We start from the raw sequence: 57,105 nt of genomic DNA, 5'->3' as shown, positions 1-57,105 counted from the left end.
CAACGTTTCACCACCATCCGGCGCCAGGCGATCTGAATACCGAAGAAACCGAGCAGCGCCGATACAATACCAAGCACCAGACAACCAATCAGGAACGGTGCCCAGATCAGTGACATCTCATGCTGCAACCAGGCAAATGAGAGCTCCATTTCAAAATGTTGCAGCTCTTCACCGAGTAGCCACGCGCCCAGCTTATAGGCGCCATAAAACATCGGCGGCATGGTGAGCGGATTGGTCAGCCAGACCAGCACAATTGAGAGTGGAAGATTGGCATGAAAGAGGATAGCACCACCGGCAGCCAGCACCATCTGAAATGGCACCGGCACCCAGGCAAAGAAGAGACCGACAGCGAAGGCTTTAGCAACAGAGTGACGATTCATATGCCACAGTGCCGGATTATGCAGAAGCGTGCCGAAGCAGCGCAGATGTTTGTGCTCTCTGATCTTTTTATGATCAGGCATAATCTTTTTCAGTAGCCGTCTTGGCACCCTAGCCTCCCCTCACCTTCATGGCGGTTAAGGATGCTCCGAAGCGATTAAATTTTCCACAAAATCGATTCCTAATCCATACGCGGAAAGATCGGACTCGGCTTGGCGCACTGATGCCCGGCTTTTAGAAGACCCCAGCCACCCTGTTCAGCATATAAGATCGTTTCGATATCAACTTCCCGGTTATAAATCTGAGAAAGCATAAGCCCCATCTTGGTCGGCATGAATGGCAGAAGCTGTAGCGCTACCAGACGCAGTGTCTCCACCAGATGGTAAAGCACGGTGTTCAGACGTTTGTCATCGCCCTGCTTGGCCAGTGCCCAGGGCGCGCTCTCTTCGACATAGCGGTTACCATGACGCACCACAACGCTGATCCGCTCAATGGCCAGATGAAATGCCTGTCGATCAAGCGCCTCAGCCACATCAACCTGCATGCCATTCACATCAGCAATCAGCGCCCGATCAGCGTCTGTCAGTTCATCCACCTCAGCAAGGACACCATCACGATACTTGTTCAGCATCGCCAGTGATCGGTTCAGAAGGTTGCCGACATCATTGGCCAATTCGGAGTTATAGCGCTGTTTGAGCGCAGTAAATGAGAAATCCCCATCATGCCCAAACGGCACTTCGCGCAGCAGGAAGTAACGAATCACATCGGCATCATATTCAGCCAGCAGATCGGCAGGACGCAGCGCATTGCCTTTTGATTTACTCATTTTCTCGCCTTCGACAGTCCACCAGCCATGCGCATAGACACGCTTAGGCAGCGGCAGATCTGCTGCCATCAGCATCGCACACCAATAGACGGCATGAAAACGGAGAATATCTTTACCGATCAGTTGAACATCAGCAGGCCAGTGCTCCGGCACCTCCTGATCAGGGAAGCCCAGACCGGAGAGGTAGTTGGTCAGCGCATCGATCCAGACATAGATCACATGCTTCTCATCACCGGGTACAGGCACGCCCCATGAGAAGGTGGTGCGGGATACGGAGAGATCCCTCAAACCACCCTCAACAAAGCTGAGCACCTCATTACGGCGTGAGAGCGGCATAATAAAATCATCATTGGCTTTGATATGTTCAACAAGACGATCCTGAAAAGCGCTCAGGCGGAAAAAGTATGACTCCTCCTGAATCTTCTCCACTTCCCGTTTACAGTCCGGACAGCCTTTGGATTCCCAGCACTCGGCATCTTTGAGCTGAGTTTCAGTCCAGTAACTTTCACATGGTACGCAGTACCAGTCTTCATAGAAATCTTTGTAGATCGCACCGGCATTTTCAAGCCTGCGCCACATCGCCTGCACACCCTTCTTATGGCGCTCGGAACTGGTACGGATAAAATCATCATTACTGATGGAGAGTTCAGGCCATAGGCTCTCGTAACGCGCCACCACCTGATTGGCCAACTCAATCGGCTCAATGCCACGCGCTTCCGCCGCCTGCTGCACCTTTTGCCCATGCTCATCCACGCCGGTCAGAAAGAAGACGTTCTCACCGCTCAGACGTTTAAAACGGGCCAGCACATCGGCTGCAATCGTGGTGTAGATATGGCCAAGATGCGGCTCATCATTCACATAATAGATCGGGGTGGTAACGTAGTAATTTCCCATGCTGTGGACCATTCTCCTGATGAGGCGCTATTCATAACTTCCTGTTGTTAACGCCAGGTACGGTCGCACTCTAACCCGCTTGGCGATGAATCCTAGCCTCGATTACCTACGTTGAAGTTCGCAGTGCAGCACGCAGCTCCAGCACATTGGAGAGAAGTGTGGGTGCAGCACGAAGAGACTGTCGAATCACCTCACCCGGCCAGCGCAGACAAGCCTTCACGGCCAAGTGAACCGCCTCGAAGGCCTCAAAACCGCTGCTTTGGGGCTGCTGTAGTCTCGGATAGAGAGGTTGCAGCAGCGCCCGGATAATCAATTCGTGTGGCACCGTTGCCACATTGGATCTACACCAGTTATCAATCTTGCCGATATCGGCCTGACTCAGGTCTTCAACCAGTCTCTGCCACTCCGCCAGAGCCTTGGCCACCGAGCTATCCTCAAGGCAACGCACTGAACCCGGACAACCATCGGCCAGTTGAACGGCCAGCCCGATCGTCTCTGCATCCAGCCTGGATGCCAGCACACTACGCACATCATCTTCTGTCAGTGGAGAACAGTGCTGCATTAAGCAACGGGAACGAACTGTAGCAGGCAACTTCATAGCATCAGCACAGACCATCAACAGCACACTACCCGGAGATGGTTCTTCCAACCCCTTCAACAACGCATTAGCAGCCTGATGATTCAGCCGGTCGGCATCATCCAGAATCACCACCCGGTTTTCACTCTCGGCACCACTGAGAGAGAGAAAACCGAGCATCTCCCGTACCTGAGCAATGGAGATATCACGTTTCTTCTCTTCAAGACCAACAGAGATGAGATCTGGATGGGAACCTGCGTTTAACATCTGACAGCCATGGCAGACTCCGCATGCCGAATGCGTTTCACACATCAGCATTGCAGCCAGTTTCTCTGCCAATGCAAACTTACCGATACCGCGAACCCCATGCAGCAACCATGCGTGATGCATATGATTGCGACGCATCGCATCAGCAAAACGCTCCTCAACGGCCTGATGGCCTAATAGCTCTATCACGAAAAACGTCTCTGTAACAACAATTCCACCTGCTCCTTCACACCCTTGATATCCCGGCTTGCATCAATACGAACAATGCGCCCCTCATCAGCATCAAACTGAGCGGCAAATGCCGCCGCTACCCGTTCATGGAATGAGATCGCCTCATCATCCAGACGCGTAGGTTTCTCACCCGCTTCAGCGCGCTTTTTCATACGCTCTGCAGCAATGGCAACAGGCAGATCAAACCAGAGTGTCAGGGCCGGGCTTACGCCACACTCAGCAAAGTTGAGCATCTCTTTCAGATTGGTCGCACCATCACCCAGCTTTCGTGCTGCCAACTGATAAGCCAAAGTAGAGTCTGAATAACGATCACATAACACCCATGCACCGGACTCAAGGGCAGGCTGAATCACCTCGCGCACATGCTGGGCACGATCAGCCAGAAACAGCAGCAGTTCAGACTCAGCAACCGGTACAAACTCACCTGCCAGCAGCAGTCTGCGAATCTCCTTGCCCAGTGCTGTATCACCCGGCTCAAAGGTGCAAACCACCTTTTCACCACGCGCCTCTAGCCACGCAGCAGCAAGTTTGAGCTGCGTGCTCTTACCGCAACCGTCCACACCCTCAAATGTAATAAGTCTGTTCACAGAAGCCTGCCCCCTACCGTAGAGAGCTTAACGCTGCTCAATAGCGCCCATTTCGTAAACCAGCGAATTTTGATTTTGAAATTTTACAATTTCTTTGCACTCATTTTACAGAGCCAATGCACTCACGCACATTTCAGCCGTTAGCGTTCTCCATATGAGGGAAACCATCCCGCAGGAGAATAAGATGAAACGAATGATTACCGCAGCCCTACTGACCTCAGCTCTGCTTGCCGCTCCTCTGGCACAGGCCGCCTCCTATCAGGATCGCTCTATGGCCACCGGCGCCATCGTCGGTGCAACAACCGGTGCCGTCGTAGGCTCCAGTAACAATCAGGTCGTTGAAGGCGCAGTTTTCGGCGCAGTTCTGGGCACCATTGCCGGAGCACTGTTCGCAAGTCAGCACCAGCCAGCTTATGTTGTTCAACAGCAGCCACGCGCACACTACAGGCCGATCGCACATCGCTCCGAGCATCGTGTGCATAGGCCATCATACAGTCGTAACCATGATCGCAATCGCAGCCACAGGCATGAGCGTGGTGAGAGAGACTAAAAGTAACCAGCTAAGCACTCATAAGGTGTCTCCCATCGTTATGGGAGACATTTTTTTGTTTACAGGGATAATCTCTACCGCTGCTGCATACCAGAAGGCTTAATGTTTATCTGAAAATCCTCTCGAAGAGCTGTAACATCTGCTGCCAGGAGTCTTCATCGGCGGCTCTGTCGTAACCCATCGGCATGTCAAAACGCTCGCCAAAACTATCGGCTTGAGGATTGGTAAAACTGTGCTTGGCATCGGGATAAGTTGTCACTGTGTAGGTCACACCTGCAGCTTTCATCTCGCTCTCGAACTCCAGCACCTGCGCACGAGGAATAAAGGGGTCTTCTGCACCTGTGAAGACCATGATTTCGGCTTTGACCTGCCCTGACGCTACCGGCTCTTTGGCTGCAAGAGAGCCATGAAAAACGACAACGCCATCCAGATCGGCACCTGCTCTGGCCATATTCAGCGCGATACCACCACCCATGCAGTAACCGATAGCTGCCGTCATTTCGGAGTTCACACTCGGATGGCTCTTCAGGATATTCAATCCCGCTTCAAAGCGCTTCTTCATCTCGGGTAGATCACCCATCACTGCACGCATAAACACTTTTGCATCATCGGGATGATCGGCAATCTTGCCAGTGCCGTACATATCCAGTGCAAAGGCCGTATAGCCTAACGCCGCCAGCATCTCAGCCCGTTTGCGTGCATAAGCGTTATGGCCCCACCACTCATGTACCACGAGGATACCGGGTCGTTTATCGGTTTTAGCATCATCATAAGCCAGATAACCGGTAAATTCAGTGTCACCGACCTGATAAGTGATCTCTTTCGTCTGTACATCGGCGTGTGCAGTCAGACTCACCAACAACAGAAGCAGGGCTGGAAGCAGGAGCCTGACGATCTTATTCGACACTGTAGCGTACCCACAGGCTATGCGACTCGCCGGGCGAAAGCTGAACGACATCCTCATCAGCATTGGCACTTTCGACACAGACCATGCCCAGATAACCGTCATCAGAGCCGAAATCACCCATCTTCAAGGTTTTATCGATCCACGGATTCCAGACGATGGTTGAGTGACTGCCAAGTTTCTCAATACGGATTTCACGCTCCAGAACCGGATCCTCAATCACCACATCCTGCCCCCGGTCCAGATAGATACGATCCACCTCTGAACCAATAGTGATATCACCCGCCTGTTTTCTGCGAGCGGTCTCACCCACTTTGTCGATATAGTCGCAATCGGCCAGTCCGCGGATGGTGGTCTTACTCACATCACCAACGCAAAAATAGGTGTGCAGTGCATCGCCAACAGTGATCGTTTCATCACCCTGATTCACTGTGACCAGTGCCATTTCCAGCACAAAGCCAATGGTCATATGTATTTCAGCAGGTGCCTGATGCGGCCACTGCTCCCTGTTGATATTGGCAATGGCGAAACTGATCCGGGTGGAACCATCATCAAGGGCTTCTGTTCCGATCACATCCCAATCTACGGTGCGGGCAAAACCGTGGCCGCCAAAGCTGCTCTCTGTGGCATGTGCACCGAACCACGGCCAGCAGATCGGCACGCCGCCGCGAATCGATTTTCCGTGAGCGAGTTTGGCAACCGGGGACATCCAGATCACCGGCTGCTCTCCTTTCGGCGTCCATGTCATAAGATGTGCGCCCTGCACCGCGATACTTGCCGTGCAGTGGCTGTTATCGATATCGATCACGATAAAACCATCACCGGCATCGCGGAAGGCTAGCTGCCCCTTGATACCGAATTCATCATTCAGTGACACACCTTTTGCATTCATAACCCCTCCAGGATAAGCAAACAGACTGTGAAGCACTGCTTTCACTTTTGCAAGCTAAATCAGGAAAGGATATAGATATTTACAACTCAGAACTTCAGATAATGAGGGTGGTTAAGCAGTAGCCATAGCGGGATCAAACTGCCGGTTCAGGTAGGCGATAATATCATTGGACTCATACATCCAGATCACTTCATCACCCTTTTCGATGCGCAGACATGGCACCTTCATCTGACCACCCTGCTGCGCTAAAACCTTGCGATGTTCGCCGTCGCGAGGCTGCGCATCACGATACTCAACAGGGATATTCAAGCGATGAACAGCACGGCGTGTTTTGATGCAGAACGGGCAGGCAAAATATTGATAGAGCGACATGGTTGCTGCTTTTTCAGCCACCTCGGCCTGTAGCTCAGGAGTCCGTTTTATTTTTCGGGGTCGGGTTAAAAAACTGATAAAAGCCATCAAGCCACCCACACCTTCACGGAAAATCTTTAACAACACAGCTTTGATCATCAGAACACCCCTATCATTGAATAACGACGCTAACAATAACAGTGGTGAGACCCTGCATACCCCTTTATAAATTGGGGTCTGTTAACACTCAGAAAGCAGATGATGAATTTCATTCAGCATCCTGGCTGCATCCCTATAATCCACAGCTATAGGATGATAACACCCCTCTTTCTCTAATATCAGAGAGGGAAACCCATGCGCTCCAATGCTTCGACTCAAAGCAATCTCATGCAGCAACTGCTGCTCAGTTTCAGGGCTGTTCAAATCAGAGGCGAACTGCTTCTCATCCAGACCAATCGACCCGGCACAAGTTATAAGAACATCATCATCCGAGGGATTCCGAGCCTGCAGATAGTAGGCCTGCTGAATGGCCAGAAGCATGGCATCCTCTATTAAGGCATCCTGAGCTCTGACAGCGATCACAGCCCGACAGGCCGGATAGGTTGAACGCCTGGGTGTGCAGCGTTGCCAGAATTCAAAATTAAACTTCGTGCCGGGAACACGCTTCTGAATCGTGCGCCAGTGTTTCTCAATCTGCTGCTGAAGTTCAGGCTGCATAGGCAGCTTAGAATCCGGCGCCAAACCACCCAAGAGATAGGTTACATTTACTTGCTCTGGCAACTGCTCCTTCAAGGAGTGCCAGAGAGGACGAAATGCCCAGCACCAGCTGCACATCGGATCATGCACATAGTAGAGTCTTACCACTTAAACTTCGATCTCGCCTTGCAGATATTTTACCGCACCACCGGCGATGAACACGCGATCACCATCAAGTTCACACCTCACCTCACCACCGCGACTGGAGAGCTGTTTGGCATAAAGTTTTGAGCACCCCAAACGGACAGCCCAGTAGGGAGCCAGCTGCGTAAAAGAGGAGCCGGTGACCGGGTCTTCATCAATGCCGAGCTTGGGGGCAAAAAAGCGTGAAACAAAATCATAAGTGTCTGATGGCGCAGTGAGAATCACCCCTCGCCCATCAAGCTCTCTGAGCAGCTCAAGATTCGGATCAGCCAGAAGCAGATCCTCTTCCAGCTCAAAGACCACCAGATAATCCTCAGCTCTGAGGCACTCTACAGGTTCGATACCAAAGGCGTGTTGAATCTGGATGGGTGTCTCACAAGCTTCCGCGGGCTGGGCGGGAAAATCGAGCAGCAGCAGATCCCCCTCTCGGGTTACCGGCAACAAACCGGATCGCGAATCAAATACAATGGTATCCTGATCAAAACCGAGGCACTCAAACAGTACATAGGCTGCTGCCAGCGTAGCATGCCCACAAAGATCAACCTCAGTTGTCGGGGTAAACCAGCGAATATGAAACCCCTCCTCTGTTGCCACAAAAAAGGCGGTCTCCGAGAGATTGTTCTCCTCGGCGATCAGCTGCATCAAAGCATCGGGAAGCCACGCATCGAGCGGACAAACCGCGGCAGGATTTCCCTCAAATGGTTTTGAGGCGAATGCGTCTATTTGATAAATGGGTAGCTTCATCGTTTCCCCCGTTACGTTTCAATCATGTCGTCACTATGCCATCATTAACTGAACAGTGAACAGCCATTGCCTAAAGAAGGTTCTGATCCGTGTTAATTGGCGTCCATTCGCGGTTCGATTTTATTTTCTCGTCACGACGTGCAGTGTTGCCCCTATTAACAGGGGACTCGGGGTGGCAAAATGAATGATATTGAAGCAATTAAACATCTGGAAGCTTCTGGCCAATACAGGGTCATTGAACGGCTCAATGCACCCGAAGTTTACAATCAGGGGCAACCAACCACACCGCGCATTGGCATTGTTATTGATACCGAAGCAACCGGGCTGGATACCGCCAATGATGCCATCATCGAAGTGGGTTTTATCGCTTTTGAATATGATGCACACACAGGCCTGATCTATCGCATCCTGCACAGCTATGGCGGCTTTGAAGACCCGTTGGAACCTTTGCAGGATATCATCATTCAGATCACCGGCATTACCGATGAGATGATTAAAGGTGAAGAGCTCGATGATGACCAGATCAACCTCTGGCTGGAAAAAGCTGATCTGATTATCGCCCACAATTCAGCCTTTGACCGTCAGATGCTGGAGCGTCGTCTGCCACTCACTGCTGAAGCCAACTGGGCCTGTACCTTCAATGATATCGACTGGATGGATGAGGATATCGCCAGCCTTAAACTTGATTATATCGCCTACAAACTGGGTTACTTCTTTGATGGTCATCGGGCAGTCAATGATGCTCAGGCCACACTGCATCTGCTCAGCAAAAAACTTCCTGCATCAGGCGAGTTGGCTATGAGCGCACTGCTGGCAGGCGCACGCGAAAAGAGCCGCCGCTTTTTTGCTGTAGGTGCTCCGTTTGACCGCAAAGATGATCTTAAGGCACGCGGCTACCGCTGGCTGGCCCATGTTGCCTACAGTGACCACGGCAAGCAGAAAAAGGGTGTATGGAGCAAATCTGTGAGTCAGTCAGATATTGAGACTGAAGAGCAGTGGCTTGCCGATGTCGTGTATAGAGGCAAAACCCCAACATTCACATTTAACGACATTACGGCCAAAGATCGCTATTCCGTCAGGGAATTTAACATCTGATCATGCTACAGATTTCGGACGCGCTTTTCATTGCAGATAGCGAGATAGAAATCACCGCTATCCGTGCTCAGGGGGCTGGTGGACAGAACGTCAACAAGGTATCCAGCGCCATTCATCTGCGCTTTGATATCAACGCTTCATCACTTCCCGAGCGCTATAAAGAGAGGCTGCTACTGCTTAGAGATAAGCGCATCACAACTGACGGTGTGATCATCATCAAAGCCCAGCAGTTTCGCAGTCAGGAGCAGAACAGAGCCGATGCTTTATCCCGCCTGCAGGAGCTGATCAAAGCCGCGATGGTTGTACAGAAAAAGAGAAGACCTACGCGAAAATCTCATAATTCGGTCAAACGCCGATTAAACAACAAAAATGAACGTGGAAAGCTGAAGTCTCTGAGAAAAAAGGTAATCGAATAACAGAATGAATGAAAAGGTGTTGCGCGGCTTAAACGTGGGCCTTGTTATCGCCTTCCCTACTACCCCAAATCCACTCATCCAGCACCTTCACTCCAAAAGCAGCGGGCAGTGAGGTCAACCAGTCGAGCAGCTCGCTGCGCTGCGAAGGTGTAGTCCAGAGTTGCTGTTTTTTATGTTCCGGGTCGTAGCAGCGCACCACGGCTAATCCATCTTCGCCCTCAAGCAGCATCTGAAAGCGAAACGAGAGTTTAACCGGCAGTTCAATCTCAATAATCAGGGTCGGCTCATCCGTCACTTTTTACTGCCCGATCTATTCTTCTGCCGTTCAATCCTGATCCACTGCTCCACATTGGCCAGATGCCCTTCATGGGTGGCGGCAAACTTGTGTCCACCTGTACCATCAGCAACAAAGAAGAGATAATCGACATCCGCCGGTGCAGCAGCAGCCTTCAGTGAAGCGGCACCGGGATTACCGATAGGTGTCGGCGGCAGTCCCCGGCGTGTGTATGTGTTCCACGGCGTATCAGCTGAGAGATCCCGCTTGCGGATATCGCCTGAAAAGGCACCTGTTGTTTTCCAGATGCCATAAATAACGGTTGGATCCATCTGTAGTGGCATGCGTTTGGCCAGACGATTTCGAATCACCGCTGAAACCAGTGGACGTTCGTGATCCAGCATCGTCTCCTTTTCAATAATCGAAGCGGCAATACGCAACCGCTCCTGAACCGCCGGATCAGGGCTCAATGCATTCAGCACTGCCTGCTGCGCTTTGATCATCGAACTGAGCAACTCGGCCGGATTAAGCGGCTTGGTGTATTGATAGGTCTCCGGCAGAAGACGGCCATCAGGGCTCTCTGGCAGCAGCCTGTTCAGTTCAGTCTGCCACAGCTCCGCTTTGACACCGGTTTTACTCGCCAATAGCGCAATGATCTCATCATTACGCAACCCTTCAGGCACAGTCACCTGAAACCGCATCACATCACCACGTTCAAGGCGTTCAATGATCGTATTGATGCTGGCCGCCTCATCAAAGCGGTAGAGACCACTCTTCAACCCTGCCGACACCCCTTGCAGACGTGCTGCAATTCTGAAAACCAGCTTGGAACTGATAACACCCTGCTCCTGCAACAGGCGCCCGATTTTTATCGTTGAAGCCCCCTTAGGAATATCCAGTTCCACCGCTGTAGCCGGTTGCACTGCGACCGATGCCTGCCAGAAGAGCCAACCTGCCAGTCCAGCCAGTAACAGCAGACCGATCATTGATAATCCAATCAATTTTTTCATGAAGTGATTCCATCATCCTTTGGCGTGCCGGTTTCTCCGGCCAACACCTTCGTAAGCTCACTGAATGCGTGATGATCGCCATCATAGCGCTGAATATCTGTGATTTCTGCCACTCTGCGAACAAACTGACCGCTGTTGGTCAATGCCACGGCTTCACAGTCGTTAAGCCATGTAACCGGGCACTCCGCTTCCGCAACCACACCAGCTTCAATCAGAGCCCCTCGCACCACCCCCGGCAGCACGCCATCACCAGCAACAGGCGTCCACCATCTCCCTTTTCGATAGAGCAGCAGATTGGCCGTAGCAGCAGCGATCAGCAGACCATCCCGCTCAAACAGCAGATCAATATCCTTTGAGCCTTTCAAGGCACGCAGGGTTTCAGCATAATCTGAGCAGAACTTGGCCCGTTTCTGTTTTAGTGGAAATGGCCAGCGTTTCAAACGCAGGCTGACAGCTCCGCTATAACCGGTAAAAGCCATGGACTGAATATAGGCCGATGGGGATGCTGTTGTATTAATCAAGCCCCACCCCGCTTCGCCGCCAGTGACAGTAACCCGAACCAGAGCATCAGCCCCTGCCTCGGCCGCCGAATCAACGGCTGACTCATGCAGGCTCCGATAATCATCATCAGCAAGCTCAATTCCGAACTCTGAGAGCCCAATTGCCAGACGCTGCTGATGTGCAGGCCATGCAAAACAGTGACCATCGATCACCCGAAAGGTCTCAAAACAGGCCTCGGCATATGCCATCCCGCGCTCTATCTGATCTACTTTGACTATCTTCAAACTCGAATCCTTATTGCGTTCATGGTAGCAAGCCGCCCTATGAGCGATTTATACCTTGAGGCCATCGAACAAGCACGTGTCTATGACGTTGCCATTGAAACTCCGCTGGAGCTTGCACCGAAACTTTCATCACGTTTGAACAATGAAGTCCTCTTCAAACGCGAAGATCTGCAGCCGGTATTCTCTTTCAAGCTGCGCGGTGCTTACAACAAAATTGCCCACTTAACCGAGGCCGAGCGTGCCCGTGGTGTGATCTGCGCCTCTGCCGGCAACCATGCCCAGGGTGTCGCCCTCTCCAGCCATAAGCTTGGTATCAAAGCAATCATTGTTATGCCACGCACCACACCCGATATCAAAGTCAAAGCGGTCAGCCGCATGGGTGGTGAAGTGGTACTGTTTGGCGACAGCTACTCCGACGCCAGTGAACACGCATATAGACTCTGCGAAGAGAACGGCATGGTCTTTATTCACCCCTATGATGATCCACTGGTGATTGCCGGTCAGGGCACCATTGCTGAGGAGATGATGCGTCAGTATCCCGGTGATCTGGATGCTGTATTTATCCCCATCGGTGGTGGCGGCTTGGCTGCAGGCATGGCGATCTATCTGAAAACGCACTCTCCCAAAACCCGCATTATCGGCGTTGAACCGGTTGATTCGGCAGCCATGTATGATTCGATCAAAGCCGGTGAACGCGTCAGCCTCAAACAGGTCGGTATCTTTGCCGATGGTGTAGCGGTTAAAAAGGTCGGCAAATTGACCTTTGATCTGGTTCGCCAGTATGTTGATGAGATTATGCTCGTTGATACCGATGAGATATGCGCTGCGATCAAAGATATTTACGAGGAGAATCGCTCCATCGTTGAACCGGCCGGTGCACTCGGTGTAGCTGCATTGAAGAAATATGTGCGCAACACAGGTGCTCGTGGTCAGCTGCTGACTGCGATCAACAGTGGTGCAAACATGAATTTTGATCGTATGCGCCATGTCGCTGAACGTACCGAGATGGGTGAAGGACGTGAAGCGCTGTTTGCCGTCACCATCCCTGAAAAACCGGGGTCATTCCTTAACTTCTGCCAGATCATCGGTGACTACAACATCACCGAGTTCAACTATCGCCTCTCCAGCCGCAAAGAGGCGCATGTCTTTGCCGGCATCAGTGTCAGCGATAGCGCTAAGATTGCAGCTCTGGAGCATGCGATGCTCTCTGCAGGTCTGGCAACTTTGAACCTGCAGGATAATGAGCTTGCCAAACTGCATATCCGCCATCTGGTTGGTGGACGCTGCGATCTGGTGGAGAATGAGAGGCTCTACCGTTTTGAGTTTCCGGAACGCCCCGGTGCCCTGCTGGAGTTCCTCACTCGTGCGGCCGGACGCTGGAACATCTCACTGTTCCACTACCGCAACCATGCCGCAGCCTATGGCCGGGTACTGGTCGGCATTGAGGTGCCACCGCATGAGCACGATGCCTTTGAGAACTACCTTGATGAACTGGGTTACACCTACGTCAACGAGAGCGACAACCCGATCTACAACCTGTTTCTCTGAATCAAAAAAAGGAGCCAGATGGCTCCCTCTGTTTGAGCTGTTGCTGCTCTCTACCTTGCTGGCACGTTGCCATTGGGCTGCATTACATGGTGTTGCATCATGCTGTCCCGCTCGACATATGCGACATCGCCCCGCTGCTTAAGTGATTCCAGCAGCGCACTCAGGTGTCTTTCGCCCGCAATATTATTGACCTTGATCACGAAGGCACCACCGGACATCTCACGAACAACCTGAAAATCCACCATATATTGGCGACTTAACTGAGCGAGCTTCTTAGGGGCCTGATCAGTCGTCAGGGCATGGGTGAATTTGATAATAAGCTGCGCACTCATCTGAACAGGTTCCTGAACAGGCGGAGGCGTGTTTTTCACTGAAGGTGACGATGGCGCCGCCGCACATCCAATCAGAGAGAAGGCAGCCAGTATCGAAAGGATCGACATCCATGATGATTTTTTTCCACTGTGATCACTTTTCAACATAATCAGCCTCCAGATTCGTAACACTCACTGTTATGGCCTGTTATTAAACCAATAAATGATACTAAATCAACAGTGACTACAGCTGCAGGATATGCACCCATTTTCCACCATGTTTGATTTTAAGGCGTCGTTTTACTGGCAGGCCAAGCTCATTCTCACAGCCCTGATCCGGCACAATCACCACCATTCTCCAGCCATCGAAAGCGCTTTTAAACAGTTCTCCAAGCTGGCGGTAGATGCTTTTCACATCACCTTTAATACGATCCCCATAGGGCGGATTACAGATAATCAAACCCGGTGCAACGCCTGCCGGTGGCGACAGTTTCAGCACATCCTGAACCGCAAATTGAATGCGGCTGGCTGATGCAGCTTTTGCATTCTTTCTGGCCTGCTCGAGAATCTCCCTGTCCAGATCACTGGCAAGAATGTTCACTGTAACATCACGCTGCATCGCTTCAGCTTTGCCAAACACACGCAACCAGCGTTTCTCTTTAAAGCAGGGCCACTGTTTGAACGGGAAAACGTGATCCAGACCTGCAGCCCGATGCGTTGCCATCCACTCAGCCTCAACGGCAAAGGTGCCTGATCCGCACATCGGCAAGAGTAGTGTTTCACTCTCCTGCCAGTCACTCCAGTTTAATATCGCTGCAGCGATCGTCTCACGCAGAGGTGCTTTGCCGGAGTGGTGTCGATAACCACGCCGATCAAGTCGCTCGCCTGATGTATCGATACTGATAGAGCAGATATCATCATCCATCCGCACAAGAACTGCCTGATGCAGCATCTCAGAGCCCTTCAGAGCAGATTCAGGCAAGGCATGTTTATTCCTGATCGCATCGGTCACAGCCAGTTCAACACGGCCGGTATGCAGCAGCTTGGTGCCGTGACAGGAGGCGCGCACGTCAAGCTTAGTGGTCGCAGTAACATAACGCTCCCACTGGATCTTCTTGGCCTTGTTATACAGCTCAGGGAACGAATGGGTTCTGAACTCAGCCAGCCGGATCAGAATACGGGTAGCACAACGCAGACGCAGATTAACGCGAAACAGACCATCCATCGTTGTTTGAAAGCGGACACCGCCATCATCGATTTTAATTTCATCAACCGAGAGTAGTCCCAGCTCTTCAGCCACGATCTTTTCGAGGCCGGGCAGCGTTACAGCAAAACAATTCAACTTTTCCATGGCCAGAATCTATCAGTCAGACTGGAGCATGACATCGTTTAACTTTGCCACGCTTCACCACCTTTGCTAGATTGACCGCCTATCAACCCATGTCGATCGATTTATACAGTTTTTCCTTCACGGATGAAGGAAACCCACTTAAGGAAGCCCACATGTCTTTAGACCTTCAGCCCATCATGATCTCCGGTAAAGAAGTACTGCCTCTTATTGAGGGGGGCAAAGGCGTTGCCGTCTCGACCGGCTTAAGTTCCGGTGCATGGGCAGCAGCAGGTGGTGTTGGCACATTCTCAGCGGTAAATGCCGACAGGGTTGATGACAATGGCGAAATCATCCGCACCGTTTACCACGGTAGAAGCCGACTGGAGCGTTTTGATGAGCTTGTAGCACAAGGCATTGCAGGTGGCATCAAACAGGCCAAAATCGCCCATGAAGTTTCGGGGGGCAATGGCCGACTGCACATGAATGTACTCTGGGAGATGGGCGGTGCTGAACGCGTTCTCGAGGGTGTTATGGAGGGTGCTAAAGGTATGGTTCATGGCATCACCTGTGGTGCCGGCATGCCTTTCAAACTGGCTACACTGGCTGCCAAGTACAATGTTCACTACTACCCGATCATCTCCTCAGCGCGCGCATTCCGCGCCCTCTGGCTGCGCTCCTACCGTAAACTTCCCGACCTGTTGGGTGGTGTAGTATACGAAGATCCATGGCTGGCTGGTGGTCATAATGGCCTCTCCAACTCTGAGAGTCCGGACAAACCGGAAGATCCCTACCCGCGCGTTGCGGCCATCCGTAAAACCATGAATGAGTTCGGCCTGAACCATGTACCGATTGTTATGGCTGGTGGCGTATGGTGTCTGAATGAGTGGAGCAACTGGCTGAACAACCCGGAGATTGGCCCGATCACATTCCAGTTTGGTACGCGCCCTCTGCTCACCCAGGAGAGCCCGATCTCTGATGCGTGGAAAAAGCGCCTGCTCACACTCAGTGAGGGGGATATCAACCTCAACCGTTTCTCCCCTACCGGTTTCTACTCCTCTGCTGTTTACAACAGCTTCCTGCATGAGCTCTATGATCGTTCCGATCGTGAAACCGCATTCGTGGATCACCCTGCCGGAGATCACTCTGAGCTGTTCACCTTTGGCGTTCGCAATAAAGAGGTCTACCTGACCCGTCAGGATCTCAAACGTGCCAAGGGATATATTAACGAAGGTTTCAGTAAAGCGCTGGCTACACCTGACTCGACACTGGTTTTTGTAACACCGGAAAAAGCCAAAGAGATTCGTCAGGATCAGCTAGATTGCATGGGCTGCCTCTCGCAGTGCAAGTTCAGCAACTGGGCTGCCAATGAAAAAGGCACCACCGGCCACAAGGCTGATCCACGCAGCTTCTGCATCCAGAAAACGCTGCAGCAGATCGGTCACGGTGAGAACCCTGACCATAATTTGATGTTCGCAGGCCATGCCGCCTATCGCTTTGGTAGTGATCCGTTCTATGCCAATGGATTCGTCCCAACGGTTAAAGAGCTGGTAGATCGCATCTGCACCGGCAATTAATGCAGACTGGCCGGTTCAACGACAACTGCTTTGAAACCGGCATCTGCAGAGAGATATGAATATGTCTGATCCAGGTTCTATTCCACTATCTCTCGATACCGAACTTCGCCTGCACCCTCAACGCTTGAGCCTCGGTAAAACCGAGCTTTTGACCGATGCTATCACCCTCCCCTTCACAGATATCGAGGGGAAACTTAACGCCTACGCCATCAACAGTTCAGAGGCTGAACGCAGGCAGCTCACCGCCAATATGAAGAGCTACCTTGGTCGCCTCAATGCCAACCCCCTGATCCCCATCTCTTTTCGCCTGAAGGTACTCAATCGTTTTGAGCAGGAACTGAACCTCTTCGATGGTGAGATGACTGCGGCAGTTCTTAACGCACACAAAATCGCTATCGACATGGTGCAGTCAGAGGCTCGCAAAGAGAGTCGTTATTATGCGCCACTGGTTGAGATGGTTGGTAACAGCGTTGAACTGGCAGTCAAGATTCTGCAACTCACCCTTGAGCAGTACCGGGCAACGCCGGTGATCGCCACGCGCCAATTCTTTGAACTGGCCCGATTAGGCCTGGATGTTGCTGCCTCTCTGGATGAACAGCTCAAGCCCAAAGCCCAATTATTGATCACCGCCATATGCAGGCATGAACTGCTTCGAGCGATCGATTTTTTCAGTAAAACAGTTGAACAGCAGCATATGATTACAAGGGAGATGGAGTACCACATAAACAAGCTGCAAGCCCACTACTGCCCGCAACAGACACAACTTCCAGCATCTGCTGGTATTACCTGCCTGCTCACCAATATGAGTCGACCCAACGATCCTCCGAAATTCATGCAAGAGATTCACGGCTCACTCCCCTTTGATGCGCTCATCATTCCAGTCGATAGCCTGATCCAACGCCTGAACACAGCGGTCACACATATTGATTCACTGCATGAGAATCGGGATCAGCAGCGCAACGAGTTGCATACCGAGGAGGCGATGCTGACAACCCAAATTGGTGGCCATGCCATGCTCGATGCTTTAACCACCCATCCGCAACGCCAACAACGCAGCAACTGCCCCAACACCCATGTCATATTTGAATGGGCGAGTACGAAATCCTTTCTTGCTACAGTTCAAAATAGACCCCAACAATCCGATACAAACAGTTCAGATCTTCAGTGGCGTCTCATCGACAGTGAAACGTCAGGAATCTGTGTTGAACGGCTCAATAGCGATGAAAAGCTAACTGATGTAGTCGGTTCTTTGGTCGGCATCAGTTGGTTTCCCGATAGCGATCAACCAAAGATTGGTTTTGTGCGCTGGATAAAACTGAGCCGGAGTGGAGAGCAGAGGCTTGGCATTGAACTGTTCAGGATACCGGTAAAAGTAGTGCAGGCCAGCATTGAGAGTGGTAGTGAAGCGATGAATGCCAAACGCAGCTGGCCACTGCTTATCGCACCGGATCAAGGCTCACTTACGGCATGGTTCCCGGAAAACCGTGTCTATCGCAATATGGTCTTCGCCATCAGAAACGGCGATGAGAACATTCATTTCAAGATCCGCGAGATCATGGAGAGTGGCCCTAACTACTGCAAATGCACGATTGTCCGCGCCAGAACTTCAGGTAGTGAGAGTTAACTATAAGTGTGGGTTCTGTTAACGACGAACCTTACCACCCCTCATCGTCATCATCGTAGAAGTTGCCCGGTTCAATGCGCATAAATGCCTTGTTCACAGCCTCTTCCACCTCCTGCTCAACATAGGCTTCGCCCGGCAGGATGGTAATGCAACGCGCCTCTTCGCCACTGGCAAGGGTTCGCATACCCAACTCTTTCTGCTTAAAACCGTGGCCGAGCGAAAGCATCGTGCCATAAGGTGCAGTTACCGCAGTGGCATCCCCCACTTTGGCCATCTGTGAGGCCAGTGAAATCGGCTCACCAAGAATGGTCAGTGATTTACGACGTCCTACACCAAGATGGCCGATAATCACCTCACCAATGGCAAGTCCTACCCTGAACTCAACCGCACCGCCATCAGGGCGGTTAATCTCAAGCCGGTGACTGGCTTCAATGATGGCGATGGCAGCTTTAACTGCCTGATTCTCGTGATTTTTCAACTCGAATGGATGATTAAAGACTGCGATCATGGCATCACCAGAGACACTATCGATATGACCACCGAACTCATGAGCGATAAACTGAAATAGTGCAAAAGAGCGATTCAGCGTGGAGAGCGCCTCCTCCTGATCAACCCGTTTCAGATAACGGTTAAACGCGACCATATCAATAGAGAGAACGGTCACTTCGCGTGACTTTTCAGACTTCTGGGCATTTCTGTCGAACTCATCGGCAACGGCCTGCGGGCGCTGGTACTCGCCATACATATCATGAATCTTTTCACGACGCTCCAGACTGGAAACCATCTGATTAAAATGATGAAAGGTTTTGCCGAACTCATTCTGACTCTGTATCGGCACATGTACGGAAAAATCACCACCGCCGACCCGTTTGCTCGCTCTGGCCAGCATGCGCAGGTAATTCACAATGCGGCCAGTTCGCATATAGACCAGCAGTGCGGCCAGAAGCGCAATCACAGCGGCCACCATCGCCACCCTGAGCTTGATCTCCGCATCATAAACATCCCAGGCTTTGCCGGGCACATACATCGCAATTGAACCCATCTGGGCGGTATTGTATTTCACCCCCATCCCATACCACTTATCCAGACCACGAATCAATTTGGGTTGAGCATCAAGTTTTTCCAGTCCATTGATCTGATCTGGGATAAAACCATCACCGAATGTTTGTGAATCACCGGATGCCCAATGTAGATATATTGTTGCACCCGGAACCTGATGGATAAACATGCCTATCAGGGTTTCAACCTCGGTCTTACTGCCAGCCAACATCGGCATCTTCAACTCATCGGAAAGCAGTGAAATAAGCAGTTCAGCCTGCTCCTGCTCACTGGCCTTCCACGCCTTCTTCTCGATATCGGTAATACTTAACATCATGGTTACAGCCACCACCGCAACCATAACCAATGTCAGCAGACTCCAACCCCAACGCAATGACATAAACTTCCCCTTTCCTATCCACAGTGTAGAGAGACTATGGTTCATCAATCCCTTTTTACTAGCATTTTATCTGCCAAACAGAGCCGGCTCCCATATAAGAGTTTTTCTGACAACGACATTGGCCGCATTATTGCTTATTTACCTGTAGATTTTACTATTCAATATCTACAGACACTTTTGCCAAGGAGATCGTTATGGATCTATCTACTATTGCAGGAATTCTGGTCGGCATCGGCCTGATTGTGGTCTCGATCTTCCTCTCTGCGGTTGAGCCTAACGTTTACATCAATCTGCCCGGCCTGCTGGTCGTGATCGGAGGCACCCTTGCCGCCACACTTGTCAGTTTTCCGACACAGGAGCTTGGTAAAGTCTGGCGGGTATTAGGACATGTCTTCCGCAACACCCAGTACTCTGTTCGTGATGACATCTCTGAAATCGCCCATGCTGCACGCCTGCGCCGCCACGGTGATCTGGCCCGTATCGAGGATCAGCTTGAACGCATCGCCAATCCGTTTCTGAGAACCTCGATTCAGCTGGTGATCGATAACACCCCTGCCGATGAGATTGTCAATATTCTGCAGTGGCGCATCAAACGTTTAAGGGAGCAGGAGCGTGCTGAGGCGCAGATTTTCCATACTATGAGTGTTTACGCCCCCGCCTTCGGCATGTTCGGTACGCTGGTCGGCATGGTAAATATGCTCTACACCGTCAACGGCCCCGACCTTCTCAATGTCGGCCACAATATGGCTGTCGCCCTGATGACCACCCTTTACGGTCTTGTGCTCTCCAACCTTATTTTCAAACCGATTGCCATCAAACTTGAACGGCGTACAGAAAAACGGGCCATGATCATGCGTATGATTGTTGAGGGAACCATCATGCTGGCAGGTAACCGCAGTCCGGTGTTTATTCGTGAGACACTGAAATCCTTCTCCGCTCAGTACAGTGATGAGCTTAAAGGTAACAGCAGTGCCTTTAATGATGAGCTTCGAGCCCCGAGTAAACGGGGCACAAAGAGCAGCAGCGCTCAGGACGATGACTTCTAATGAACGCTAATCCAACAGGTAAAAAATCACCTTCAGGCTCTAAAATGGAGTCGATTCGCAGTAATATACTCAGCGATCCTGGCGATCAGTTCGATGATGATGGAGCGGATATCACCCATGACAGCTGGATGGTCGCCTATCTCGATCTGATGACACTGCTGCTGGCGCTGTTCATTATTTTAGGTTCCATGAGCCACGCCAAAGCAGGCATGAAAATGCAGGCCCCCTCCTCACCGCAGAAGACAGCCACTGAGGGCGCTCCGGTATCCGAGAGCGCCACCATTCAGAGGCAGGGCCAACGCCAGGGACAGGAGGAGAAGCTTTCTCAAATCCTTGGTAGCAACTCGCTTGGTGGTGTCATGGACTTTAAAATGTCACCGGGTCAGATCCGCCTGCAGATGGATGCCAGCCTGCTCTTTGCCGCAGGTCAGGCCCATGTTAATGAGGCGGCGAGAGTTCCACTGAAGAATCTCGCCAAAGTACTGCACAACTATACCGGCAAGGTTGAGGTGGCAGGCCATACCGATAATATCCCGATGCGCAGTGGTCGCTACAAATCCAACTGGGAGCTCTCCTCTGCACGTGCCTCATCGGTAGTTGAAACCCTGATCTCACTCGGCATTCCTCCGGAGCGATTGCATGCAACCGGTTACGCCGATACGCGGCCGCTGGTCTCCAATGCCACCGAGCAAGGCAGAACCATTAACCGCCGTGTTGAGTTTGTGGTTGAGATGGGACCTGAATTCCTCAGAGTCCGTTAACAGGTTAACAGATAAGAAACAGAGTCAGGGGCTGTGAAAAGATAAGCTTTTCCGCCCCTGCTCTATCTATTGGCCACTGCCATGGGACTTAGATTAACTCTCCAACACTTCGCGAATCATCTGACTGAGCTTACTCATCGCAAATGGCTTACTGATCACCCTCTCTTTGAGCTCCTGGTTCATGCCGCCAAGCGTGCTGGCTTTGTCGTAACCAGTGGCAAACATCGCTTTTACTTCCGGATTGAAATCCTTGATCGCCTGTAGCGCTTCTACACCACCAAGTTTCGGCATCACCACATCGAGAATAATCAGATCAATTTCACTCATATGTGTTTTATACACTTCGATCGCTGACTCACCATCTTCAGCCGTCAAAACCTGATAGCCCAACCCTTCAAGCACATCACGCCCTGTCTCCAGCACCGTCTGATTATCATCCACCAGCAAAATGGTTTCACCCTGCCCTGAAACCACCTGATCCATATCGACATCACCGGTTAGTAACGCATCTGACTCTATCAATGGCAGGTAGATCTGCATGGTCGTGCCCGATGTTTCACCCTGAGCTGATTGCACATCAATCACACCGCCATGTGTTTTGACTGCACCATAGACCATCGCCAAGCCCAGCCCCGTGCCTTTACCCAGCTCTTTGGTGGTAAAAAATGGCTCAAAGATATGTTGGATATTCTCTTCGCTCATACCACAACCGTTATCTCTCACCTCAATACAGGCATATTCACCCTCTCTCAAACCCTCATGCATTGCGATAAACTGCTTATCAGCATGGAATCGATGCAAGGAGATAGCGATGCAAGGCTCACTACAATCATCCACAGCATCATGAGCATTGTTAATCAGATTCATCAACACCTGCTGCAGCTGGGTGATATCACCATTGATCTTCATATCGGGATCATTCACATTCAGCTTGAATGCAATGTTTTCCGGCAACGAGATTTCACTGAGTTTAACCGTCTCTTTCAGAAATGATGCGATCGAGAGCGGATGCATCTGCACAACACCTTTACGCGAAAAGGCCAACAGCTGCTGAATCGTTGCTGCAGCACCAAAAGCGAGTTTCTCCACATTCTCAAGGCGCTGACCAATCTCCGGGATATCTTTGGCCGCCTTTTTGGCCAGATAGAGGTTACCTGTGATGCCAGCCAGATTGTTATTAAAATCATGGGCAATGCCACCGACCAGCGTACCGATCGCCTCCATCTTCTGGGATTGATGAAACTGCGCCTCCAGCGCCTCCATCTCCTCAAGGCTCTGCTGCAAGGCAATATAGTTAGTGGTCTCTCCCTGTTGGTTTTTAATCGGAGAGATCGTCAGCATCGCAGGATAGAAGTCACCGCTCTTCTTCCTGTTCACCACTTTGCCATGCCAGACCTTTCCGTCAGCCAATCTATCCCACATCGATTTATAGTAGGCCTCACTCTGGTTGCCGCTTTTGAGTAGATTCGGCTTCTGCCCCAACGCCTCATTTTCAGTATATCCAGTCATCTCACTGAATGCCGGATTAATATATTCAATAGTGCCTTGCAGATCGGTAATCATGATCGCTTCACCCGACTGCTCAACAGCCAGAGAGAGCTTACGAATATTGGCTTCAGATTCGATGCGTTCAGTCATATCCACCAGTGTTGCAAGCAAATCTTCACCAAGGAACACACCTGAAATCTCTACTGTTTTCACGTCACCACTTTTACATCTTACCCGGTACTCGATCGGCTCAATATCGTGCTGGTTCTCAATAGCCCGCTGGCACGCCTCACCCCAAGTTTCAAGCACCCACTCTCGGTAACTCTCATCCGGATAGGCCAGTGGCCACCACTGTTCGATTGTCGGCATATCTTCCAGAGTGTAGCCGAAAGTCGAGGTAAAACGGCTGTTCATAAATTCAACATCGCCACTTTTGGCAACATAGCAGAGAGGAACCGGAACCTGCTGCGCAAGCCCTTTGAAACGCGTTTCACTCTCGCGCAAAATATTCTCAGCCTGCTTGCGCTCACTGACATCACGTGCAAAAGCAAGGATATAGCGTTCACCATCGAGCTCATTCAGTGAAATGCGCACTTCAACAGGAAAGGTTGAGCCATCCTTGCGTAGATGATCCCCCTCCAGGGATTTCATCTCTCCAATCTGCATTGAGCTAAACAGAGCTGAGAGTTGATCCAGTGAAAATGAGGTCTCCATATCCGCTAACGACATTGTGAGCAGTTCATCACGCCTATAGCCAAGGCTGGAGCAGGCCATCTGATTCACATCTTTGAAATAGCCATTCATATCAATCATGAAAAAGGCATCGGCAGCATTGTCTATCGAAGCGCGATAGCGGCGTTCACTCTCACGCACTGAATCAAGCGCCTGATTCCTCTCCGCTTCGCGCTGCTGGATACTCCCTTTCATACGATCAATACTTGCCGCCAGCCTGCCCATCTCATCTCTTTGATGCAGTTGAATACTTTGTGAGTAATCACCATCTGCAATGGCCTCTGTCTGTTTTAACAGTTGTTGCAGTGCACGCACAATCACGCGATCAATCAATGTAATCAGGGTAATCACGATTAGTAGCGCAACAAGCAGAAGCACCTTCGCTTCATCAATCAGGCGCGTTTGAATCTCTTCACTCATAAATCTGGTGGTGATATAGACTTTCACACTGCCTATCGCACTGCCATCTCTCATAATCTCTCTTGAGGCAGTGATATAATCCCTGTCAAATTGATTAACTGAAGGGGTGCTCTGCCATCTATTATCGCGCTCCCTGCCCTCAAACAGTTCACCATCAGCATAGACAATCACGGCGAATAGCTGTTTATCCTGCATATCACTCTCGATAATACTGGCAACCCACTGTTTATCGATCTCCCACACCGGCAGAACCATACTCTCGGCCAGTCGCACGGCAGTCCGGTCAGCCAGTTCATGCAGTTCAGCTGTCGCCGCCTGCTTCATCTCAGTAAACTCATAAGCCTCATAGGCAACAAACCCAGCACTTACGATAAGAATTACAGCCAGAATAATTTTACTTTTAATGCTGCTGATCAGCTGGTTCACTGGGAGACCTCCTGATAGATATATCCGAAACGGTCCAGCTGTTGCTCATAATCTGCAGGAATTTGCTCACCATAATATTTTTGCAGGATTGCTCTGTATTCACCACTCTCTCTGATCTTGCGCAACCCCTCTCTGTAGCGTGCAGCCAGAGCTGCTGCCTGTGGTTGATTAACAGCCATATTCAGGGCGATTGGTGATGCTGACTGGGGCATACGCGTCACACCAAAATTCTCGACCTCTTCGGGAAAAAGCTCTTGGATGAACGCCCGGCCAACCAGATCGACCTCAATCACCACATCCAGTCGCCCTTTGTGCAGCTTCCTGAACAGCGAGGCATGAGCGTAACTCTCTTCAAAAACAATGCCTGCGCGCTTAAAGGCACTCCTGTTAACAAGGGTTCCACTTAACAGACCAACCCTGTGGTCTTTCAGGCTTTCAACAGAGACAATCTCATGTGCATGGCCATGTTTAGGGCGATAGTAGAACAACGAGACATGATAAACCGCCAGCGGAACCACGGCTGAAAAATCCTGATTATTCATAAAAAACATGGGATTACCAAGATCATTGTTACTGTCATTTTCAATCATTCGTTTTAAAGGTTTATAGATTATCTGTGACTCGATACCTGCAGCAGCAGATGCAGCATGAATAATCTCACCCACCATGCCATCTTTTGCCAGCGATGGGGACAAGAATGGTCTGCTCTCATTGGCATCCAGCTTTACAACCTCACCTGCTACCACACTACTGCACAACAGCAAACTGCCTACAATCACAGTGATCACAGATCGAACCATCGCTCTGGATATCAATGAAATTAAGATATAAACCTCCAGCAACTGATCTACTTGATCATTTCTAACCGCTTCAGAAACAGGCCACCTAACTCCCCATCACCGAAATGCTTACTGGTGATTCTAGCTAGTGTGCCATCTTTTTCCATCGCAATAAGTGCTGCCCTGAATTTTTCAGCCGCCTGTTCACCAAGTGAATGCTGGCGATTAAAAACCATATAGAACACATCGGGCTCAGCTTCCTCAGGCATCGCTATGACATTCTGCTTCTCATTCTTCATATAACGCTCAAGCAGCCACTCCACCGAGCGGGGTGGCGCACAGATAAAATCAACCTCACCACGCTGCAGCTTCTTCAGCAATGTGACGGTTCTACCATACACAACCTCGGCTCCGGCCTTGCTATAGCGCTCTGTCTCTTCACCTTGATGCGCACCATAACGCAGCCCCTTCAGATCAGTAGCATTTGCGACATTTAATCCCTGAGGATGACTTGGCTTATAGTAGAAATAGCGCTCTGTGAGCGACACAACCGGCACAAAGATCAACTGCTCACGCTGCGCTTTGGTGAAATCAAAATGCCAGCCAGCTACTGCCATCACCTTCTCCTGCAACAGGTAATAGTAGACCATGCGCTCAACCGGGTGGGTGGTGACTACGGCATCAATCTCAGAGCGTCTCATCGCTGTTGTGATAATTTCAGAGACCACACCGCCATCCACCACCTCAGAGGAGACAAAGGGCGGAAAATCGACAGCATGAATCTGATTGTGGTGTGGCGAGAAGAGTGAGGTAGTAACGCGTGGTCCGGTTGCCAGTGCCTGATTCGGCACCATCATCCCAAGAGCTACGGCTGCAAATATAATTTTGGCAAATAACTGCATCATCAATCTCCTATTCTCTTAATCTGCAATGGCCGATGCCGACTGCACCAGCACCTTATCCCACAACTCAAAGTGGTGGCCAAATGGGTTGGTTTGACTCATAAAGATGGTGATCTTCTCCTCTTTCGGATCAACACTGAAACGGGTGGAGTAGATGCCCGCCCACTCAAAGGTGCCGACATCACCACTATCTACAGCATGCTCACGATCAGCCTGAATGGCAAAGCCCAAACCGAACTTCCAGCCTTTGCTGTGCAGGAACTCGGCATCGTGTTTGCCAATATGGTTGGTCGCAGCCATCAACTCAACGGTTTTTCTACTCAGCAGACGTGCACCGTCTAGCTCACCACCGTTGAGGAACATCTGGGCAAAGCGGAAGTAGTCGTAAACGGTGGAGAGCACATTGGCTCCTCCTGCCAGATACTTGCCCGATAGTGCTTCGGCATCGGATGGATTAAGGCAGAGATCACCCGCGATAATCGGCTTGTCATCAGCACGCACTAGCGAGCCTTTCCAGTCACTTTTCCAAACCGCTGCCAGACGCGGCAGCTTCTCTTCTGGGATATAGAAGTGGCTATCCTTCATCTTCAGTGGTCTGAAGATGCGCTGCTCTACAAAAGCATCGAACTTCTGACCTGAAACCACTTCCACCAGATAGCCGAGCACATCCGAGTTCAGACCATAATCCCACACCTCACCGGGATGCGCATAGAGCGGCAACCGCGCCAGCCTTTTGACCGTATCACCGATCTCTTCATCCGGCCTGCAGAAACCATCGGTGATACCTGCCTCTTTATAAAGATCAGTCACCATCGTGCGAGTCGAATTGGGATAAACATCATTTAAAAACAGATAGAGAATACCGGAGGTATGGGCCAGCAGATCGCGGATTTGCACATCACGTTTTACTGGCTCCAGGCGATAAGGAAAAGCGGAGCCTGGCGGATTGGCTACCAGCACCTTCTGGTTGCGAAATTCAGGAATATATTTTCCTACAGGATCAGAGAGCAGCAGTTTACCCTCTTCATAGAGCATCATGATCGCTGTGCTGGTGATCGGTTTGGTCATTGAAACAATGCGGAATATCGTATCCTTCTGCATCGGTTTATCGACATCGGCCAGCCCGCTCTCCCTGAAATAGGCGATCTTGCCCTTGCGCGCCACCATCACCACCGCACCGGCGATCTTCTTCTCCTCGACATAGCGATCGATCAGCCGATCCATATTTTTCAGGCGCTCAGATGAGAGCCCCACCTTCTCAGGTTTGACCACTTTATAATCTGCGGCACCTGCGGGAGAAGCAGCAACAGAGAGACCAGTTAAAAGTAGTGCAAACAGCATTTTTTTCATGGCACGCTCCTTCTGCTGAGTTAAACTGACCGCCTAGTGAACAAGAACGGCAACAGGCAAACTGTTCACATATATCGCTCTGAGCAGTTTCATCTGAAGTGTAGCAAGTCCGCTGCCATTTGCTGGCCTGTTTTTATTAATCCAGAAGCGGGCGCAAGCAGGCTTCAAATCCATTCAAATTGGAGTAGAAGTGAGGAGAGAGGCGAATGCCGCCGGCACGATTGGCGCAGATCACACCTTTGGCCATTAGTTCACGATAGAGCGCTGCATGCCCCTCTCTGTTTAACCCTTGTTTGCGGAATGTGACAATGCCTGCAAAGCGCCCCTTCTCGGATGGAGTGATCAGCTCCAGATCAGCCTCAGCATCTAACCACGCCATCAAATGGCTGGCACGCTTTAACACACCCTTCTGCACATGATCCATACCAACCGCTTCAAAAAGCGAAAGGCTGGCATTGAGCGCATAGATACCGAGCATGTTGGGGCTGCCCGGTTCAAAGCGACGGGCCGCTTGAGCCGGAGTCCAGTCAACGGCGTCGAAATCCCCTGCCCGCTCGACCATATGCCAGCCATATTGCTGTAATTTTAATTGATCACGCGCTTCGGACCTGGAGTAGAAAACAGCCAACCCTTCCGGCCCAAGCATCCATTTATGGCCATCGGCGACCACAAAATCGGCATGGCAGGCCTGCGCATCAAATTCGATCGCTCCCAAGCTCTGAATGGCATCAACACAGAAGAGGATATTCTGATCGTGACAGAACTGGCCCAATCGAATCAGATCCATACGCAAACCCGTGCCGTATTGAACAGAACTGACAGAGAGCAGCCGTGTCTTCTCATCACACAAAGCGAGCATGGCAGCTTCCGGATCATCAACCGAGATGTCTGCCAGCCGCAGCTCAACGCCACGCTCTTTCAACGACTCCCAGACAATACGATTAGAGGGGAATTCCTGATTGCTGGTTACGATATTGTCGCCTGCCTGCCAATCCAAGCCATAGGCGATCAGGGAGAGTGCTTCGGATGTATTTTTACTCAGCGCAATATCATCGACTGAATCGGCGTTAATCAGTCGTTTAAGCCTGCCCCTAAGTTCACGCTCGACCTTCAACCACTCCAGATAACCAGCCGCACCTCGATGCATATTCTCATCGGCAAAAGCCTTAACAGCCTCAGCCGTTCTTTTTGGCCAGACCCCAACTGCGGCATGGTTAAGATAGAGAAGGTCTTTATCGAGAGGAAACTCCGCGCCGAGATTCAAATCAATCTCTGAAATTGGTAAACGAGAGCGGCCTGTCTGACTCCACGCCTTTTACCAATGCCATGGCAGCCTGCAGGTCATCGCGTTTCTTGCCGGTCACGCGCACCTGGTCACCCTGAATGGATGCCTGCACCTTCATCTTCTCTTCTTTGATCTTTTTAACAATCTTTTTGGCCAGTTCGGTACTGACACCCTGCTTGATGCTGATCTCCTGCCGTTTGCAGCCGCCGCTGGCATCCTGTGGATCACCATACTCAAGGCATGAAGGTTCCAGTTTCCGACGCACCAGTTTGGCACGCAGAAGCTCTGTCACGGTGTTGAGTTTATTGATGTCATCACCAACCACGGTGATGCCGTTATCACCCAGTTCAATGCTGGCCTTGGAGCCCTTAAAATCGTAGCGCGTGGTGATCTCCTTGACCACCTGATTCACCGCATTACTCATCTCCTGCATATCGGTTTCACTGACAATATCGAAACTTGGCATTTCTACTCCCTGACCTACAATCTGAATTGGGCTGGAAACAGCCACTATAAAAGCAAAATCATGCCCTCGGAAGCTTTGACAAGCAATGCGCCACACTTAAGATGCAGCAATCAGGAGGATTCTTTGCCGAACGCATTTAATAATGATTTTTCTGACCGGGTTTCATCGCAACAGTCAACCGGTTCGAATCGTCGTCGAAGAAACAGAAAGGGACGCTCCTTCAAGCTGCCTTCGCTGCCCTCCCTGCCAAAGCTTTCGCTGCGCCTGCCAAAACTCACTCTACCCGGAAAGATGCCATCGATGGGTAAGTTGCCTCGCATCCCCTCTCCCGGCTGGTTTCCGCTGATCGGAGCCGGTATCGGCTTTGCCGCCATTATGCTGTTTGTCAGTACAGGTGGTCAGGATGTTGATGCCAATGTCTCTCTGCCTCAGGAAGAGTGGGTTTCACCCAAGCTGCTACCTGAAGCTGGTGAGCTGATTAAAAGCACAACCACCACCCTTAAAAGCGGTGATAATGCAATCGCAGCCCTTGTTCGCCTTGGTTTTGATCACTCGACAAGTCACTTTCTGATCTCTAAAGCCAATGCGGCCTATAAACTAAAAAATATTCGTGCCGGACAAAGTTTCAAACGTGTGGATAGCAGCAGCAGCACTGATATCTACTATAATATCAGTGGCGAAAAACGTCTGCACCTGCAAAAAGAGAACAGCACCGCTGCTCAGTGGCAGGCCACGCTGGATGAACGCAACGTTTATTCCAGGACGCGTTTTGCCTCCGGCGCCATTAAAGACAGCCTCTTTGCATCGGCAGAAGCAGCAGGCATGGATCAGCGCACCACCATGAACCTTGTCGATATCTTTGCATGGGATATCGATTTTGCCCGTGACCTGCGCAACGGCGACAGTTTTCAGGTGGTCTATGAAGAGCGCTATGATGATGAGGGCAATATGCTGGAGAGCAGCATTCTGGCTGCGGAGTTCACCAATCAGGGTAATCAGTTCAAAGCCGTACGCTACGAACAGGCCAATGGAAAAATCGACTACTTTACGCCAGAAGGCAAAAGCATGCGCAAGGCTTACCTGAAAGCACCGGTCAAATTTTCACGCATCTCTTCAACCTTTAAAACCAAACGCAAACATCCGGTGCTCGGCTATACCCGTGCTCATCGCGGTGTTGATTACGCCTCACCAAGTGGCACACCGATCCACGCGATTGGTGATGGTTTTGTCACCTTTGTCGGCTGGAAAAATGGCTACGGTCGATTCATCCAGATACGGCACAACAACAGAAACCACTCCAGCGCCTACGCGCACATGCGCAGTTATGCCAGGGGCATTAAAAAGGGCATGAAAGTACGTCAGGGCAAGATTATCGGTTATGTCGGCATGTCCGGTCTGGCCACAGGCCCACATCTGCATTTTGAGTTCCGCTCCCGTGGACGGGCAGTCAACCCATTAACAGTGAAACATCCACCGGCACAACCGGTGGCAAAAACAGAGAGGCAACGCTTCCAGACACAAACCGGCCCGCTACTGGCCAGTCTGCAAGAGAACCCCGTACAGCTTGCCTGGGATTAATTGATGACAGCAACAGTGAACGCGCAACAGTGGCTTGAGAAAGCCACCGAAGTGCTGAATATTGAGATTGATGCACTGAAAACCCAGCGCGATGCACTGGATGAGAGCTTTGTGCATGCCGTTGAAACCATTCTGAATATCGAAGGCAGGCTTGTTGTTCTCGGCATGGGTAAATCAGGCATCATTGCCAAAAAGATCGCTGCTACCTTTGCCTCAACCGGTACACCTGCCTTCTTCGTGCATGCAGCAGAAGCGCAACATGGTGATCTCGGTATGATTACCGGTTCTGATGCCGTGCTGGCACTCTCGCACAGTGGTGAAACCCGAGAGGTGTGCGGTCTGCTGCCGGAGATTAAACGACGCGGTGCAAATGTAATTGCCATCACCGGTAATACGCGCTCCACGCTGGCTCAACATGCCGACACCGTACTTCATATTCCGGTCACCCGTGAAGCTTGCCCGCTCAACCTCGCCCCTACCGCATCGACCACGGCCACACTGGCCCTTGGTGATGCGCTGGCCGTAGTGATTCTCAATCAACGTGGTTTCAGAGAAGAGGATTTTGCCCGTGTGCATCCGGCAGGCAGCCTTGGCAAAAAACTGCTGCGCGTAGCTGATGTGATGCACAAGGGTGATGAGCTACCGATGGTGCAACATGATGCCAAACTTCGCGAAGCGATCATGGAGATCAGTAAACATCGACTTGGTATTACCGGCATCAGTGAAAATGGCACCCTGATCGGCTGCCTCAGTGATGGTGATCTGCGCCGTATTCTGGAGTCCGGTCATATGGATCTTGATGCGCCAGTTCGCGAACTGATGCACGCTAACCCGTCAAACATTGAGTCCGGAAAACTGGCCAGTGTGGCGCTGCATCTGATGGAGGAGCAGAAAATCATGGTGCTATTTGTTTATGAAGAGCATGCAGAGAACATCGTCGGCATTGTACATATGCATGATATTCTTCAGGGAGGTCTCTAATGGCCGGGCACAAAGGATTTGATTTTCCATTTGAGAAAGCGACCAATATCCGCATGCTTATTCTTGATGTTGATGGTGTCATGACCGATGGCTCCATCGTTATGGATAAAAATGGTGATGAGCATAAAGCATTTAATGTTCGTGATGGCCACGGTATCAAAATGATCCAGCGGGCAGGCATCCAGATCGCAATCATTACCGGCCGTAGCTCCCCCGTTGTTCAAGCCCGAGCATCCGATCTGGGTATCGAGTTTGTAATCCAGAAGTGCCTGAATAAAGCCGAGGGGTTGGCCCGACTGGAGCAGGAGTCAGGCATTGCTGCCAAACATTGCGCCATGATGGGCGATGATGTCATTGATCTGCCACCAATGTACAAATGCGGATTGAGCCTGGCACCTGCTGATGCCCACATCTCTGTTACAAATTATGCCGATTGGATTTCAGATTACCCCGGTGGCCGTGGCGCCATCCGTCAGGCTGCAGAAGCTCTGCTGATCGCTCAAAACAGCTGGGATGAGATAGTATTTAATCGTTACAACGTCTCCCCGGCAGATTGCGGCTGGTAAGCGGGCACTGATGCAGCAGAAAATATGGTCATGGATAAAGTGGGCTAGCCTTGCTGTTTCCGCAGGCAGTGTTGTGCTGGCCGTTGGTCTGATGTGGTTTGCCGGCCCGGCTGAGGTTGAAACTGTTGCAGAAACAGTTGAACGTCCGAAAACAGAGGTGGAGAGTCCACTTATTGTTGAGCGTAAAGATGGCGAAGTCATCTGGCAATTACGGGCTGAGGAAGCCAAGCAGCAACTCGATGGCATGATGCACCTGATCAATCCGGAGCTTATACTCTTCACCCAGCAGGGGCGCGAAGTGACTATCGAAGCTAAACAGGCGTGGCTTGAACCGATTCAGAGAAACATTCAATTTAATGGGCAGGTGAATGTCCAATATGAAGTATGGAAGATGCAAAGCGAGTCGTTGGTTTATAACAGCACACTGGATGAGGTTCATGTGCCTGAGAAATTTACCATAAAAGGGAAAACGATATCGGCCAGAGGAAAAGGTATGCGCTTGAATCGTAATAGCGAAAAGATCAATGTTGATCAGGGTATCTGGATTCAGGACAGTAACCCTCAGTGGCAGGGAGTTAAATAGTGATCCGAATTCTGGTAGTTGCAGCTTTATTTTTGGTATCGACACCGCTTTGGGCTGGGCCGGTAGAGATCGAATCCGACAAGATGGTTTTTATGCACAAAACCGAACGCGCGGAGTTCATTAACAGAGTTCACCTGAAACGGGATGATTTCGAACTTTATTGCGACAAACTTGTCGCCTACTATAAAGATAACCAACTGGACCATGCCGTAGCAACCGGCCATATCCGCCTGAGCCAGAAAAAGATTACTGGCAGATCTGATAAAGCGATCCTGGATCAAAAAAATAATATCCTCACACTGATTGGAAACGCCGTACTGGAGCAGCCAGGAGGTCGCATTGAAGGTGAAACCATCACTCATAATATGAACAGAGAAGAGACCTCAGTTCAGCCGGTTAAAGGCGGAAGAACACATATGACCATCGATGCAGATGAGTCAGAAAAACCCACCCTGCCCATACCGGGTGTGACAAAATGAGCACCGTACATCACCTCTCGGCCCGTGGCCTGTGCAAGAGTTACCGTAAAAAACAGGTGGTCTCTGAAGTCGATATTGATCTCTTCTCCGGTGAGTGTATCGGACTCCTTGGCCCCAACGGGGCGGGAAAAACAACCAGTTTTTACATGGTTTGCGGCCTGATTACCGCCGATAGTGGACAGGTTTCACTCGATGATCTCGATATCACCCGGCAACCGATGCATTTAAGAGCGCGCAGTGGCATCGGTTACCTGCCTCAGGAGGCGAGCATCTTCCGCAAACTCACTGTGGCTGAAAACCTGCTGGCCATCTTTGAAACGCTGAATATGCCTGATATCCAAGTTGCTGAAGAGCTGGAACATCTGCTCATTGATCTCGGTATTGAGGGGGTAAAGGATCAGAAAGCCTACACCCTCTCCGGTGGACAACGTCGCCGCACCGAAATTGCCCGGGCACTGGTGACCAAACCCCGTTTTCTTCTTCTGGATGAGCCCTTTGCCGGTGTTGACCCGATTGCCGTTGAAGATATTCAGGCCATCATTGCCGAGCTCAAAAGCAAGGGCATCGGCGTGCTGATTACCGATCATAATGTTCGCGATACACTCTCCATATGTGACCGGGCATACCTGATGAGCGCAGGCGAAATTATCGTTCATGGCACTTCTGATGAGATCATTGCCCATCCCGATGCCCGTCGTCTCTACCTTGGCGAAAGCTTTTCGATGTGATTCGGCACTCCAGTCGGAAAAACTGAGAAGAGAACCCTTTTTCGGCTAATGCTACAGATAAACCGGGCATTGCCCTTATGAGAATATCTTTTACAGTTTCAGACGTCGGAAAATTCAGGAGAGAGCAGGCGAGATGAGCAGTTCAGAAACAACAGAGGAATCAGTCATTGTCGCCCTGACCGGCGCATCCGGTTCCGCCTATGGCCTGCGACTGATTCAGCGACTGGCTCAAGCAGGGATTGTTCAGCATATTCTCCTCTCTGATGCAGCACGGGTCGTACTCAAACAGGAGATTGATCTTGAGCTTTCCAGTGATGCCGGGAACAGCGCCGTTGAACTTGCCAGACATCTCGACATCTCCGTCTCCCTGCTTCGCTGTTATGCGCTGAAAGACTGGTTTTCTCCCACAGCATCTGGCTCAGCAGGCATCAGGCGCATGGTTGTTGTGCCCTGCTCAATGGGTACACTCGCAAGGATAGCCAATGGCATTTCCGACAACCTGATTGAACGGGCTGCTGATGTGATGCTCAAGGAGCGCAGGCAGCTGATTCTGGTTCCCCGGGAAACACCGCTTTCGGCTATACATCTTGAGAATATGCTCAAGCTTTCCCGCATGGGTGTGGATATTTTGCCGGCTATGCCTGCATTTTATAATCGCCCGCAATCAATCAATGAACTGATCGACTTCCTCGTTGATCGCCTGCTCGATCATCTAAACATTGCCAACCCAACCGCAAAACAGTGGGGTGTAAACGAATGAGCAGAGTAACGATCACGGCTCTGTTATGCCTGTTCTCACTCTCCGGCTGCCTTGCTGTCTCTGCTGTCTCGGCGATTCCAGGTGCACTTCTTGAAGTGGTGGCTAACCAGTTTGTCGGTGAAGAGAAAAGCTTTCCTGCCAGCATGCGCAGATCACTGGCTGCCGTGCAGCAATCCTTGTGGGAACTGAAGCTGGATATTGATGTGCTTGAGATCCAGCCCGATGGTGGTTACGGCGTAGGTTTTGGCAATGAACGTCTGGATGGTGAGATCACATTGCGAAAACAGACATCTCAACTCACCACAGTCTATGTAAAGGTCAAAGGCTCGACGCGTGAAGAGTCTGTCGAACACGCCATTATTGAAATGATCGGCGGAAAACTGAAGAAACTGCCTGACAATGCCCGCTATAACGCCTCGAAATACAATAATCTGCGCCTCAAACCCTCCACCAGCTCAGCACGTGTCGGCTGGTTTCGACCCGGAGCCAATCTGGAAGTCACTAAAACCCAGAATAAAGATTGGTTGAAGATCAACCTCCCCTCTGGCAAAAGCGCTTATTTGAAAGGCACCATTATTAATAGCAACAGTAGCAAATCGAAAAGAAAATCTATTATGAGTCAATCGGAGTAACCCATGTCAGACAATCAGCTTCCACTGGATGATATTGCAGAAAAAATTGCCGGTGGCATTCGCATGCTCGGCGGTCTGAAACAGGGTGCTGAAGCTCAGGTGCGCAGCGTTGTCGAAAATGCGCTCTCTCAATTTGATGTGGTCACCCATGAGCGTATGCAGGTACAGGAAGCGATGCTGAACAGGGCAAAAGAGGAGTTACGCACCCTGGAAGCCAGAGTAGCTGAACTCGAAGCCCAACTGAAAAAACTGAGTCACTGAGCAGACTTTCAATTTCATCTGTGTGGCTCATAGCAACACTGCTGACTTTACAAGTTAAGGCCTCTATAGCACCAGGGTCATCTTAATTTTTCACAACATGTGAAAAACCTTTTTTTGGTCTACAATAAAAACATGCTGGCCAGATTATGTAGTGCGTCCCTGCGTGGACTTGATGCCGAAGCTGTCGATGTTGAGGTCGATCTTTCACGCGGGCTACCAAGCTGGAGTCTCGTCGGACTTCCGGAAGGCGCAGTTCGTGAGGCCCGAGATCGCATTCGCTCGGCAGTCGTCAATTCTGGATTTGAATTTCCGCTTCGTCGCATCACGGTCAACCTCTCCCCTGCCGACAGGCGTAAGGATGGCTCCCATTTTGATCTCGCCATCGCTATCGCCCTGCTCAAAGCCTCAGGCCAGATCTTTGAACAACCACAACTGCCACTGCTGGCAAGCAAACAGAATGAAACGCCAACGCAGGAGATCCCTTTCCTGATTGGTGAGCTGGCTCTGGATGGCCGCCTGAATCCGGTAAATGGTGTCCTCTCGCTGGCTCTGTTTGCTCGCAAACAAGGGTATAACGCAGTGATCCTGCCCAAGAAGAATTGTCATGAGGCAGCTGCTGTCGAAGGTTTAACTGTTTATCCCGCCGAACATCTGCTGGCTGTTGCCGAACACATCTCAGGCAAACTGCAGCTGCAATGCTCCACACTGCAAGCTGAGACGAGTGAACCTAAGGAGAAGGATCCGGACATGGCTGATATACGTGGCCAACAACAGGCGCGCAGGGCACTGGAGATTGCCGCAGCCGGAGGTCATCACCTGCTGATGAGCGGGCCACCGGGGGTAGGCAAAAGCATGCTGGCCAAACGACTACCTGGCATTCTGCCTCCATTGACCATGGAACAGTCACTGGAGGTTACCCGTATCTACAGTGTTTCGGGAGATAACTCGCGCCTGCCAATGAGCAGGCGTCCGCCTCTTCGGCAGCCGCACCACTCAGCCTCAGATGTCGCCATTATCGGCGGTGGCAGCAATCCCAAACCGGGAGAAATTTCCAAAGCCAACTACGGCATTCTCTTTCTCGATGAGCTGCCAGAGCATAAACGGGTTGTGCTCGATACACTCCGGCAACCGCTGGAAGATGGATCAGTATCGATTGCCCGCGCAGCCGACACGGTTGAATTCCCCGCCCATTTTCAGCTTATTGCCGCGATGAACCCATGCCCCTGCGGCTACCTTGGTCACCCGACCAAAGCATGCCGCTGCTCCCCTTCTCAGGTCAGACGATACATGGGGCGTATATCAGGCCCCCTGCTGGATCGTTTTGATCTGCGTATCCATGTACCACCGGTAGAACATCAGGAGTTGAGCCGAATGCAGTCTGGTGAGGACTCAGCAACGGTTGCCGCCCGTGTACTGCGTGCCCGGAATATTCAATACAGAAGGCTGGGCAGTGGCCAGGTTAATGCGCGCATGGACGCCAGTGCGATTGAAACTCACGCCAAACCTGATGAGCAAGGCAGCAGACTGATTGACCGGGCCATGAACCACTTCTCACTCTCAGCCCGCAGCTATCACCGTATCCTGAAGATTTCCCGCACCATAGCCGATCTGACAGCTTCACAAGAGGTCAACGCCACCCATGTTGCCGAAGCACTGCAATATCGCGGTGAAGAGCTTCTTGATGCCCCCTGAGGCATTGAATTCATCTCGTCCATAACAAAAAAAAGGGCCTCCGAAGAGGCCCTTTTGATTAAAATCTGATATCTGTCAGAAAATCAGTCACTCCAACTTAATGCATGGCCTGCCGGACGTGGCAGCACAGGGAATGTGACCTCCGGCTGTTTACCAGTCAGCGTTTTCAGGAACTCAACGATGTCGGCACTGTCTGCATCAGAGAGTTCGGTATCCAGCTGAGTTCTGGCCATGATACGAACTGCTTCGTCGAGTGTTTTAACCGCACCATCATGGAAGTATGGCGCAGTCAGTGCGACATTGCGCCATGACTGAACACGGAAGAGATGATCATCTTCATCCTTACCGGTGACTGACTTCACACCGGCATCGGTTCCATAGGCAAACTTCTGGAAGCTGTTATTGGTGAACAGTGGACCGGAATGGCATGAGGTACAGCCGACTTCAGCTGATTTCTGCATGCCGCGCTTGGCCGCTTCACTTATATCACCCTTGCCCTGCAGATAGAGATCAAACGGTGCATCCGGAGTAATCAGGGTGCGTTCAAAGGCTGCAATCGCTTTAGCCATATTATCATAATTCAGTGAGCCCTTACCAAATACCGACTCAAACAGCGGTGCGTAACCAGCCTCATTCAGACGGGCTACAACGGTAGCTTCACTCATGCTGGACATCTCTACCGGATTCAGTGGTGGACCTTTAGCCTGATCTTCCAGCAGTGGTGCACGGCCATCCCAGAACTGTGCTGACCAGAATGCAGCGTTGAGCACGGTTGGTGCATTACGGCCGCCACGCTGCCATTTATGACCGATGGAGAACTGCTGGTTATCAACACCACCCGTGCCCAGGTTATGGCAGGAGTTACAGGAGAAGTTACCGCTCTTGGAGAGTGCAGGTTCAAAATAGAGTTTTTTACCCAGCTCCACTTTCTCTGCGGTCTGCGGATTATCAGCCGGTACAGGAACGGACGTCGGCAGTACTCCCATACCTTCGGGAATATCTGTCGGTAGGGCTGGTGCTGCTACCGGGGCAGTCGTTGCAGCAGCGGGTGTAACTGCCGCAGTTTTTTCCTCTGTTGCATCCGAGCAAGCGACTGTTGCAAAAGAGACCATGGCCAGCAGTGCAGTCGTTATCAGTGATGATTGTCTCACGTTTTAACTCCTTTGAATGTAAATATGATGGATATCTATAAACCCTACGACTCACCTTTTTGTTGTCAATTATTACTAGTTAGTAAATAATCCTAACTATGAATGAGAGCCATTCCACATCCGACAGACAATCGCTGCTGCGCGAGCACGGCATGAAAGCAACGCCGCAGCGTCTGGCCATTGCCGAGCTGTTACTTACAAAGCCAAGTCACACAACCGCCCAACAACTCTGTGAACAGCTTAAACCCGACTTCCCATCCATATCTCAAAACACGGTCTATCTCACACTGGCAAGTTTCGAGGAGTCCGGTCTTTTGCGTCGATTCTGTGCCGATGGTAAGACGATTTTCGATAGCAATATCACCCCCCACCACCATGGTCTCTGTAGAGCATGTGGTGTTATTGAAGATGTGCCTGAAAAGAAAAAAACAGTTCGCCCAAAAGCGCTGCAGCAGTGGCATGTTGAACACCATTCATTGACCTGGACAGGTCTCTGCCCTACCTGCTCAACCGAATAATCAGCATCAGCAAGCAAGTCATGATCTCTCCAACCGCTTTAACCATCGTCTCCTATGCTATCCCCGCAACAGTGATCAGCGGCCTGACAATCATTGTCGGCAGAGAACGTCAAATCAGCTGGCAGTTATGGGAACCGGTTGTTATCACCCTGCCCTTTCTGATGGTGCTGGCCTATGTAGTGCTCACCTTTGGCAGTATTCATCAGGGTGTAATGGAGATGGAGTTTCATCCTGTTGCCGTGGCCATGATTGCCGGTATAGGTGGTTTTCTGGCCGGCTTATCCCTGTTGCCAAGAGTTATTTTCAATAAAATCGATATTCCGGGCTTAACACTCTCGGCAGCATCCGCCTTTCTGATCGGGCTTCTCTGCCTGAAAATGTTCTTCCTCATGGCTGCCTTTGCCAACCCTATGGCATTACTCTCGCCCGACTGATCTCAACAGTGGCACAAATCCTGCTCTAGTCACATCATTGTACAGCACAAGTTCAAACCACATTCGCTAAAGGGGAAGTATGAAAGAGATCATCAACCAGCTCGCCTCGCATGATCTTCTACAGGATATTGTCGAAGGCGTTCCGATTCGTATCTTCTGGAAAGATCGCGAAGGTAAGTTTCTGGGATGCAACAGTTTGGTGGCCAGGGATGCCGGGCTTACATCGCCGGATGAGTTAATCGGTAAGAGTGATTTCGATATGGCCTGGCATGAACAGGCTGAAGCCTTTCGTGCAGATGATCTTAAAGTCATGGAATCCGGCACACCCAAACTGGCCTTTGAAGAGCCACTAACCTCATCCGACGGACAAACAATCTGGCTGCGCACCTCTAAGGTACCCCTTCGTGATCACGAAAAAAACATCATCGGCATTTTAGGTGCCTATGAAGATATCACTGCTGAAAAAGAGCAACAGACAGCACTGAAAAACTCAGAAAGGGTTCTAAAAAACATCTTCAATAGCCTCCAGGATGCCTATTACTGCACCGATATTGAGGGCCGCGTGGTTATGGTTTCACCTTCAGCAGAGAAGTTAATGGCTTGTCAGCGTGGTGACTTGCTAAATAAAACCATTGCCGACTTCTACGTTCATCCCGAACAGCGAGAAAAATTCCTTGATGCACTTCGTAAGGGCGGAGGCATTGTAAACAACTTTGAGGCCCAAATCAGAAGAGTGGATGGTGAAATCATCTGGGTTTCGACCAATGCGCACTATTTTCGTGATGAACAGGGCAATGTTACGGGTGTTGAGGGCACGATAAGGGATGTCACCCAGCCTAAACAGCAGGAAGAGGAGCTGAAGCTGGCCAAGTTTGTTCTCGACCATGCCCCGCTGAATATCACCTACCTGGATTCGGATGCCCGTATCCGCTACATCAATAAAACGGGTTGTGAAACGCTCGGTTATACGCAGCAAGAGCTGCTACAGATGAGCATCCCGGATATCGATCCCCTCTTTCCGATGGCAGTGTGGGATGAGCATTGGCAAGATCTTAAACAGAACATATCTATACCTCTTGAGACAGAACATCAGCGCAAAAATGGTGAGCGTTTCCCTATCGAAGTGATCGCTAACTATATGGAGTTCGGAGACAAGGCTTATAATGTCGCTTTCGACAGGGACATCACTGACAGCAAACAGAAACAGGCGGCACTCCAGGAGAGCGAGGCGCGCTTCAGGGGCCTGTTTAATAACTCACCGGATCCCTGCTGGATCATCAACGAAGAGAACATGTTCACGCTCTGTAATCAGGCTGCCGCCGATATTCTCGGATACGATTCGATAGAGGAGCTCTCATCCATCCATCCCTCGAAGCTCTCGCCCGAGCTACAGCCGGACGGTCGCGAATCGTTTGAGAAAGCCAATGCCATGATGGCCGCCGCTCATGCCAACGGCATACATCGCTTCGAATGGGAGCACCTGCGCAAAAATGGTGAAAGCTTCCCTGTTGAAATAACCCTTGCTCAGATTGAATTTGGTGGAAAAAAACAGCTTTACTGTATCTGGCGAGACATCACCGAAAGCAGACGTCAGCAGCAGCTTCTGGAAACGAGTCAAAGGCGCTTCAGCATGCTGTTTGACTCCTCCAGTGATGGCCTGTTCATTATCGATATGCAGGGTGATTTTATCGATATCAACAGGACTGCTTATGAGCGGCTGGGTTATACAAAAGATGAGATGATGAGCATGAGGCTCACCGAACTGGATCCGCCGGAATTCGCTGCAAGGGTTCCTGAGCGTTTGGAACAGATTATAAAACATGGCATGGCTACTTTCGAAACAGCCCATTACAGAAAAGATGGCTCCATCATGCCGGTGGAGATCAATGCACGCATTATTGAGCTTGATGGTGAGCGTGTCTTTTTCAGTGTCATCCGTGATATCAGCGAGCGTAAAAAACTGGAGGAGCAGTTGCGTCAGGCCCAGAAGATGGAGGCGATCGGCACACTGGTCGGGGGTATTGCCCACGATTTCAACAATATGCTGGCTGCCATTCAGGGTAACGTCTATCTGGCGACAAAGCAGATGCAGGATCACCCTGTGGCCGCTGATAAACTGGCCAATATCGAAAAGCTCGGCGCACGGGCTGCTGATATGGTGCAACAACTTCTCACCTTTGCCCGAAAAGATAACGTGGCAATGCGTCTCTTTTCGCTCAACGGATTCATGGATGATGGATATCAACTGGCCAAAACACTGATCCCGGAAAACATTGATCACCAAACCCGAACATGCAGCCAGCAACTCTACATCAAAGGCGATGCCACCCAAATGCAGCAGGTACTGATGAATCTGTTGAATAATGCTGTCGATGCCTTGACTGAAGTCGAAAAGCCGATGATTCGATGCTCTCTGGAACCGTTTGCAGCAACGCGTTCCTTCAAGTCAAGGCATCCGGAATTGAAAGCATCTCATTTTGCATGCATTACCGTTAAAGATAATGGCCACGGCATTCCCGGTGAACTGATGGATAAGGTGTTCGAACCCTTCTTTACCACCAAAGAGATTGGTAAAGGAACCGGCCTTGGACTGGCCATGCTCTACGGTGCAGTGCAGACCCATCATGGTGCAGTAGAGATCGACAGCAGGGTTGGTAAGGGAACAACATTCCGTGTCTATCTCCCCTTAACTGAAGAGGAGCAGATAACAGAGAGCGACAACAAAAATGAGATAACGACTATCGAGGCGGGTAGAACGATCCTGCTGGTAGATGATGAGGAGAGTGTTAGAAACACAACCAGTGAGGTGTTATCAAGCATGGGCTATCGGGTATTGGAAGCTGAAAATGGTGAAGTGGCCATGCAGTTTTTCAAGGAGAATCAGGACCGCATCGATCTGATCATCACTGATGTGATCATGCCCCGGATGGGTGGTGTTGAACTCTTCAAGGCTGTGCGCCTGCTGGATGAAGCTATGCCGGTCATTCTGGTCACCGGTTACGACAAAGATCACGTGCTCGATAAAGGGATAGAGATGAAGCATGCTCTGGTGCTGAATAAACCTTTTGATTTCGATGAGCTTAACCGATCTATTCAGGCTAATATCAAATAAGCATAACTACTCTGTGGGCCAACCGACGCTGTAGGCATCACCGGAGAGTGCAAATAGGAATACCCGGCTCATAGCAAAAACAGCAGATATGCTCAGGCTGGCAATCACATTGACCAGCAATCTGGCTGCCAACGTATCGGCTTTCACAAGGTAGCGAGGCATCAGCACGAAACTACCCACCAGCCCTGCTCCGATCACCTGCATAATCCAGAAGAACTGCCATATGCCTGTGCGCTCGTATAAGGCATCGATGGAGCCGAAAAAGATATAGGCCATAGCCACGACGGTCAGCCAGGGCACAAACAGAAAGATCAGTTCAAAGGTTTGAATATTATTAAAATGGCGCCCTTTGCTGTGCACCATCGAGGCAAAGACAACCAGCATCGCTGTATAGATCAGCAGCGACTGAAATAAAGGACTCAACGACTCACATCTCTTATCACTATAACCAGCCTCTCTGTTGCATGATCAACGCCAGCGATTCGAGCAGCATATGCACATTTTCAGGCAGAAGCAAAACCAGTACTAATGCCAACAGTATGATGATCAGAGCCAGTAGAGTGATTCCGCCAAGCATCGCCAAGAGCACCTTCCAGCCGCCAATCTGGCAGTGAAAGCGCAGCCCCTTCCAGTTCAGAATCAGATTCCATAGTGCCATCACAGGCCCCAGGTACGGACCCCATGCAATGACAAAGGGTGGCCCGCTATAGGCGCAGACCTGAAACACCGCCAACAGGGAGACCGGCTTGCCGGAGAGCTTGCTTAAACTCCAGCTCAACCAGCTGCTCCACAGCAGTGATGTGGAGAGACCAATGGCCAGTGAGACCGGCAGAATAGAGATAAAGATAAGGGCGCCGATAAACATATTCGGAGCCAGACTTGATGCGATAGCGCCAAAGGTGGTGGTCATCATAATCGATGGAATGGCCAGATACATAGCCAGAAGGATGGCGCTATCTTTAAGGTTTTTCGCCTGGGGAAGGCCTGTGAACATCCTTTTCGGAAAGAAGAGCCCGACCAGAAAGATCGAAAAGAAAACTTCGGCGAGTTTATCGCGACGATAATAGGTGAACTGGGGGTTGAATCGACTACTCATGTTAAGATGAATCTACAAAGCGAAACAGTCACGCCGCTCAGTCAGCATCAGGCTGACCGCTTACCTTCTCACCCTCTTTGAGCATTAACAGCAGTGATGATGCCGTAGCCAGTGCCAGCCTGAGCTCTACTGTTCTCGGTGCCGCCAGTGCGGTGGCAATCATATTACCGACACCCATGGCAACCATCAGCCATACAAGCACAATCGGTGCATAACTTGTCTCATAGGCACTGCCTGCAAAGAGCTGAAAAAACAGTACAATCGGGATAAAGAAGAGAACGATAGTCACAACAGCCCAGCTGATCATCTTTCTGGCGCCACGGCCATCCAGTTCAGCCTCTGTCTCCTCTATCGCCTGCTCAAGTGTCTCTATGCTCATTTGATCAAATACTCCTGTTCATTAACCGGTAGTCAGATTGATATTGATATCGGGTGTCTGATGCAGGGTCGCATGGATCAGGCATGATGATGCCACACGCTCCACAGCCCTGCGTCGCTTCTCAGGCAATCCGGGCAGAACCACACCGATGGTGAACTCACCAATACGGCGTGGTGCATCTTCAGCAACACTCCAGTCGCAATCAACCTTAAGACCATCGGTATCAATACCTGCCTGCTGACAATATTTTGCAACATAGAAACCGATGCAACCAGCCAGTGAACCTGCGAAGAATTCAGGCGGTGTCATACCTAAATCTTCACCACCATTGCTCTCCGGCTGATCCATCACAACCGAATGACCACGGCAGGCGATATCAAATGCCGCTCCACTTTTAAATGTCGCTGTTAATCTTGCCATATCAATTCACCATCCAGACCTTTTATAACTGCCTTCGCCTCATCCAACAGAGAGGTAACCCTCTCTGCCAAATGATTCGGAGATCTTTACTTGCTGCAGGTATTGATACCCAGCAGTGGATAGAGCGGGCAGAATTTAATCAGTGCAGTCAGCACAAACACACTGCCGGCACCGATGGCTACTGCATTCCATGGGGAAGCTAAGCCACCCATATAACCAAAGGCGATCAGAGCCGCGCCTGCTACCAGACGGAGTACGCGATCAATTGTTCCTACATTTGCTTTCATTTTATATCTCCTGTTGTTCTTTTGAATTGATTAAACTTATTCCGGCATAACAATCTTTTTGTAGCCGTGCGTCAATTGGCAGAACCCTGCTCGGTGGGATAACCGCCATTGCTCCAGGCCATGGTTCCGCCACTGACATTGATCAGATTCTTAAATCCGCACTGCTGCTCAAGATAGGTTGCTGCCTGCGCAGAGCGGGCGCCCGAATGACAGATCAGAAACACGTCACCCTGCTTAGGAATCTCATTGGCTCTGGCCATGATGGTATTCAGTGCGATCAGCTTTGCACCGGGCACATGAACTGTGCGATACTCATCCGGAGAGCGCACATCGATCAGGGCAAAGGGTTCATTCTTTTCACGGGCTATCAGCCAACGTGGATAGAGTTGATCTACGGTCAGAGTCTCCATCACGGTTTTACCACCGGATGAGTGGCCTCTTTCCAGGCCGTGATACCACCCAACAGATTCTCAATGTTGGTGTAACCGGCTTTTGCCAGCATGCTGGCTGCATTGGCTGAACGACGGCCCGAGTGGCAGTAGAGGTAGACCTGTACGTCTTTAGGCACCTCACTGATACGCTCTGCCAGCTCCTGAACAGGAATCAACATTGCACCCTCAATATGGCCTTCGGCATACTCTTCAGGCGTACGCACATCGATAAAGACAAACGGCACAGCCGATGAAGCGCCCTGATTCCAGTGCTGATAAGCGTGTTGCACAGCGGTATTTTCATAACCTTCAGCACTCTTCTCACCAAACCCACAGGCTGCTGCACTCATCGGTAATATGATTAGCGCTGCCAGCATCAACCAGACTCTTTTTGTAACCATGTTTTAACTCCTGTCTCTCTCTATATATAGCAAATCTTATTATGTTGTTCTCTTCAATCCGTGACAATGTCACATGGGGCGATATGGCGTAATCACCTGACCGGAAGGCCTGCACTGCGCCATGCCCCCATGCCACCGGAGAAGTTGTACACCTCTCTGTAATCGGCATTGGCAAAGGCTGTTGCGGCCATGGAGGAGCGTGTACCTGATGCACAGATCACCACCACAATCTTATCTTTGGGGACCTCTTGCATGCGTTCAGAGACCTCACCCAACGGGATATGAACTGCTGTCGTAGCATGCCCTGCTTGCCACTCACCGAGCTGGCGCACATCAACCAGTGTATGCTCCCGGTTACGCAGTTGCATATAGTCAGCCGCACTCAACGATTTCACCCCTGACATCTTCGGCCAGATCACCCGCTGCCAGAGCATCCATCCCACCAGCAGCGCGATGAAGATGTAAACGGCATTCTCTTGCATAAATTGCATCTATCTATCCTCACGATTCAGAGATCAGCTGTTACAGCATCTCTCTGTAGAATTTTATCGGCAGGCGCAAACGACTTTCACGTATGGGGGGGGGGAGAGGAGCCGCCTGCGCCCGCCAATCTTTTCGGCCCTTTCAGACCACTACTTTTCGCAGCACTGCTTCATGCCCAGCTTGGCAAGAATAGTCTCCATCAGGCACCAGTTGGTGAAACCCGACTGCAGCAGATTCACACCGATAAATGCGGTGAACCAGAGCCAGCTGGGTTCAGTTAACACCACACCGTTATACAGTGATGCCAGAAACAGGCTGAGCAGGATAAATGAGCCCGCAATAATTCGTATAGCGCGTTGAATAGTCATATTTCAACTCCTTTTTTACTCATAAATTAAACCCTTACAACCTTTCACCGCAAAGTAGGCAGGGTTACGCAAAGGAAAATAAAGCAAGGGAAAAGGCTCTTCATCAACTTGATAGTTAATTGTGAATTAGCCAGTTCACTCCAACCAAATCTTCATTGCGAACTGTTTCAGATTCTACTTTGCGTTCCTTTGCGTCCTCTGCGGTTAACGTCTTTGACAATGTTATTCATTGGTCAGGCTCCAAGTTGGCCTGCTCGGACTCGAGTGGACGATCTTTGTGCCACAGATAATACATCAACGGGGTCACAAACAGCGTCAGGATTGTGGCTGCCAGCGTGCCAAAGGCCATGGATACTCCCAATCCTCCGAATACCGGATCGGTAATCATGATTGAAGTACCTGCAATCACAGCCAGGGCGGTCAGTAGAATCGGACGCGCACGTACTGCCCCACCCTCTAATACAGACTCTTTCACCGAGTACCCCTGCTTACGGTAATCAACAATGAAATCGATCAGCAGGGTGGAGTTACGCACCACAATACCGGCAAGTGCGATCATGCCGATCATCGATGTGGCGGTGAATGGCTGTCCTGTAATCCAGTGGCCGGGAAAAATACCGATCATGGTCAGCGCTGTTGGTGCCATCACCATCATCGGCAGCACGAACTGACCATAATAGGCCACCATCAACAGGAAGATCAGTACCAGTGCGACAATGAATGCAGCCCCCAGATCACGGAACACATCCAGTGTAAGACGCATCTCGCCATCCCACAGCAGATGATAGCCAAAGGTATTCTCCGGTGCGGTATCGGTGAAACGCATGCCACCGGTTTTCACACTTACACCGGGAAGCATCTCCTGCTCATCAATCTTGCCATCCATCTCCAGTAGCGGATAGACCTGTGATCCCTGCTTAGGCTCTGCCATCACATAGGTCACCGGATGACCATCTTTGGTATAGATCGGTTTAGAGGCCACCCCCTCCTCTATCACAGCAAATGAGGAGAGTGGTACCGCGCCGTTAGCACCGCTGACATAGATGCGGTGCAGATCTTCAGCATGGGCGCGCAGTGCCTTAGGCAGCTGCACATGCAGACGCACCTGATGACGCTCTTCATCAACATGCACTGCACCAAAGTTATAACCTTTAAGGAAATCTTGCAGTGCTGTCACCACCTGTCTGGTTGCCACACCCAGATGAGCAGCCTTCTCCTTATCCACATGCACATTCAACTGCATCTGGTTTTCACCCACTGAATCATCGATATCAACCACATCATAGGTTTGGCTAAACTGCTTACGCACCGCTGTGGCCAGCCGGCGCTGCACCTCATAATCAGGTCCATAGATCTCAGCCAGCAGTGTTGAACGAACCGGTGGACCCGGAGGATCTTCAACCAGTTTGATAATGGCATGCGGATTGGCCGCCATGACACCACTTAAGAGCTCGCGCAATTCAAGCACAATGGCAGCTGAACGGATGGAGCGATCATGTTTATCGACCAGATTCACACGAATTTCAGAGAGGTTTGCCCCTTTTCTGAGTACAGCGCCACGCAACATACCATTAAAATCGACAGGGCCGGCCTGACCGACAAAGGTTTCATAATCGATCACCATACGATGCGCACGCAGCACATCACCCACCTGACGTGAGATGCGGTCACTCTCTTCAAGCGTTGCACCTTCCGGCAGGTCGATGGTGATATTAAATGTGTTATTATTACCTTTAGGCAGCATCTTCAGCTCAACTGTACCGGGGGTCAGCGGGCCATTGATGCCTGCAGGCCTGAGGAACTGCCAGCCCGGCTGCATCATCGCTGCCACAAACAGAACCAGCGTAACCAGCCAGAACAACTTGCGAACACCACTATTCTCAATCAATGGCGTAGCAAAACGGACATAGGTGCGATAAACCCAATCCTTTTCGGCATCTTCATGATGTTGCACCTGACTCACCAGTTGGGTTGGCAGAAAACGCTGTGCAATCCACGGTGTAAACATATAGGCAATCACCAGTGAAGCGGCCATGGCCACAGGTGTATTAAACGGGATAGGCCCCATATATGGCCCCATCATGCCGGTCACAAAGGCCATCGGCACAAAGGCCAGAATCACAGCAATGGTTGCAATAATGGTTGGTTTTCCCGTCTCATTGGTGGCAATGACAATCAAACGTGCCTTATCCGCTGCGCTTTTCACGCCTTTGTGCAGATGACGATGAATGTTCTCAATCACCACGATGGCATCATCAACCAGCAGACCCAGCGCCAGAATAAGCGCAAAGAGTGTAATCCTGTTGATGGTTTGATCTGCCATCAGGCCGATCGCCAGCACCACAAACAGAATCAGTGGAATATTCATGGTCACAATGGCCGCTTCCCGCCAGCCAAGGAAAAGCAGCAGAATCAGAATCACCGTTGCAATCGCGATACCGAGATGTTCAAGCAGCATATTCACAGCCGCATTGGCACGTTCGCCCGAATCGCGGGTGATCGTGGCCTGAACATTGCCCGGAATAAAATCGCCTTGCAGCTCATTCAGCTTCTCTTCAATACGCTGAGTAACGTCAACCGCATTGGTGCCACGTTTCTTAGCCAGTGCAATCGATACTGCCGGAAGTTCGGGTTCCAAAGTCCCCTGCCCCTTGGCATGAGCCGAACCAAAACCGATGCGGTGATAGTTCTCCGCCTCAGCAGCGCCATCAGAGATCGTGGCAATATCTTTAAGATAGATCGCCCTGCCCTGCCACTGGCCGACAACCAGTTGTCCGACCTCTTCAGCGGTTTTCAAATAACCATTCAGCCAGATTTTAGTCTCACGATTATCACCGACCAGTGAACCGACCGGACCACCGGCATTGGCTGACACCAGCACATTGTGCAGTTGATCCAGAGGAATCTGATATGCAGCCAGTCGCGAAGGATCCAGACGAATACTGATCTCATGATCAGATCCACCAATAATTTCAGCTACTGAAACCCCGGCAAGCGGTGCCAACTGATCGCGAACACGTTCAGCCAGACGTTTTAGTGCTAAACCATCCATATCCCGGGATGAGAGTGTGATCACCGATGCCGGCACATCATCCACATCCACCGGTTTCACCAGCGGTTGTGAAGCACCGGCTGGAATACGATCCATGTTCTGCATGATGCGGTCATAGAGTTTGACCAGACTGACCTCTTTATCTTCGCCAACCTCAAACATCACAGTCACCACAGCCAGCGAATCCATCGCCATGCCATAGGTGTGTTCAACACCGGTAATCTCGCGCAGCACCATCTCCATAGGCCGCACAATCAGGTTCTGCACCTCTTCCGGGCTTGCCCCCTGCATCTGCACAAAGACATTGGCAGCTGGCACATCAATCTGTGGATTCTCCTCACGCGGGGTCACCATCAGGGCCAGCAGACCGATAAGGAAGATCAGTATGCTGAGCATTGGGGTAATATTGGAGAACATCGCCGCTTTACCAAGGCGACCGGCTATATTCAGAGGCGCCTCACTATCTGAATGCGCCTCACTGTTCAGTGATGTTTTTTCACTCATTGTGCAGCCTGCACCTTCATGCCGCTTAGCAATGCAGGCTGGCCATTCCAGGCAATCGTGTCGCCTTCATGAAGTCCGGCCAGCACTTCAATCTGACCATTTCTCATCTGCCCTACTCTGATCTGGCGGTAGTGGGCAACACCCTTATCATCAAGCAGATAGATACCGTTAAGCCCGGCACGATCAATCACCGCTGCGGCAGGAACCTGCAACCCCTTGCGGCTTGCAACCTTAAATCCAACCTGGGCATACATGCCCGGATGCACATCATCTCTGGCCTGCAGTGAAATTTTAATCAGAAACTGATGTGAGACAGCATCTGCCGCCTGTACAACCTGGCGCACGATGCCTGTAAAAGCCTGCTTCAGTGATGAAACCTCAATCTCCACCTCATCACCTTCATGTATGCCACTGACAAACTGATCAGAGACATAGGTCTCCACCAGCAGGTTGGCCGGATCCTCAATCACCAGAATCGCTGCACCGGGTGATGCCAGATCACCTTTATTCATACGTTTTTCAACCACCACACCATCCACCGGCGAGCGCACCTCAGCATATCCGAGCTGATTGCGGGCCTGCTCAACCTGAGAACGGGCTACTTTGTAACGCAGATGCACACGATCAAGCTGCTGTTTACTCACGGCACTGGCCTTGAACAGCTCTTCGTAGCGATTCAGATCACCCTTGGCATCAGCCAGATCAGCCTCTGCCTGCACAAGCCCCTGCCGAGCATTCACTGGATCAACACGAACCAGTACCTGACCTGACTTCACACTATCGCCTTCACGAACCGACAGTTTACGAATATAACCTGAAATGCGAGATGAGATAGAAACACGATGATCAGAGGTCACACTGCCACTGGTAACATAACGAACAGGCAGATCCATCGCGGTTATAGTCAGCGACTCAGCTTTGGAAACCAGTGGTGAAGCCGATTGAGAGGCCTGTTCATCGGAGCCACAGGCTGTTAACAGCAGAGCGGTTGAGACTGCTGCCGCAAAACCGATAAATCTGTTCATTGAATCACTCCTTCATTAAGTGTGCCTGTTGCAAGCAGTAGTGCTGCCTGGGCAACGTTGAAATCATATTTGGCGCGAATGGCGGCAACGCGGGCCGAATCGGCCTGCACCTGCGCATCAAGCAGATCTGAGGTTTTGGCCAGCCCCTGCTCAAAACGCAGTGATTTAATGCGCAATGACTCCTCGCTCTGCTTGAGTGCTTCACTCTCGCTCTCATAACGCAGACGACTCTCCGCCAGCTGACGCCAGGCCTGGCCGATCTCATTATGAATCTGCTGTTTCAGATCAGCGGATTTATATTCAAGCGATACAGATTCAGCCTGCGCAGCGCGATGTTTGGCACGATCAGAGCCACCGGCGAAGATATTCATGCTGACGGTTGCCCCCACCATGGTATTACGATTTTTCACGCCGAAAGTGGATGAGTTCCACTCCTGTGCCGCAACCAGATTCACATGCGGAAGAAATGAGGCGCGTGATTGATCGACACCGGCTGATGAGGCCAGATACTGCGCTTCGACCGCTTTCAGGTCGGGGCGATTGGCTATCCCGCTGTTGATGGCTTCCTGCAACGTGAGAACCGGCATCTTCAGCTGTGGATCCTCTTCGGTATTCAGGGTGACATCACCGTTAAGCCCCATCACCCGCTCCAGCATCTCTTTACTACTGGCATAACTGTTTTTCGCCTCTTCAAGCTTGAGCGTGGTACGCAACTGATGCACGTTGGCATCCATCACATCACTTTTGATCAGCACGCCACGTTGCTCCATAGCCTGGGTATCTCTGTAACGTTTATCAGCCGCAGTGACTGCACGCTGCATCGCACTGATCTGCGCCTGTGACTGCCTGACGCGGGCATAGGCTGAAATCACCTGAAACACCACCTGCTGGCGCATAAAACCGTGGCCATAGATGCTTGCTTCGGCGCGATGCGCGGCAAGTTTTCGACCGGCCCACAGTGCACCACCCTGGTAGAGCGGCATGGTCACACCGACACGGCTCTGATAATTATTGATATAACCGGGATTATTCATCACGGCCGGATTGAAATCAGCGGCAGTGATGCTGCGCTGATTGAGTTTCATGCCAAAATAGTCACCCGGTGCATTGCTGCGCGCCACACCGGTGGAGAGATCAACACGCGGCAGCAGACGGCCAGTTGCATCGGCGATACCCGCATTAGCCTGCTCAACCGACTGCACATTGGCTGCCAGCATACGATTGTTGGAGAGGGCATAATCCACACTCTGCCTTAGTGTAGAAATTTCTGCGGCAGTCACGGAAGTAACTGAACCGGAGAGTGCTGCAGCCAGCAGTAGACTCTTCATTACATAATTAGAATTTACTGATATATTGGGGCAAAAAAAGGCCATCAGCCCTCCTCTTTCGGCGCCACACACATCTCAGGGCAGTAGATGAACTTCAGCGCCTGCACCAGATCGGCAAAAGCCGGATTGGCGATACGGTAGATCACTTCCTGACCACGTTTCTCATTCTCAAGAATGCCAAGCATACGCATCTTGGAGAGATGCTGTGAGAGATTGGACTGCGCTGCACCAGTAGCCTCAATCAACTCGTGGACACACATCGGTCGCTCCAGCAACAGGCAGAGAACAGAGAGACGCAACTCGTGCGCAATCGCCCTTAAACCCTGGCTGGCAGCTTTGATTCTATCTTCTGGGATCTGAGGTAAATCATTCATGACCCGTAATATATTCGATTCTAATTATATTAGCAACATGTAATATTATATTTTCTATGCATTGCAGTTGTAGCTGGATATGGGAGATTAGGGTCATGAGCCAAGCCGTAGTCAGCGCCAAATCCCTGCGCAAAACATTTGCAGATCGCGACGTGGTCTGCGGTATCGATTTCGATATTCGCCCCGGTATCTGCTTCGGCATTCTCGGCCCCAACGGAGCTGGAAAAACAACCCTGATTCGCATGTTGATGGGGCTCAGCCCGGTCACTGCAGGTGACTACCGGCTATTCGATAGAGATGTCTCTGAAGCGGCCATTCACAGTCGGGTTGGTGTCGTGCCGCAGCAGGACAATCTTGATCCCGACTTCTCGGTACGCCTGAATCTGAAGGTTTATGCCGGTTATTTCGGCATTTCTGCCAAAGAGGCCGAACCGCGCATTGAGGAGCTACTCGAATTCGCTGCACTAAGTTCGCGTGGCGATGATCAGGTCGCCACCCTCTCCGGTGGCATGCGCAGGCGACTGATGGTGGCCCGCGCCCTGATCAATGACCCTGACCTGATTGTGCTCGATGAGCCCTCCACAGGCCTTGATCCGCAGGCCCGTCATCTGATCTGGCAACGGCTGCGATCACTAAAAGCTGCTGGCAAAACCCTGATTCTGACCACCCACTACATGGAGGAGGCTGCCGAGCTGTGTGATGAGCTGATGGTGCTTGATCGCGGCAATATTTTAACACGCGGTACACCGAGAGACCTGATCAGAGAACATGTTGAGCCGGAGGTGGTGGCGATTCGGGGACTGCATAATGAACTCGATGCCATTGAACTCTGCGAAGGGTTGGATATCCGCCGTGACCATGTCGGTGATACATGGTTCTGCTACGGCATTGATGCCCGACCTCTGGTGACCCGCTGTGCCGAGCGCAGTGAACTCACCTTCATTCATCGCCCGGCCTCACTGGAGGATGTATTTCTCAAACTTACCGGCCGCGACATGAGGGAGGAGGCATGAGCCTCTTCCAGCTCATTCCCACCCATGTGCTGGCTGTATGGCGGCGCAACTTTCTGGTCTGGAAACAGTTGGCCGGCGCATCGATGCTGGGTAATTTCGGAGACCCCTTCCTCTATCTGCTGGGTCTGGGTTACGGACTGGGCAGCTACATTGGAGATATGGGCGGCATCCCCTACATGGCCTATCTGGCCAGCGGCATCCTCTGCTCCAGTGCCATGAACACCGCCACCTTTGAGAGCCTCTATTCAGCCTTCACACGCATGAATCAGCAGGGCACCTGGGAATCGATGCTCGCCACACCGGTTCGTGTGCAGGAGATCATTGCCGGAGAGCAGATCTGGGCAGCCACCAAGAGTCTTATTAGCGGCACAGCGATCTTTCTCGTGGCAGGCCTGCTCGGTGGTATCCAGCAGTGGGAAACCGCCTTTCTCGCCCTGCCTGTGATCTTCCTGATTGGACTTGCTTTTGCTGGCCCCGCTCTGGCGATCTGTGCCATCTCCCCCAGCTACGATTTCTTCCTCTACTACTTCACATTGGCCGTGACTCCGATGTTCCTCTTCTGTGGTGTTTTCTATCCGATTGATACCCTGCCCAACCTTGTTCAGATGATTGCCCAGCTTTTACCTCTGACCCATGCCGTGGCACTGATTCGCCCCCTTTTGACCGAAATGCCACTAACCATGCCGTGGCTGCATGTAGGCGTTCTCGCACTTTATGCCGTTGCCGGATTCACTCTCGCAGCCCGTCTGGCCTCACGGCGACTTCTGCGCTAACCACCTAGTATCGTTCATCAATAGTTCAAAATATGGCCGACTTCAGCACGACTCAAAGAGAGTTCGAAAGAGAGGGTGTCGGAAAAAATTATTATTTTTCAAATATTTACGAGAATTAACCCTACTGAAAATGCTTGATTATTTTACTCGGTTATTTTATGTTGGAAGACACGATCGTCCAGGTGGCGGCAAGGAGTTCAACATGAGTGATTCAGATCAGGTAGGCGGCTCAATGGAAGCAATTATACTGACATCAATTACAGGCGGCGTAGCGATAGTTTTCTTCCTGTTTTTAGGCGGCATTCTATAACCCCCAAAAGCACCAAGTCAGTATAGTCCCGGCCGATCATGCCGGGGCTTTTTTTGCCCGAAATTCATCATCTCACTTTCAAAAAAAACACCCCGACATGCGGGGCAAAAATCAGATCATATAGAACTGCAAAAACTATCAGTGCAAACAGTCGGAGAGTTTTTTATTCAGCCGGGGTTCGGCAGCAGCAATATATTGAACATCCGTTGTGTGAGGGCAGGTCCAGTCTCTGGTTTCATTAGAATCACTGCGACCAACTGAGCCACAATCAAGATCATGGGATGGCCCACACGCCATGCACTCATCCACCTTATTCAGGGCCTCTTGCAGAGATCCCGGATAGAAGGGTTTTGCCAAAGACATACAGGCCAGACTGTTAGTCTCTAAACCGGAATCAGCCCCATCACTCATGATAATAAATTTCATCTCGCGATTCTCAGGCGCCAGGCCTGCCATCATCTGATAACCGTTCATATATGGCATCACTACATCCACAAAAGTAACACATGGTTTTACGAAAGCATCGGAGTTCACATGCTGAATATAGGTCAGAGCATCCGAAAATGATTGCACATCGTAACCAAACCGCTCTAACAGGGCCTCCATAAACTCCCGAATACAGGCATCATCATCAACAATATGAATTAATCGTTTGGGCAAATCGTTCATGATCATCACTCCTTCAGCTCGTACCAGATAAACAACTTCTGTCCTTGCTTAGAAATATCTACCCAAACAGCAAAAAAGGTGCGTGAACTATTTCACAGATCCAAAATTAATTGCCTATTTTTCAAATTAAATTCACAAAACAGGACAAAAGCAGGTCTCCCCCCCCCTATTCCCTGCAAAACAACTTAAGCGGCACAGTCGCGAGCCAGACCTGATTGCTTCTCTATTATTCCACGGCCATACTCTCTTACCCCGTTTGATCTATACTAGTAACAGGTAGAAATCATTCCGGATTGGAGGTGCCATGTATGCCTAAGATGATGATAGCCACAGCCCTCCTGCTTGTTGCGTTTTTAATGCAGGCATGCGCCGCTGATATGGAGGCGGAGGTGGATAGGTCCGAGCTAAAGAGAACCGGCAGTGCAGATATCCATGCTGTTTCCGACGCCAGGCTCAGAACAGTTATGCGGAAGATCAGATCTCAGGCTATCGATCACGATGATGCATCAAGAAGCGAAGAAGAAGAGGCCGAATATTTCAGTCAAGCCGCCAAAATCGCTGACTCGATTGAAGCATCCGCACAATTTTTTCCCAAGATAGGCGAACGACTCACACTCACCCCTCAGGAGCTTGAGACCTTCACAGCACTTGGCGACAAACTCAGAGGACAGGCTGAAGAGGTAAGATGGCTGGCCATTGCCGGAGGAGCAATGTCTCTACGAAAAAAAATGAATCAGACGATCGAAACCTGCAACAGCTGCCACGATCTTTTCCGAACCATGCCCAAGGGCGCAAGCAAGTAAGAGAAAAAACGTAACTGCATAATATTTCTAAACAAATGATAGCATCAATATTGCATTGCAAGACTTGCCCTCATCCCCTGCCAACGGAATGGATAGACTGTCCCGATTTTACGATTTTAAGGAAAGATCTCATTGCCACTAAAAGGTAGCACTTTTTTCACTTTCCCCCTTCCCTAGGCAGTGCATTTAAGCACTAGCTTTGCTCCATACCCTTTAACTTTAGTTACGCGGTAGCTCCCTTTCCCATTGAGAACGGGCACAAGCAATTCTCTTAATTCTTTGGCTGCAGAATTTTCTCTTTTCTTTTTATAATTTTTCGCTTCAAAAAGCTCTAAGGTGATTGAATTTTCAGATATTTTTAATAATACAGCATCAATATCCGTAGTTTGAATCGCTACCGTATTGCTAGACACCCAAGAGCGTGACAAATTAGCTCTATGGAGGTCACGATGAGTGGCAAGCGATATACAGAAGAATTCAAGATTGAAGCAGTAAAACAGGTGGTTGATCGAGGGCATTCGGTTTCATCCGTTTCAAAGAGATTAGGGATAACGACGAAGAGCCTTTACGAATGGATCAACAGATTCGGGAAGCCTGACTCTCAGCACAATCAACTGACAGCTCAGCAGCAGGAAATACGAGCCCTGAAGAAAGAGTTACGCCGGGTAACGGATGAGCGTGATATCCTAAAAAAGGCCGCAGCGTACTTTGCCAAGGAGTCCCAGTAAGGTACGCCTTCATCAAAAAGAACCT

61 protein-coding genes and 1 pseudogene (1 of these 62 only partly in view) are annotated in these 57,105 nt (G+C 50.8%); 25 read left to right on the top strand and 37 right to left on the bottom strand.

Features of this window, described 5'->3' with window-relative positions; all coding sequences use genetic code 11:
- The 4 genes from F3F96_RS11445 to tmk form a co-directional block, all read right to left on the bottom strand.
- Window positions 1-488: the 5' portion of a DUF2062 domain-containing protein gene (locus F3F96_RS11445; RefSeq protein WP_176963406.1), read on the bottom strand. It extends 37 nt beyond the left edge of the window; 488 of the gene's 525 nt are visible here — the first part of the coding sequence; its start codon is at window positions 486-488; its stop codon lies off the left edge, out of view.
- 71 nt (window positions 489-559) lie between these two features.
- On the bottom strand, window positions 560-2,098 hold the full coding sequence (metG, locus tag F3F96_RS11440; protein WP_176963405.1) for a methionine--tRNA ligase: 1,539 nt from the start codon (window positions 2,096-2,098) through the stop codon (window positions 560-562).
- Window positions 2,099-2,204: 106 nt separating this feature from the next.
- Window positions 2,205-3,131, bottom strand: a complete 927-nt coding sequence (locus F3F96_RS11435; protein WP_370465545.1) for an AAA family ATPase — start codon at window positions 3,129-3,131, stop codon at window positions 2,205-2,207.
- Entirely contained in the window at window positions 3,128-3,760 is a 633-nt protein-coding gene (tmk, locus tag F3F96_RS11430; RefSeq protein ID WP_176963404.1) for a dTMP kinase, read from the bottom strand. Before tmk ends, F3F96_RS11435 begins: the two co-directional genes overlap by 4 nt.
- Before the next feature lie 184 nt (window positions 3,761-3,944).
- Between tmk and F3F96_RS11425 the strand changes: the two genes are divergently transcribed.
- Window positions 3,945-4,310: a glycine zipper domain-containing protein gene (locus F3F96_RS11425; protein WP_176963403.1), complete on the top strand. Its 366-nt coding sequence runs from the start codon at window positions 3,945-3,947 to the stop codon at window positions 4,308-4,310.
- A gap of 106 nt (window positions 4,311-4,416) precedes the next feature.
- Here F3F96_RS11425 and F3F96_RS11420 read toward each other — a convergent pair whose 3' ends face one another.
- The 5 genes from F3F96_RS11420 to F3F96_RS11400 all read right to left on the bottom strand — a co-directional run bounded on the left by F3F96_RS11420 (window position 4,417) and on the right by F3F96_RS11400 (window position 8,101).
- The gene (locus F3F96_RS11420; protein WP_206675338.1) at window positions 4,417-5,217 is read right to left on the bottom strand and encodes a dienelactone hydrolase family protein; all 801 of its coding nucleotides are present in this window, start codon (window positions 5,215-5,217) and stop codon (window positions 4,417-4,419) included.
- Window positions 5,207-6,106 carry a D-hexose-6-phosphate mutarotase gene (locus F3F96_RS11415; RefSeq protein WP_176963401.1) on the bottom strand — a complete coding sequence of 300 codons (900 nt, stop codon included), beginning with the start codon at window positions 6,104-6,106 and terminating at the stop codon, window positions 5,207-5,209. The genes F3F96_RS11420 and F3F96_RS11415 overlap by 11 nt, the downstream gene beginning before the upstream one ends.
- 111 nt (window positions 6,107-6,217) lie before the next feature.
- On the bottom strand, window positions 6,218-6,604 hold the full coding sequence (locus tag F3F96_RS11410; RefSeq protein WP_176963432.1) for a glutathione S-transferase N-terminal domain-containing protein: 387 nt from the start codon (window positions 6,602-6,604) through the stop codon (window positions 6,218-6,220).
- Window positions 6,605-6,697: 93 nt separating this feature from the next.
- The gene (locus tag F3F96_RS11405; protein WP_176963431.1) at window positions 6,698-7,291 is read right to left on the bottom strand and encodes a DsbA family protein; all 594 of its coding nucleotides are present in this window, start codon (window positions 7,289-7,291) and stop codon (window positions 6,698-6,700) included.
- Between the two features lie 30 nt (window positions 7,292-7,321).
- Window positions 7,322-8,101: a PhzF family phenazine biosynthesis protein gene (locus F3F96_RS11400; protein WP_176963400.1), complete on the bottom strand. Its 780-nt coding sequence runs from the start codon at window positions 8,099-8,101 to the stop codon at window positions 7,322-7,324.
- A 180-nt stretch (window positions 8,102-8,281) separates the two neighbouring features.
- On the opposite strand from F3F96_RS11400, the gene F3F96_RS11395 reads away from it, so the two are divergent.
- Window positions 8,282-9,196, top strand: coding sequence for a 3'-5' exonuclease (locus tag F3F96_RS11395; protein ID WP_176963399.1), 915 nt, complete (start codon window positions 8,282-8,284; stop codon window positions 9,194-9,196).
- Between the two features lie 2 nt (window positions 9,197-9,198).
- Window positions 9,199-9,612: an alternative ribosome rescue aminoacyl-tRNA hydrolase ArfB gene (gene arfB, locus F3F96_RS11390; protein ID WP_176963398.1), complete on the top strand. Its 414-nt coding sequence runs from the start codon at window positions 9,199-9,201 to the stop codon at window positions 9,610-9,612.
- A 28-nt stretch (window positions 9,613-9,640) separates the two neighbouring features.
- Here arfB and F3F96_RS11385 read toward each other — a convergent pair whose 3' ends face one another.
- Genes F3F96_RS11385 through F3F96_RS11375 form a run of 3 tightly spaced genes read right to left on the bottom strand, consistent with a single transcriptional unit; the run spans window position 9,641 to window position 11,681 of the window.
- Entirely contained in the window at window positions 9,641-9,907 is a 267-nt protein-coding gene (locus F3F96_RS11385) for a DUF4911 domain-containing protein (RefSeq protein ID WP_370465544.1), read from the bottom strand.
- Window positions 9,904-10,896 (bottom strand): endolytic transglycosylase MltG, encoded by a 993-nt coding sequence (gene mltG / locus F3F96_RS11380; RefSeq protein WP_241697807.1) that lies wholly within the window; start codon window positions 10,894-10,896, stop codon window positions 9,904-9,906. Before mltG ends, F3F96_RS11385 begins: the two co-directional genes overlap by 4 nt.
- Window positions 10,893-11,681, bottom strand: coding sequence for an aminotransferase class IV (locus tag F3F96_RS11375; protein ID WP_176963397.1), 789 nt, complete (start codon window positions 11,679-11,681; stop codon window positions 10,893-10,895). The genes mltG and F3F96_RS11375 overlap by 4 nt, the downstream gene beginning before the upstream one ends.
- Before the next feature lie 39 nt (window positions 11,682-11,720).
- Here F3F96_RS11375 and ilvA point away from each other — a divergent pair, with 39 nt between their 5' ends.
- On the top strand, window positions 11,721-13,229 hold the full coding sequence (gene ilvA / locus F3F96_RS11370) for a threonine ammonia-lyase, biosynthetic (protein WP_176963396.1): 1,509 nt from the start codon (window positions 11,721-11,723) through the stop codon (window positions 13,227-13,229).
- A 50-nt stretch (window positions 13,230-13,279) separates the two neighbouring features.
- Here ilvA and F3F96_RS11365 read toward each other — a convergent pair whose 3' ends face one another.
- Both F3F96_RS11365 and F3F96_RS11360 read right to left on the bottom strand, forming a co-directional pair.
- The gene (locus F3F96_RS11365; protein WP_176963395.1) at window positions 13,280-13,708 is read right to left on the bottom strand and encodes a hypothetical protein; all 429 of its coding nucleotides are present in this window, start codon (window positions 13,706-13,708) and stop codon (window positions 13,280-13,282) included.
- A gap of 76 nt (window positions 13,709-13,784) precedes the next feature.
- The gene (locus F3F96_RS11360; RefSeq protein WP_176963394.1) at window positions 13,785-14,891 is read right to left on the bottom strand and encodes a class I SAM-dependent RNA methyltransferase; all 1,107 of its coding nucleotides are present in this window, start codon (window positions 14,889-14,891) and stop codon (window positions 13,785-13,787) included.
- A gap of 152 nt (window positions 14,892-15,043) precedes the next feature.
- Here F3F96_RS11360 and F3F96_RS11355 point away from each other — a divergent pair, with 152 nt between their 5' ends.
- Window positions 15,044-16,444 (top strand): nitronate monooxygenase family protein, encoded by a 1,401-nt coding sequence (locus tag F3F96_RS11355; RefSeq protein WP_176963393.1) that lies wholly within the window; start codon window positions 15,044-15,046, stop codon window positions 16,442-16,444.
- 61 nt (window positions 16,445-16,505) lie between these two features.
- The gene (locus tag F3F96_RS11350) at window positions 16,506-18,068 is read left to right on the top strand and encodes a hypothetical protein (protein ID WP_176963392.1); all 1,563 of its coding nucleotides are present in this window, start codon (window positions 16,506-16,508) and stop codon (window positions 18,066-18,068) included.
- 31 nt (window positions 18,069-18,099) lie between these two features.
- On the opposite strand, the gene F3F96_RS11345 is transcribed toward F3F96_RS11350, so the two are convergent.
- Window positions 18,100-19,506 carry an adenylate/guanylate cyclase domain-containing protein gene (locus F3F96_RS11345; RefSeq protein ID WP_241697806.1) on the bottom strand — a complete coding sequence of 469 codons (1,407 nt, stop codon included), beginning with the start codon at window positions 19,504-19,506 and terminating at the stop codon, window positions 18,100-18,102.
- 194 nt (window positions 19,507-19,700) lie between these two features.
- On the opposite strand from F3F96_RS11345, the gene F3F96_RS11340 reads away from it, so the two are divergent.
- Together F3F96_RS11340 and F3F96_RS11335 are read left to right on the top strand one after the other, a co-directional pair.
- Window positions 19,701-20,552, top strand: a complete 852-nt coding sequence (locus F3F96_RS11340; protein WP_176963391.1) for a motility protein A — start codon at window positions 19,701-19,703, stop codon at window positions 20,550-20,552.
- Window positions 20,552-21,313, top strand: coding sequence for an OmpA family protein (locus F3F96_RS11335; RefSeq protein ID WP_176963390.1), 762 nt, complete (start codon window positions 20,552-20,554; stop codon window positions 21,311-21,313). The genes F3F96_RS11340 and F3F96_RS11335 overlap by 1 nt, the downstream gene beginning before the upstream one ends.
- Window positions 21,314-21,406: 93 nt before the next feature.
- Here the strand turns inward: F3F96_RS11335 and F3F96_RS11330 are convergent, their stop codons facing one another.
- From F3F96_RS11330 to F3F96_RS11305, 6 genes are all read right to left on the bottom strand, one after another.
- On the bottom strand, window positions 21,407-24,379 hold the full coding sequence (locus F3F96_RS11330) for a PAS domain S-box protein (RefSeq protein WP_176963389.1): 2,973 nt from the start codon (window positions 24,377-24,379) through the stop codon (window positions 21,407-21,409).
- Complete coding sequence (locus F3F96_RS11325; RefSeq protein WP_176963388.1) at window positions 24,376-25,179, bottom strand: ABC transporter substrate-binding protein; 804 nt, start codon at window positions 25,177-25,179, stop codon at window positions 24,376-24,378. The genes F3F96_RS11330 and F3F96_RS11325 overlap by 4 nt, the downstream gene beginning before the upstream one ends.
- Before the next feature lie 47 nt (window positions 25,180-25,226).
- The gene (locus F3F96_RS11320) at window positions 25,227-26,063 is read right to left on the bottom strand and encodes an ABC transporter substrate-binding protein (protein WP_176963387.1); all 837 of its coding nucleotides are present in this window, start codon (window positions 26,061-26,063) and stop codon (window positions 25,227-25,229) included.
- Window positions 26,064-26,078: 15 nt separating this feature from the next.
- Window positions 26,079-27,410: a serine hydrolase gene (locus F3F96_RS11315; RefSeq protein ID WP_206675335.1), complete on the bottom strand. Its 1,332-nt coding sequence runs from the start codon at window positions 27,408-27,410 to the stop codon at window positions 26,079-26,081.
- Window positions 27,411-27,546: 136 nt separating this feature from the next.
- Window positions 27,547-28,674: an aminotransferase class V-fold PLP-dependent enzyme gene (locus F3F96_RS11310; RefSeq protein WP_176963386.1), complete on the bottom strand. Its 1,128-nt coding sequence runs from the start codon at window positions 28,672-28,674 to the stop codon at window positions 27,547-27,549.
- A gap of 1 nt (window position 28,675) precedes the next feature.
- On the bottom strand, window positions 28,676-29,161 hold the full coding sequence (locus tag F3F96_RS11305) for a YajQ family cyclic di-GMP-binding protein (protein WP_176963385.1): 486 nt from the start codon (window positions 29,159-29,161) through the stop codon (window positions 28,676-28,678).
- A 123-nt stretch (window positions 29,162-29,284) separates the two neighbouring features.
- Between F3F96_RS11305 and F3F96_RS11300 the strand changes: the two genes are divergently transcribed.
- The 10 genes from F3F96_RS11300 (at window position 29,285) to F3F96_RS11255 (ending at window position 37,421) form a co-directional block, all read left to right on the top strand.
- The gene (locus F3F96_RS11300; RefSeq protein WP_241697805.1) at window positions 29,285-30,739 is read left to right on the top strand and encodes a peptidoglycan DD-metalloendopeptidase family protein; all 1,455 of its coding nucleotides are present in this window, start codon (window positions 29,285-29,287) and stop codon (window positions 30,737-30,739) included.
- Between the two features lie 3 nt (window positions 30,740-30,742).
- Complete coding sequence (locus tag F3F96_RS11295; RefSeq protein ID WP_176963384.1) at window positions 30,743-31,720, top strand: SIS domain-containing protein; 978 nt, start codon at window positions 30,743-30,745, stop codon at window positions 31,718-31,720.
- Complete coding sequence (locus F3F96_RS11290; RefSeq protein WP_176963383.1) at window positions 31,720-32,286, top strand: HAD family hydrolase; 567 nt, start codon at window positions 31,720-31,722, stop codon at window positions 32,284-32,286. The genes F3F96_RS11295 and F3F96_RS11290 overlap by 1 nt, the downstream gene beginning before the upstream one ends.
- A gap of 10 nt (window positions 32,287-32,296) precedes the next feature.
- Window positions 32,297-32,869 carry an LPS export ABC transporter periplasmic protein LptC gene (gene lptC, locus F3F96_RS11285; protein WP_176963382.1) on the top strand — a complete coding sequence of 191 codons (573 nt, stop codon included), beginning with the start codon at window positions 32,297-32,299 and terminating at the stop codon, window positions 32,867-32,869.
- Entirely contained in the window at window positions 32,869-33,348 is a 480-nt protein-coding gene (locus tag F3F96_RS11280) for an LptA/OstA family protein (RefSeq protein ID WP_370465543.1), read from the top strand. The genes lptC and F3F96_RS11280 overlap by 1 nt, the downstream gene beginning before the upstream one ends.
- Entirely contained in the window at window positions 33,345-34,076 is a 732-nt protein-coding gene (gene lptB / locus F3F96_RS11275; protein WP_176963381.1) for an LPS export ABC transporter ATP-binding protein, read from the top strand. Before F3F96_RS11280 ends, lptB begins: the two co-directional genes overlap by 4 nt.
- A 133-nt stretch (window positions 34,077-34,209) precedes the next feature.
- On the top strand, window positions 34,210-34,836 hold the full coding sequence (locus F3F96_RS11270; protein ID WP_176963380.1) for a UbiX family flavin prenyltransferase: 627 nt from the start codon (window positions 34,210-34,212) through the stop codon (window positions 34,834-34,836).
- Window positions 34,833-35,468 carry an SH3 domain-containing protein gene (locus F3F96_RS11265; RefSeq protein ID WP_176963379.1) on the top strand — a complete coding sequence of 212 codons (636 nt, stop codon included), beginning with the start codon at window positions 34,833-34,835 and terminating at the stop codon, window positions 35,466-35,468. Before F3F96_RS11270 ends, F3F96_RS11265 begins: the two co-directional genes overlap by 4 nt.
- A 3-nt stretch (window positions 35,469-35,471) precedes the next feature.
- Entirely contained in the window at window positions 35,472-35,729 is a 258-nt protein-coding gene (locus F3F96_RS11260; RefSeq protein ID WP_176963378.1) for an accessory factor UbiK family protein, read from the top strand.
- 132 nt (window positions 35,730-35,861) lie between these two features.
- A complete protein-coding gene (locus F3F96_RS11255; protein ID WP_176963377.1) occupies window positions 35,862-37,421 on the top strand; it encodes a YifB family Mg chelatase-like AAA ATPase in 1,560 nt (519 codons plus the stop codon).
- 83 nt (window positions 37,422-37,504) lie between these two features.
- On the opposite strand, the gene F3F96_RS11250 is transcribed toward F3F96_RS11255, so the two are convergent.
- The gene (locus F3F96_RS11250) at window positions 37,505-38,572 is read right to left on the bottom strand and encodes a cytochrome-c peroxidase (protein WP_370465542.1); all 1,068 of its coding nucleotides are present in this window, start codon (window positions 38,570-38,572) and stop codon (window positions 37,505-37,507) included.
- 98 nt (window positions 38,573-38,670) lie between these two features.
- Between F3F96_RS11250 and F3F96_RS11245 the strand changes: the two genes are divergently transcribed.
- The 3 genes from F3F96_RS11245 (at window position 38,671) to F3F96_RS11235 (ending at window position 42,636) form a co-directional block, all read left to right on the top strand.
- Window positions 38,671-39,090 carry a Fur family transcriptional regulator gene (locus tag F3F96_RS11245; protein ID WP_176963376.1) on the top strand — a complete coding sequence of 140 codons (420 nt, stop codon included), beginning with the start codon at window positions 38,671-38,673 and terminating at the stop codon, window positions 39,088-39,090.
- 20 nt (window positions 39,091-39,110) lie between these two features.
- Window positions 39,111-39,524, top strand: a complete 414-nt coding sequence (locus tag F3F96_RS11240; RefSeq protein ID WP_176963375.1) for a hypothetical protein — start codon at window positions 39,111-39,113, stop codon at window positions 39,522-39,524.
- Window positions 39,525-39,603: 79 nt separating this feature from the next.
- Window positions 39,604-42,636 (top strand): PAS domain S-box protein, encoded by a 3,033-nt coding sequence (locus F3F96_RS11235; protein WP_176963374.1) that lies wholly within the window; start codon window positions 39,604-39,606, stop codon window positions 42,634-42,636.
- A 6-nt stretch (window positions 42,637-42,642) separates the two neighbouring features.
- On the opposite strand, the gene F3F96_RS11230 is transcribed toward F3F96_RS11235, so the two are convergent.
- The 13 genes from F3F96_RS11230 to F3F96_RS11170 form a co-directional block, all read right to left on the bottom strand.
- Window positions 42,643-43,059: a hypothetical protein gene (locus F3F96_RS11230; RefSeq protein ID WP_176963373.1), complete on the bottom strand. Its 417-nt coding sequence runs from the start codon at window positions 43,057-43,059 to the stop codon at window positions 42,643-42,645.
- Between the two features lie 19 nt (window positions 43,060-43,078).
- Entirely contained in the window at window positions 43,079-43,732 is a 654-nt protein-coding gene (locus F3F96_RS11225) for a hypothetical protein (RefSeq protein WP_176963372.1), read from the bottom strand.
- Between the two features lie 37 nt (window positions 43,733-43,769).
- On the bottom strand, window positions 43,770-44,111 hold the full coding sequence (locus F3F96_RS11220; protein WP_176963371.1) for a hypothetical protein: 342 nt from the start codon (window positions 44,109-44,111) through the stop codon (window positions 43,770-43,772).
- A gap of 21 nt (window positions 44,112-44,132) precedes the next feature.
- Complete coding sequence (locus tag F3F96_RS11215) at window positions 44,133-44,531, bottom strand: OsmC family protein (protein WP_176963370.1); 399 nt, start codon at window positions 44,529-44,531, stop codon at window positions 44,133-44,135.
- A gap of 86 nt (window positions 44,532-44,617) precedes the next feature.
- Entirely contained in the window at window positions 44,618-44,818 is a 201-nt protein-coding gene (locus F3F96_RS11210) for a DUF2892 domain-containing protein (RefSeq protein WP_176958998.1), read from the bottom strand.
- Between the two features lie 71 nt (window positions 44,819-44,889).
- Window positions 44,890-45,228, bottom strand: a complete 339-nt coding sequence (locus F3F96_RS11205) for a rhodanese-like domain-containing protein (protein ID WP_186338978.1) — start codon at window positions 45,226-45,228, stop codon at window positions 44,890-44,892.
- On the bottom strand, window positions 45,228-45,650 hold the full coding sequence (locus F3F96_RS11200; protein WP_176963368.1) for a rhodanese-like domain-containing protein: 423 nt from the start codon (window positions 45,648-45,650) through the stop codon (window positions 45,228-45,230). Before F3F96_RS11200 ends, F3F96_RS11205 begins: the two co-directional genes overlap by 1 nt.
- Window positions 45,651-45,742: 92 nt before the next feature.
- Window positions 45,743-46,141, bottom strand: a complete 399-nt coding sequence (locus F3F96_RS11195; RefSeq protein WP_176963367.1) for a rhodanese-like domain-containing protein — start codon at window positions 46,139-46,141, stop codon at window positions 45,743-45,745.
- Window positions 46,142-46,282: 141 nt separating this feature from the next.
- The gene (locus tag F3F96_RS11190) at window positions 46,283-46,501 is read right to left on the bottom strand and encodes a DUF2892 domain-containing protein (protein WP_176963366.1); all 219 of its coding nucleotides are present in this window, start codon (window positions 46,499-46,501) and stop codon (window positions 46,283-46,285) included.
- 226 nt (window positions 46,502-46,727) lie between these two features.
- A complete protein-coding gene (locus tag F3F96_RS11185; RefSeq protein ID WP_176963365.1) occupies window positions 46,728-50,057 on the bottom strand; it encodes an efflux RND transporter permease subunit in 3,330 nt (1,109 codons plus the stop codon).
- Window positions 50,054-51,082 (bottom strand): efflux RND transporter periplasmic adaptor subunit, encoded by a 1,029-nt coding sequence (locus tag F3F96_RS11180; RefSeq protein ID WP_176963364.1) that lies wholly within the window; start codon window positions 51,080-51,082, stop codon window positions 50,054-50,056. Before F3F96_RS11180 ends, F3F96_RS11185 begins: the two co-directional genes overlap by 4 nt.
- The gene (locus tag F3F96_RS11175) at window positions 51,079-52,410 is read right to left on the bottom strand and encodes a TolC family protein (RefSeq protein ID WP_176963363.1); all 1,332 of its coding nucleotides are present in this window, start codon (window positions 52,408-52,410) and stop codon (window positions 51,079-51,081) included. The genes F3F96_RS11180 and F3F96_RS11175 overlap by 4 nt, the downstream gene beginning before the upstream one ends.
- A gap of 44 nt (window positions 52,411-52,454) precedes the next feature.
- Window positions 52,455-52,784: a metalloregulator ArsR/SmtB family transcription factor gene (locus F3F96_RS11170; protein ID WP_176963362.1), complete on the bottom strand. Its 330-nt coding sequence runs from the start codon at window positions 52,782-52,784 to the stop codon at window positions 52,455-52,457.
- Between the two features lie 95 nt (window positions 52,785-52,879).
- Here F3F96_RS11170 and F3F96_RS11165 point away from each other — a divergent pair, with 95 nt between their 5' ends.
- Window positions 52,880-53,797 (top strand): ATP-binding cassette domain-containing protein, encoded by a 918-nt coding sequence (locus tag F3F96_RS11165; protein ID WP_176963361.1) that lies wholly within the window; start codon window positions 52,880-52,882, stop codon window positions 53,795-53,797.
- A complete protein-coding gene (locus tag F3F96_RS11160) occupies window positions 53,794-54,570 on the top strand; it encodes an ABC transporter permease (RefSeq protein ID WP_176963360.1) in 777 nt (258 codons plus the stop codon). Before F3F96_RS11165 ends, F3F96_RS11160 begins: the two co-directional genes overlap by 4 nt.
- A 448-nt stretch (window positions 54,571-55,018) precedes the next feature.
- Here the strand turns inward: F3F96_RS11160 and F3F96_RS11155 are convergent, their stop codons facing one another.
- On the bottom strand, window positions 55,019-55,549 hold the full coding sequence (locus F3F96_RS11155) for a response regulator (protein ID WP_176963359.1): 531 nt from the start codon (window positions 55,547-55,549) through the stop codon (window positions 55,019-55,021).
- A gap of 308 nt (window positions 55,550-55,857) precedes the next feature.
- Here F3F96_RS11155 and F3F96_RS11150 point away from each other — a divergent pair, with 308 nt between their 5' ends.
- Window positions 55,858-56,352 (top strand): cytochrome c, encoded by a 495-nt coding sequence (locus tag F3F96_RS11150; RefSeq protein WP_176963358.1) that lies wholly within the window; start codon window positions 55,858-55,860, stop codon window positions 56,350-56,352.
- 173 nt (window positions 56,353-56,525) lie between these two features.
- Here F3F96_RS11150 and F3F96_RS11145 read toward each other — a convergent pair whose 3' ends face one another.
- The gene (locus F3F96_RS11145) at window positions 56,526-56,765 is read right to left on the bottom strand and encodes a hypothetical protein (RefSeq protein WP_176963357.1); all 240 of its coding nucleotides are present in this window, start codon (window positions 56,763-56,765) and stop codon (window positions 56,526-56,528) included.
- Window positions 56,766-56,801: 36 nt separating this feature from the next.
- On the opposite strand from F3F96_RS11145, the pseudogene F3F96_RS11140 reads away from it, so the two are divergent.
- Window positions 56,802-57,105, top strand: a pseudogene (locus tag F3F96_RS11140) (transposase); the annotation flags it as partial.

Source organism: Mariprofundus sp. NF (assembly GCF_013387455.1).
GTDB lineage: Bacteria > Pseudomonadota > Zetaproteobacteria > Mariprofundales > Mariprofundaceae > Mariprofundus.
Note: the sequence above shows the minus strand (reverse complement) of the source record. Positions and strands in the feature narration are given on the sequence as shown.

Bases quoted from the DNA above. Each gene is read 5' to 3' on its own strand.
- metG (WP_176963405.1), bottom strand. From the start codon at position 2,098: ATGGGAAATTACTACGTTACCACCCCGATCTATTATGTGAATGATGAG.
- F3F96_RS11425 (WP_176963403.1), top strand. From the start codon at position 3,945: ATGAAACGAATGATTACCGCAGCCCTACTGACCTCAGCTCTGCTTGCC.
- F3F96_RS11415 (WP_176963401.1), bottom strand. From the start codon at position 6,106: ATGAATGCAAAAGGTGTGTCACTGAATGATGAATTCGGTATCAAGGGG.
- F3F96_RS11405 (WP_176963431.1), bottom strand. From the start codon at position 7,291: ATGTGCAGCTGGTGCTGGGCATTTCGTCCTCTCTGGCACTCCTTGAAG.
- F3F96_RS11400 (WP_176963400.1), bottom strand. From the start codon at position 8,101: ATGAAGCTACCCATTTATCAAATAGACGCATTCGCCTCAAAACCATTT.
- F3F96_RS11395 (WP_176963399.1), top strand. From the start codon at position 8,282: ATGAATGATATTGAAGCAATTAAACATCTGGAAGCTTCTGGCCAATAC.
- arfB (WP_176963398.1), top strand. From the start codon at position 9,199: ATGCTACAGATTTCGGACGCGCTTTTCATTGCAGATAGCGAGATAGAA.
- mltG (WP_241697807.1), bottom strand. From the start codon at position 10,896: ATGAAAAAATTGATTGGATTATCAATGATCGGTCTGCTGTTACTGGCT.
- ilvA (WP_176963396.1), top strand. From the start codon at position 11,721: ATGAGCGATTTATACCTTGAGGCCATCGAACAAGCACGTGTCTATGAC.
- F3F96_RS11365 (WP_176963395.1), bottom strand. From the start codon at position 13,708: ATGTTGAAAAGTGATCACAGTGGAAAAAAATCATCATGGATGTCGATC.
- F3F96_RS11360 (WP_176963394.1), bottom strand. From the start codon at position 14,891: ATGGAAAAGTTGAATTGTTTTGCTGTAACGCTGCCCGGCCTCGAAAAG.
- F3F96_RS11355 (WP_176963393.1), top strand. From the start codon at position 15,044: ATGTCTTTAGACCTTCAGCCCATCATGATCTCCGGTAAAGAAGTACTG.
- F3F96_RS11350 (WP_176963392.1), top strand. From the start codon at position 16,506: ATGTCTGATCCAGGTTCTATTCCACTATCTCTCGATACCGAACTTCGC.
- F3F96_RS11345 (WP_241697806.1), bottom strand. From the start codon at position 19,506: ATGTCATTGCGTTGGGGTTGGAGTCTGCTGACATTGGTTATGGTTGCG.
- F3F96_RS11340 (WP_176963391.1), top strand. From the start codon at position 19,701: ATGGATCTATCTACTATTGCAGGAATTCTGGTCGGCATCGGCCTGATT.
- F3F96_RS11335 (WP_176963390.1), top strand. From the start codon at position 20,552: ATGAACGCTAATCCAACAGGTAAAAAATCACCTTCAGGCTCTAAAATG.
- F3F96_RS11325 (WP_176963388.1), bottom strand. From the start codon at position 25,179: ATGGTTCGATCTGTGATCACTGTGATTGTAGGCAGTTTGCTGTTGTGC.
- F3F96_RS11320 (WP_176963387.1), bottom strand. From the start codon at position 26,063: ATGATGCAGTTATTTGCCAAAATTATATTTGCAGCCGTAGCTCTTGGG.
- F3F96_RS11315 (WP_206675335.1), bottom strand. From the start codon at position 27,410: ATGAAAAAAATGCTGTTTGCACTACTTTTAACTGGTCTCTCTGTTGCT.
- F3F96_RS11305 (WP_176963385.1), bottom strand. From the start codon at position 29,161: ATGCCAAGTTTCGATATTGTCAGTGAAACCGATATGCAGGAGATGAGT.
- F3F96_RS11295 (WP_176963384.1), top strand. From the start codon at position 30,743: ATGACAGCAACAGTGAACGCGCAACAGTGGCTTGAGAAAGCCACCGAA.
- F3F96_RS11290 (WP_176963383.1), top strand. From the start codon at position 31,720: ATGGCCGGGCACAAAGGATTTGATTTTCCATTTGAGAAAGCGACCAAT.
- lptC (WP_176963382.1), top strand. From the start codon at position 32,297: ATGCAGCAGAAAATATGGTCATGGATAAAGTGGGCTAGCCTTGCTGTT.
- lptB (WP_176963381.1), top strand. From the start codon at position 33,345: ATGAGCACCGTACATCACCTCTCGGCCCGTGGCCTGTGCAAGAGTTAC.
- F3F96_RS11270 (WP_176963380.1), top strand. From the start codon at position 34,210: ATGAGCAGTTCAGAAACAACAGAGGAATCAGTCATTGTCGCCCTGACC.
- F3F96_RS11265 (WP_176963379.1), top strand. From the start codon at position 34,833: ATGAGCAGAGTAACGATCACGGCTCTGTTATGCCTGTTCTCACTCTCC.
- F3F96_RS11260 (WP_176963378.1), top strand. From the start codon at position 35,472: ATGTCAGACAATCAGCTTCCACTGGATGATATTGCAGAAAAAATTGCC.
- F3F96_RS11255 (WP_176963377.1), top strand. From the start codon at position 35,862: ATGCTGGCCAGATTATGTAGTGCGTCCCTGCGTGGACTTGATGCCGAA.
- F3F96_RS11245 (WP_176963376.1), top strand. From the start codon at position 38,671: ATGAATGAGAGCCATTCCACATCCGACAGACAATCGCTGCTGCGCGAG.
- F3F96_RS11240 (WP_176963375.1), top strand. From the start codon at position 39,111: ATGATCTCTCCAACCGCTTTAACCATCGTCTCCTATGCTATCCCCGCA.
- F3F96_RS11235 (WP_176963374.1), top strand. From the start codon at position 39,604: ATGAAAGAGATCATCAACCAGCTCGCCTCGCATGATCTTCTACAGGAT.
- F3F96_RS11225 (WP_176963372.1), bottom strand. From the start codon at position 43,732: ATGAGTAGTCGATTCAACCCCCAGTTCACCTATTATCGTCGCGATAAA.
- F3F96_RS11220 (WP_176963371.1), bottom strand. From the start codon at position 44,111: ATGAGCATAGAGACACTTGAGCAGGCGATAGAGGAGACAGAGGCTGAA.
- F3F96_RS11215 (WP_176963370.1), bottom strand. From the start codon at position 44,531: ATGGCAAGATTAACAGCGACATTTAAAAGTGGAGCGGCATTTGATATC.
- F3F96_RS11210 (WP_176958998.1), bottom strand. From the start codon at position 44,818: ATGAAAGCAAATGTAGGAACAATTGATCGCGTACTCCGTCTGGTAGCA.
- F3F96_RS11205 (WP_186338978.1), bottom strand. From the start codon at position 45,228: ATGGAGACTCTGACCGTAGATCAACTCTATCCACGTTGGCTGATAGCC.
- F3F96_RS11200 (WP_176963368.1), bottom strand. From the start codon at position 45,650: ATGGTTACAAAAAGAGTCTGGTTGATGCTGGCAGCGCTAATCATATTA.
- F3F96_RS11195 (WP_176963367.1), bottom strand. From the start codon at position 46,141: ATGCAATTTATGCAAGAGAATGCCGTTTACATCTTCATCGCGCTGCTG.
- F3F96_RS11190 (WP_176963366.1), bottom strand. From the start codon at position 46,501: ATGACTATTCAACGCGCTATACGAATTATTGCGGGCTCATTTATCCTG.
- F3F96_RS11185 (WP_176963365.1), bottom strand. From the start codon at position 50,057: ATGAGTGAAAAAACATCACTGAACAGTGAGGCGCATTCAGATAGTGAG.
- F3F96_RS11180 (WP_176963364.1), bottom strand. From the start codon at position 51,082: ATGAACAGATTTATCGGTTTTGCGGCAGCAGTCTCAACCGCTCTGCTG.
- F3F96_RS11175 (WP_176963363.1), bottom strand. From the start codon at position 52,410: ATGAAGAGTCTACTGCTGGCTGCAGCACTCTCCGGTTCAGTTACTTCC.
- F3F96_RS11170 (WP_176963362.1), bottom strand. From the start codon at position 52,784: ATGAATGATTTACCTCAGATCCCAGAAGATAGAATCAAAGCTGCCAGC.
- F3F96_RS11165 (WP_176963361.1), top strand. From the start codon at position 52,880: ATGAGCCAAGCCGTAGTCAGCGCCAAATCCCTGCGCAAAACATTTGCA.
- F3F96_RS11160 (WP_176963360.1), top strand. From the start codon at position 53,794: ATGAGCCTCTTCCAGCTCATTCCCACCCATGTGCTGGCTGTATGGCGG.
- F3F96_RS11155 (WP_176963359.1), bottom strand. From the start codon at position 55,549: ATGAACGATTTGCCCAAACGATTAATTCATATTGTTGATGATGATGCC.
- F3F96_RS11150 (WP_176963358.1), top strand. From the start codon at position 55,858: ATGCCTAAGATGATGATAGCCACAGCCCTCCTGCTTGTTGCGTTTTTA.